This is a genomic window from Enterobacter adelaidei, from assembly GCF_041937165.1.
Taxonomy (GTDB): Bacteria; Pseudomonadota; Gammaproteobacteria; order Enterobacterales; family Enterobacteriaceae; genus Enterobacter; species Enterobacter adelaidei.
The window spans coordinates 113,025-169,903 of record NZ_CP154354.1 but is presented as its reverse complement, the minus strand read 5'-3'; the positions used below and the strand labels follow the sequence as shown (position 1 = coordinate 169,903).

60 protein-coding genes and 4 pseudogenes (1 of these 64 only partly in view) are annotated in these 56,879 nt (G+C 46.4%); 20 read left to right on the top strand and 44 right to left on the bottom strand.

Annotated features, from left to right (window positions below):
* The 5 genes from AAHF05_RS23380 to AAHF05_RS23360 all read right to left on the bottom strand — a co-directional run.
* Window positions 1–356, bottom strand: the 5' portion of a protein-coding gene (locus AAHF05_RS23380; protein WP_000386160.1) for a conjugal transfer protein TraG N-terminal domain-containing protein. It extends 3,595 nt beyond the left edge of the window; only the first 356 of its 3,951 coding nucleotides appear in the window; the start codon lies at window positions 354–356; its stop codon lies beyond the left edge, outside the window.
* Window positions 357–364: 8 nt separating this feature from the next.
* Window positions 365–1,780, bottom strand: a complete 1,416-nt coding sequence (gene trhH, locus AAHF05_RS23375; RefSeq protein WP_001257292.1) for an IncHI-type conjugal transfer protein TrhH — start codon at window positions 1,778–1,780, stop codon at window positions 365–367.
* Window positions 1,770–2,816 (bottom strand): thioredoxin family protein, encoded by a 1,047-nt coding sequence (locus AAHF05_RS23370; RefSeq protein ID WP_000196727.1) that lies wholly within the window; start codon window positions 2,814–2,816, stop codon window positions 1,770–1,772. Before AAHF05_RS23370 ends, trhH begins: the two co-directional genes overlap by 11 nt.
* 591 nt (window positions 2,817–3,407) lie before the next feature.
* The gene (locus AAHF05_RS23365) at window positions 3,408–3,920 is read right to left on the bottom strand and encodes a hypothetical protein (RefSeq protein WP_001140952.1); all 513 of its coding nucleotides are present in this window, start codon (window positions 3,918–3,920) and stop codon (window positions 3,408–3,410) included.
* 1 nt (window position 3,921) lies between these two features.
* A complete protein-coding gene (locus tag AAHF05_RS23360; RefSeq protein WP_000004208.1) occupies window positions 3,922–4,722 on the bottom strand; it encodes a hypothetical protein in 801 nt (266 codons plus the stop codon).
* A 759-nt stretch (window positions 4,723–5,481) separates the two neighbouring features.
* Here AAHF05_RS23360 and mobI point away from each other — a divergent pair.
* From mobI to AAHF05_RS23320, 8 genes are read left to right on the top strand one after another with little or no spacing between them, the layout of a single operon-like run.
* Window positions 5,482–5,967 (top strand): conjugative transfer protein MobI(A/C), encoded by a 486-nt coding sequence (gene mobI / locus AAHF05_RS23355; protein ID WP_000071885.1) that lies wholly within the window; start codon window positions 5,482–5,484, stop codon window positions 5,965–5,967.
* Window positions 5,964–6,701 (top strand): hypothetical protein, encoded by a 738-nt coding sequence (locus AAHF05_RS23350; RefSeq protein WP_033487927.1) that lies wholly within the window; start codon window positions 5,964–5,966, stop codon window positions 6,699–6,701. Before mobI ends, AAHF05_RS23350 begins: the two co-directional genes overlap by 4 nt.
* A gap of 9 nt (window positions 6,702–6,710) precedes the next feature.
* Entirely contained in the window at window positions 6,711–9,857 is a 3,147-nt protein-coding gene (gene mobH, locus AAHF05_RS23345; RefSeq protein ID WP_001011152.1) for a MobH family relaxase, read from the top strand.
* Entirely contained in the window at window positions 9,857–11,941 is a 2,085-nt protein-coding gene (traD, locus tag AAHF05_RS23340; RefSeq protein ID WP_001284073.1) for a conjugative transfer system coupling protein TraD, read from the top strand. Before mobH ends, traD begins: the two co-directional genes overlap by 1 nt.
* Window positions 11,941–13,050 carry a hypothetical protein gene (locus AAHF05_RS23335; RefSeq protein ID WP_000343600.1) on the top strand — a complete coding sequence of 370 codons (1,110 nt, stop codon included), beginning with the start codon at window positions 11,941–11,943 and terminating at the stop codon, window positions 13,048–13,050. The genes traD and AAHF05_RS23335 overlap by 1 nt, the downstream gene beginning before the upstream one ends.
* The gene (locus tag AAHF05_RS23330; RefSeq protein ID WP_000718549.1) at window positions 13,037–13,699 is read left to right on the top strand and encodes a DUF4400 domain-containing protein; all 663 of its coding nucleotides are present in this window, start codon (window positions 13,037–13,039) and stop codon (window positions 13,697–13,699) included. Before AAHF05_RS23335 ends, AAHF05_RS23330 begins: the two co-directional genes overlap by 14 nt.
* A gap of 10 nt (window positions 13,700–13,709) precedes the next feature.
* Complete coding sequence (locus AAHF05_RS23325; RefSeq protein WP_000952985.1) at window positions 13,710–14,891, top strand: S49 family peptidase; 1,182 nt, start codon at window positions 13,710–13,712, stop codon at window positions 14,889–14,891.
* Window position 14,892: 1 nt separating this feature from the next.
* On the top strand, window positions 14,893–15,624 hold the full coding sequence (locus AAHF05_RS23320) for a nuclease-related domain-containing protein (RefSeq protein WP_000338612.1): 732 nt from the start codon (window positions 14,893–14,895) through the stop codon (window positions 15,622–15,624).
* A gap of 286 nt (window positions 15,625–15,910) precedes the next feature.
* Here the strand turns inward: AAHF05_RS23320 and AAHF05_RS23315 are convergent, their stop codons facing one another.
* The 11 genes from AAHF05_RS23315 to AAHF05_RS23265 form a co-directional block, all read right to left on the bottom strand.
* Complete coding sequence (locus AAHF05_RS23315; RefSeq protein WP_000210769.1) at window positions 15,911–16,264, bottom strand: hypothetical protein; 354 nt, start codon at window positions 16,262–16,264, stop codon at window positions 15,911–15,913.
* Window positions 16,265–16,329: 65 nt separating this feature from the next.
* A complete protein-coding gene (locus AAHF05_RS23310) occupies window positions 16,330–16,614 on the bottom strand; it encodes a hypothetical protein (protein ID WP_001091367.1) in 285 nt (94 codons plus the stop codon).
* Between the two features lie 356 nt (window positions 16,615–16,970).
* Window positions 16,971–17,270: a hypothetical protein gene (locus AAHF05_RS23305; protein WP_000442693.1), complete on the bottom strand. Its 300-nt coding sequence runs from the start codon at window positions 17,268–17,270 to the stop codon at window positions 16,971–16,973.
* A 432-nt stretch (window positions 17,271–17,702) separates the two neighbouring features.
* Window positions 17,703–18,071, bottom strand: coding sequence for a hypothetical protein (locus AAHF05_RS23300; protein ID WP_000537761.1), 369 nt, complete (start codon window positions 18,069–18,071; stop codon window positions 17,703–17,705).
* 225 nt (window positions 18,072–18,296) lie between these two features.
* Entirely contained in the window at window positions 18,297–18,833 is a 537-nt protein-coding gene (locus AAHF05_RS23295) for a hypothetical protein (RefSeq protein WP_000800251.1), read from the bottom strand.
* A gap of 67 nt (window positions 18,834–18,900) precedes the next feature.
* Window positions 18,901–19,338, bottom strand: coding sequence for a hypothetical protein (locus AAHF05_RS23290; RefSeq protein ID WP_000286108.1), 438 nt, complete (start codon window positions 19,336–19,338; stop codon window positions 18,901–18,903).
* A 44-nt stretch (window positions 19,339–19,382) separates the two neighbouring features.
* A complete protein-coding gene (locus AAHF05_RS23285; protein ID WP_000856246.1) occupies window positions 19,383–19,679 on the bottom strand; it encodes a hypothetical protein in 297 nt (98 codons plus the stop codon).
* A 134-nt stretch (window positions 19,680–19,813) separates the two neighbouring features.
* The gene (locus AAHF05_RS23280; protein WP_004248818.1) at window positions 19,814–20,515 is read right to left on the bottom strand and encodes a hypothetical protein; all 702 of its coding nucleotides are present in this window, start codon (window positions 20,513–20,515) and stop codon (window positions 19,814–19,816) included.
* Window positions 20,516–20,829: 314 nt separating this feature from the next.
* Entirely contained in the window at window positions 20,830–21,111 is a 282-nt protein-coding gene (locus AAHF05_RS23275) for a hypothetical protein (RefSeq protein WP_000708863.1), read from the bottom strand.
* A 65-nt stretch (window positions 21,112–21,176) separates the two neighbouring features.
* Window positions 21,177–22,361 (bottom strand): hypothetical protein, encoded by a 1,185-nt coding sequence (locus AAHF05_RS23270; RefSeq protein WP_001272971.1) that lies wholly within the window; start codon window positions 22,359–22,361, stop codon window positions 21,177–21,179.
* 416 nt (window positions 22,362–22,777) lie between these two features.
* Window positions 22,778–22,954, bottom strand: coding sequence for a hypothetical protein (locus tag AAHF05_RS23265; protein ID WP_001371930.1), 177 nt, complete (start codon window positions 22,952–22,954; stop codon window positions 22,778–22,780).
* Window positions 22,955–23,464: 510 nt separating this feature from the next.
* On the opposite strand from AAHF05_RS23265, the gene AAHF05_RS23260 reads away from it, so the two are divergent.
* The 5 genes from AAHF05_RS23260 to AAHF05_RS23240 all read left to right on the top strand — a co-directional run bounded on the left by AAHF05_RS23260 (window position 23,465) and on the right by AAHF05_RS23240 (window position 26,369).
* Entirely contained in the window at window positions 23,465–24,409 is a 945-nt protein-coding gene (locus AAHF05_RS23260) for a DUF5417 domain-containing protein (protein WP_000778029.1), read from the top strand.
* 95 nt (window positions 24,410–24,504) lie between these two features.
* Complete coding sequence (locus AAHF05_RS23255; protein WP_012695474.1) at window positions 24,505–25,107, top strand: hypothetical protein; 603 nt, start codon at window positions 24,505–24,507, stop codon at window positions 25,105–25,107.
* Between the two features lie 59 nt (window positions 25,108–25,166).
* Window positions 25,167–25,517: a hypothetical protein gene (locus AAHF05_RS23250; protein WP_000743059.1), complete on the top strand. Its 351-nt coding sequence runs from the start codon at window positions 25,167–25,169 to the stop codon at window positions 25,515–25,517.
* 46 nt (window positions 25,518–25,563) lie between these two features.
* Window positions 25,564–25,767: a hypothetical protein gene (locus AAHF05_RS23245; protein ID WP_001015183.1), complete on the top strand. Its 204-nt coding sequence runs from the start codon at window positions 25,564–25,566 to the stop codon at window positions 25,765–25,767.
* A 281-nt stretch (window positions 25,768–26,048) separates the two neighbouring features.
* The gene (locus AAHF05_RS23240; RefSeq protein WP_000332796.1) at window positions 26,049–26,369 is read left to right on the top strand and encodes a hypothetical protein; all 321 of its coding nucleotides are present in this window, start codon (window positions 26,049–26,051) and stop codon (window positions 26,367–26,369) included.
* A 608-nt stretch (window positions 26,370–26,977) separates the two neighbouring features.
* On the opposite strand, the gene AAHF05_RS23235 is transcribed toward AAHF05_RS23240, so the two are convergent.
* The 3 genes from AAHF05_RS23235 to relB form a co-directional block, all read right to left on the bottom strand.
* Window positions 26,978–27,136 carry a type I toxin-antitoxin system Hok family toxin gene (locus AAHF05_RS23235; protein ID WP_001447866.1) on the bottom strand — a complete coding sequence of 53 codons (159 nt, stop codon included), beginning with the start codon at window positions 27,134–27,136 and terminating at the stop codon, window positions 26,978–26,980.
* A gap of 71 nt (window positions 27,137–27,207) precedes the next feature.
* Entirely contained in the window at window positions 27,208–27,495 is a 288-nt protein-coding gene (relE, locus tag AAHF05_RS23230; RefSeq protein ID WP_000323025.1) for a type II toxin-antitoxin system mRNA interferase RelE, read from the bottom strand.
* Window positions 27,495–27,734 carry a type II toxin-antitoxin system antitoxin RelB gene (gene relB, locus AAHF05_RS23225; protein WP_000534858.1) on the bottom strand — a complete coding sequence of 80 codons (240 nt, stop codon included), beginning with the start codon at window positions 27,732–27,734 and terminating at the stop codon, window positions 27,495–27,497. Before relB ends, relE begins: the two co-directional genes overlap by 1 nt.
* Window positions 27,735–27,758: 24 nt before the next feature.
* Here relB and AAHF05_RS23220 point away from each other — a divergent pair.
* A pseudogene (locus AAHF05_RS23220) lies at window positions 27,759–27,875 on the top strand (hypothetical protein); the annotation flags it as partial.
* 121 nt (window positions 27,876–27,996) lie between these two features.
* Here the strand turns inward: AAHF05_RS23220 and AAHF05_RS23215 are convergent.
* The 18 genes from AAHF05_RS23215 to AAHF05_RS23130 all read right to left on the bottom strand — a co-directional run bounded on the left by AAHF05_RS23215 (window position 27,997) and on the right by AAHF05_RS23130 (window position 41,770).
* Entirely contained in the window at window positions 27,997–28,920 is a 924-nt protein-coding gene (locus tag AAHF05_RS23215; protein WP_000167917.1) for a cation diffusion facilitator family transporter, read from the bottom strand.
* A 199-nt stretch (window positions 28,921–29,119) separates the two neighbouring features.
* The gene (locus AAHF05_RS23210; protein WP_001515348.1) at window positions 29,120–29,692 is read right to left on the bottom strand and encodes a cytochrome b/b6 domain-containing protein; all 573 of its coding nucleotides are present in this window, start codon (window positions 29,690–29,692) and stop codon (window positions 29,120–29,122) included.
* A 475-nt stretch (window positions 29,693–30,167) separates the two neighbouring features.
* Window positions 30,168–31,406 (bottom strand): IS110-like element ISEsa2 family transposase, encoded by a 1,239-nt coding sequence (locus AAHF05_RS23205; protein WP_000219087.1) that lies wholly within the window; start codon window positions 31,404–31,406, stop codon window positions 30,168–30,170.
* A gap of 421 nt (window positions 31,407–31,827) precedes the next feature.
* A complete protein-coding gene (locus tag AAHF05_RS23200; protein ID WP_000589001.1) occupies window positions 31,828–33,168 on the bottom strand; it encodes an ISNCY family transposase in 1,341 nt (446 codons plus the stop codon).
* A gap of 174 nt (window positions 33,169–33,342) precedes the next feature.
* Window positions 33,343–34,712, bottom strand: a protein-coding gene (locus AAHF05_RS23195) for an IS3-like element ISKpn8 family transposase (RefSeq protein ID WP_085949440.1) whose coding sequence is annotated in 2 segments (ribosomal slippage) — window positions 33,343–34,232 and window positions 34,232–34,712 — 1,371 coding nt in all. Because the reading frame shifts where the segments join, the coding sequence is not laid out codon by codon here.
* 332 nt (window positions 34,713–35,044) lie between these two features.
* Window positions 35,045–35,650, bottom strand: coding sequence for a hypothetical protein (locus AAHF05_RS23190; RefSeq protein WP_000137794.1), 606 nt, complete (start codon window positions 35,648–35,650; stop codon window positions 35,045–35,047).
* A gap of 216 nt (window positions 35,651–35,866) precedes the next feature.
* Window positions 35,867–36,148, bottom strand: a complete 282-nt coding sequence (locus AAHF05_RS23185) for a hypothetical protein (RefSeq protein ID WP_000703842.1) — start codon at window positions 36,146–36,148, stop codon at window positions 35,867–35,869.
* Window positions 36,149–36,293: 145 nt separating this feature from the next.
* Window positions 36,294–36,470, bottom strand: a complete 177-nt coding sequence (locus tag AAHF05_RS23180; protein WP_000802040.1) for a hypothetical protein — start codon at window positions 36,468–36,470, stop codon at window positions 36,294–36,296.
* Between the two features lie 53 nt (window positions 36,471–36,523).
* The gene (locus tag AAHF05_RS23175) at window positions 36,524–36,835 is read right to left on the bottom strand and encodes a hypothetical protein (protein ID WP_000633161.1); all 312 of its coding nucleotides are present in this window, start codon (window positions 36,833–36,835) and stop codon (window positions 36,524–36,526) included.
* A 222-nt stretch (window positions 36,836–37,057) separates the two neighbouring features.
* Window positions 37,058–37,258, bottom strand: coding sequence for a hypothetical protein (locus AAHF05_RS23170; RefSeq protein ID WP_000814953.1), 201 nt, complete (start codon window positions 37,256–37,258; stop codon window positions 37,058–37,060).
* Between the two features lie 39 nt (window positions 37,259–37,297).
* The gene (locus AAHF05_RS23165; protein WP_000551490.1) at window positions 37,298–37,522 is read right to left on the bottom strand and encodes a hypothetical protein; all 225 of its coding nucleotides are present in this window, start codon (window positions 37,520–37,522) and stop codon (window positions 37,298–37,300) included.
* A gap of 54 nt (window positions 37,523–37,576) precedes the next feature.
* Window positions 37,577–37,780, bottom strand: a complete 204-nt coding sequence (locus tag AAHF05_RS23160; protein WP_000781547.1) for a hypothetical protein — start codon at window positions 37,778–37,780, stop codon at window positions 37,577–37,579.
* Between the two features lie 552 nt (window positions 37,781–38,332).
* Window positions 38,333–38,824: a DUF3085 domain-containing protein gene (locus AAHF05_RS23155; protein ID WP_001371932.1), complete on the bottom strand. Its 492-nt coding sequence runs from the start codon at window positions 38,822–38,824 to the stop codon at window positions 38,333–38,335.
* Window positions 38,825–38,828: 4 nt separating this feature from the next.
* Window positions 38,829–39,140 (bottom strand): DUF957 domain-containing protein, encoded by a 312-nt coding sequence (locus AAHF05_RS23150; RefSeq protein WP_001165367.1) that lies wholly within the window; start codon window positions 39,138–39,140, stop codon window positions 38,829–38,831.
* A gap of 516 nt (window positions 39,141–39,656) precedes the next feature.
* The gene (locus AAHF05_RS23145; protein WP_000071366.1) at window positions 39,657–39,977 is read right to left on the bottom strand and encodes a hypothetical protein; all 321 of its coding nucleotides are present in this window, start codon (window positions 39,975–39,977) and stop codon (window positions 39,657–39,659) included.
* A gap of 178 nt (window positions 39,978–40,155) precedes the next feature.
* The gene (locus tag AAHF05_RS23140; RefSeq protein WP_000336109.1) at window positions 40,156–40,383 is read right to left on the bottom strand and encodes a hypothetical protein; all 228 of its coding nucleotides are present in this window, start codon (window positions 40,381–40,383) and stop codon (window positions 40,156–40,158) included.
* Window positions 40,384–40,557: 174 nt separating this feature from the next.
* Window positions 40,558–41,451, bottom strand: coding sequence for a hypothetical protein (locus tag AAHF05_RS23135; protein ID WP_000252081.1), 894 nt, complete (start codon window positions 41,449–41,451; stop codon window positions 40,558–40,560).
* Window positions 41,441–41,770: a toxic anion resistance protein gene (locus tag AAHF05_RS23130; protein ID WP_004248813.1), complete on the bottom strand. Its 330-nt coding sequence runs from the start codon at window positions 41,768–41,770 to the stop codon at window positions 41,441–41,443. Before AAHF05_RS23130 ends, AAHF05_RS23135 begins: the two co-directional genes overlap by 11 nt.
* On the opposite strand from AAHF05_RS23130, the gene AAHF05_RS23125 reads away from it, so the two are divergent.
* Entirely contained in the window at window positions 41,761–42,465 is a 705-nt protein-coding gene (locus tag AAHF05_RS23125) for an IS6-like element IS26 family transposase (protein ID WP_001067855.1), read from the top strand. The two genes, AAHF05_RS23130 and AAHF05_RS23125, sit on opposite strands and share 10 nt — an antisense overlap.
* A 45-nt stretch (window positions 42,466–42,510) precedes the next feature.
* Here the strand turns inward: AAHF05_RS23125 and AAHF05_RS23120 are convergent.
* From AAHF05_RS23120 to tet(D), 3 genes and pseudogenes are all read right to left on the bottom strand, one after another.
* Window positions 42,511–42,933 (bottom strand): annotated as a pseudogene (locus tag AAHF05_RS23120) (alpha/beta hydrolase-fold protein); the annotation flags it as partial.
* Window positions 42,934–42,954: 21 nt separating this feature from the next.
* Window positions 42,955–44,064 carry an S-(hydroxymethyl)glutathione dehydrogenase/class III alcohol dehydrogenase gene (locus AAHF05_RS23115; RefSeq protein WP_000842134.1) on the bottom strand — a complete coding sequence of 370 codons (1,110 nt, stop codon included), beginning with the start codon at window positions 44,062–44,064 and terminating at the stop codon, window positions 42,955–42,957.
* Between the two features lie 94 nt (window positions 44,065–44,158).
* Window positions 44,159–45,343: a tetracycline efflux MFS transporter Tet(D) gene (gene tet(D), locus AAHF05_RS23110; RefSeq protein ID WP_001039466.1), complete on the bottom strand. Its 1,185-nt coding sequence runs from the start codon at window positions 45,341–45,343 to the stop codon at window positions 44,159–44,161.
* 95 nt (window positions 45,344–45,438) lie between these two features.
* On the opposite strand from tet(D), the gene tetR(D) reads away from it, so the two are divergent.
* Window positions 45,439–46,095 carry a tetracycline resistance transcriptional repressor TetR(D) gene (tetR(D), locus tag AAHF05_RS23105; RefSeq protein ID WP_000113282.1) on the top strand — a complete coding sequence of 219 codons (657 nt, stop codon included), beginning with the start codon at window positions 45,439–45,441 and terminating at the stop codon, window positions 46,093–46,095.
* A gap of 11 nt (window positions 46,096–46,106) precedes the next feature.
* On the top strand, window positions 46,107–46,811 hold the full coding sequence (locus AAHF05_RS23100; RefSeq protein ID WP_001067855.1) for an IS6-like element IS26 family transposase: 705 nt from the start codon (window positions 46,107–46,109) through the stop codon (window positions 46,809–46,811).
* Window positions 46,812–46,954: 143 nt separating this feature from the next.
* Here AAHF05_RS23100 and AAHF05_RS23095 read toward each other — a convergent pair whose 3' ends face one another.
* Window positions 46,955–47,596, bottom strand: coding sequence for a type A-2 chloramphenicol O-acetyltransferase CatII (locus AAHF05_RS23095; RefSeq protein ID WP_001011939.1), 642 nt, complete (start codon window positions 47,594–47,596; stop codon window positions 46,955–46,957).
* 149 nt (window positions 47,597–47,745) lie between these two features.
* Complete coding sequence (locus AAHF05_RS23090) at window positions 47,746–48,246, bottom strand: hypothetical protein (protein WP_001239317.1); 501 nt, start codon at window positions 48,244–48,246, stop codon at window positions 47,746–47,748.
* A 79-nt stretch (window positions 48,247–48,325) separates the two neighbouring features.
* Here AAHF05_RS23090 and AAHF05_RS23085 point away from each other — a divergent pair, with 79 nt between their 5' ends.
* On the top strand, window positions 48,326–49,030 hold the full coding sequence (locus AAHF05_RS23085) for an IS6-like element IS26 family transposase (protein ID WP_001067855.1): 705 nt from the start codon (window positions 48,326–48,328) through the stop codon (window positions 49,028–49,030).
* Window positions 49,031–49,218: 188 nt separating this feature from the next.
* Window positions 49,219–52,226: pseudogene (locus AAHF05_RS23080) on the top strand (Tn3 family transposase).
* 36 nt (window positions 52,227–52,262) lie between these two features.
* On the opposite strand, the pseudogene AAHF05_RS23075 reads toward AAHF05_RS23080, so the two are convergent.
* Both AAHF05_RS23075 and AAHF05_RS23070 read right to left on the bottom strand, forming a co-directional pair.
* Window positions 52,263–52,433: pseudogene (locus AAHF05_RS23075) on the bottom strand (transposase); the annotation flags it as partial.
* A gap of 610 nt (window positions 52,434–53,043) precedes the next feature.
* A complete protein-coding gene (locus AAHF05_RS23070) occupies window positions 53,044–56,049 on the bottom strand; it encodes a Tn3-like element Tn3 family transposase (RefSeq protein ID WP_001143760.1) in 3,006 nt (1,001 codons plus the stop codon).
* 163 nt (window positions 56,050–56,212) lie between these two features.
* Between AAHF05_RS23070 and AAHF05_RS23065 the strand changes: the two genes are divergently transcribed.
* Window positions 56,213–56,770 (top strand): recombinase family protein, encoded by a 558-nt coding sequence (locus AAHF05_RS23065; protein ID WP_001235713.1) that lies wholly within the window; start codon window positions 56,213–56,215, stop codon window positions 56,768–56,770.
* Window positions 56,771–56,879: the final 109 nt, after the last annotated feature.

The window sequence follows — 56,879 nt, the reverse complement described above, 5'->3', positions numbered from 1 at the left end:
TTCAGCAAACCCTGGCTTAAGTTAGTGGTGACGGTTGCCATCGCAGCAATAAAAATTGGAATTCCGTCGACGTTTCTGACCTCTCCCGACTTTACAGATTCAATAGTTACATCCACTCGAACCATTGCCATCATGAAAAGGATCAACCCCAAAAACCAGGAGAAAAACGGTAATTCATTTTTGGTCGGAGCCTGAAGCCATAGCCACGTTTTATAGAATAGGCTCACACCTGCTACAACGGCGGCCGTGGTCAGGAACTCTTTTACACCAGTATATTGAGAAAAGATCAGGGCAATACCGGTAAAAGCCGACCAGACAAAATCAATATCACCCAGGGTATATATGTTGTAATCCATGTCAGACCTCAGTTACGTGTGCCACGAATACTTTCAGTGAAAGCCTTCCGTTGCAGGCGACGGTTATCCCAGGTTGAAATGACGTCCGAGCTGGTACCGACCTGGCTGTGCGATAGCTCATAGGCGGCTTTAACCTGTTTTGAGAGATTGTCTGTTAATCGGTTGAGATCATCCCTTTTACCCGACAGCGACTCACTCGGTATGCTCATGGTTGAAATTTTGGCCTCAACCTGGCGCAACATGTTGATTACGAGGCTCGTCGCAGCAATAGTGCTGATGTCCTGAATGTATGCGTACCCTTCCGGTGCTTCGAATGTTTGCAAAGAGTCGATAATGGTCGGGATGCCGATATAGGAGATAATGCGTAATTCATCATCTGAAACACGAACGTCGTTGATGATTTTTTTCTGTACGTTTAAAAGAAGATCAGAAATGGTATCCTTCAATCCCTTAAAACCACCGTCATTAACTTCTGACATGACAAGGCACTGAGCCTTTCGTGGGGATGATGGATCTGGTGCCGGAGAACACTTGAGCATTTTAATTGATCCGCCAGCTGGTGGCCCCATGATGTAATCCGTGACAGTCATGGTAGACGGGCGGACTTCCATTCCCGCTTTTTCGCCTTTGCTATCCCAGTTGATAATGACAGTACCTACGAGAGACATAAGTTGTTCTGCCAGTTTATAACCGGATAACTCCGTTACCCCTCCGATGTTCATCGTTCCCTTATCAATATCCATGAACGACATATAGAAGAGGTTACCACTGAATTTTTCAGCGAACTCTTCGGGATCCTTTGCTTTAACCTGAGAAGTGACAGCTTCAGGTGACTTTGTCATCGATGAGCCAAAATCAGGAATAAGACCATTAATCGATCCCAGAATTGAGGCTGGTCCAGAGCTAACTGAGTTAGCGAACTGGCTTGGCGTACCCACGTTTTCAGAAAGGAAAGAGTAAGTTGCATTGCATGAATCTTTCGCAAATTTATTTAGCGCTTGCAGTTTGTTTTGGATGTCATTAATCGTTGCAGCACAGTCAGCACAAATAGCTGAAACAGCAACGTTAAAAGCATAGATAGCCGCACCCTGGGCAATACCACGGGCCACCTGCACAAGCTGGTCCCCGTTGATCATGCTGAAGGACCCAAGAAAAACGTCAATACCGTTACAACCGACAGAAGCTTTTGGAAACGACATGGAAACAAGGTTGGTATTAACGTTTGTTGTTCGGTAAGACATTGACCCGCCAACTATGCCTGTACGGGTTGCTGTGGAAAAGGTGGCCGGGCTGGTAGACGTCATCATGCCATTGAAAATGTTACGCATTGCGTTGTCTGCATTTGCAGTCGGGGCTAAAATTGCAGCACAAACAGAAAGAGACAAAAGTAACTTTTTGAAGTTGAAAACGGCATTACTGCGCATAAGTGCCTCCAAAACTGCCGCCAGCATTGAGATAATTGACCGGATCGGCCGTAGGCATGTCATAGCCTTCGAGTTTTTGGTCCATTATTTTTTGAAGTAGGAATGGGTCTGATTCCATTTCGGATTTATTAACGGTAATAACGCCATCATCGCCGATGGTATATTGCCTTTTAATATCTAGAGTTGACTGGAACGAAGCGTCATCGATCAGATTCATGCCCTTCGCGGCAAGTATAATAGTGTTCTTTAATTCATCAGCGGAGATCATGCCTTCACTAATGCGCTGAGCTGATGTCCCATCCTTTGAAACCAGGAAAATTGTAGGTACCTCTCGAATTTTAAATTGATCAATAATTTGTGCGTTGGGGATGTTAAAATCCTGAAAAAGGCCATTATGCAATGGCCTTCCATCCATACTGATTGGAAGAATATCTACCGAATAATAGTTCTGCATAAATTGAAGTATTTGGCTTTCTTCGTGGCAAAACTGGCAAGTACTCTGGAAAAAGAAAAATAAACCTGACTTAGTAAAGATATCTTTCATTACCGTTTGCTGATTTTTTTCAACAACAGTGCGGTGAGCATCCAGTGCCACCTTTTCCACTGGTTGCCTGCGTTTTTCAGACATCATCGGGTTTTTAAGAAAATAATCTTTTGATTTGTCAGAAAAACGCGTACTGATATCCAGCATTAACCTTTGCGCCGTGTAATAACGTGATAGATTTTCTGCGGTAGGGTTATCCATTGCCTGCGTTAACAGTCGAGGCATATTCTCTTTTAGCCATTTTGAATTTAAATCTACCATTTCCTCTTTTGAAGGCGAGCTAGCAGCACCGGTTGGTGGCAAAACCTCTTCTTCTTCAGCTTCGCTTTTTTTAGCAGGATCGTCATACCAGAAGAAACCCTTCTTATAAGCCTGGCCAGATACAAAGGGCGTATCTTTTATTAGGGGTTGCTCAGGGCTGGCGTGGGCACCAGTAATTACCAAAGACATAAGCAAAACCATCTTTGAAGGCGCTAATGCAATACGAGTCATAGACCGTTCTCCTTTTCTGATGCGGTTATGATGGCATACAAAAAAAAGGTTAGAGCTCGTATAGCATGGTCGTTTTTATGTTGAAAAGGACGGAAAAGGAGTGCTGACTAAGAAGATAGTCTCGGTGATGGAAAGATCATCCATCTTGCACGTTGTCAAAAATCCGGTGTAACAAAAACATGGTTTTATCGAATATCTAAAAGCAAATATTGCTTTGAAAACAGGTGTATTTAGAGCTGAAAAAAATCATCACAAGTAATGCTGTTTCTATATTTCAAAAAAGGAATAGCTAAGGATCAAAGAAGCGAACTTAGACAAGAATATAAAATATATTAATTGAAAGCGATTAAGAAGTCGTCATGCATAGAAGGTTTTGAGAACCTAAGTAGTTTTACGTTTTCAACAGAAAAAAAGGTGCACATTTTTGGAACGAAGAAAAACTGAATAAAGAAAAATCAAATTATATCTTTACTTGTCAAGAGTTGATATTTAAGTTGTAACTAATATTTGATTGTAAAGCAAACAACAGAATTTGACTTAAGTCAATATTTAGATTCAGACAAGGCAAGTTTCGCGATATCTTTTTTAAATTTAATCTAATTCTTCTTGAGAATACCTCTCTATGGCTGAAGCAGTTGAAGATAATCTGCAACGTGGACAATGAGCATCATTTGTCACTGGCACAATGTATGGGCGTTTACATTTTTCGCAGGCACCTAGTTCTTCAATTTCTTTCATAGAAGTAAGGATTTCTATTATTTTATTAACTTCCGGTGCGCATACAAAGTATCCCAGATTATGAAGGACACTCATTATTCGGTTGAAGTCAATTTGCCGAAAACTCGCTTCCGGATTTATTGGATCAAAACCAAAATAGTTAACTGCGACATCAATAACAGCAGAAAAGGCTCGGCGGTTATCTGTGCGTTTGCTCCAGCCCCGGATACCTTTTTTGAGTTTTGTTTTTGCACCAGGCTCAAAATCGATATTTTCAGCAACATGATTACCGTACAAAATTCGTATTGTATTTTTATTTGCCCCAAGCGACATAGTTCTTGCTGCTCGCAATAGAGCATTAGCTTTTGTTTGATCGACCTTTGCCATATCAATAATCCTTTAACATAACTTTATTTGTTAAAGTGTTGAACACATCCTGACGGTGACTGGTGAACATAGTGTCATAACGTAATAGTTCCATCAAATCATCACTAACTTTTCCTAACCGGATGTCAGCAGACAATTCATAAGCCCAGGCAAAAACTTTCGTTTTAAGTGAAACACTCTCTTCAATATGCCCTTGTGAGAAAGCAATTGTACGTGGGAAAAGAACGACATCGTTAATTGTTTTTAACGATGAATAACCAATGTCTTTAATAGCATCAGCTGTAGTTGGTTTTAAACCAAAGAAAATACTTACAAACTCTGGTGCGAGCATTGAGATAAAGAACACCTGCATAAAGTAGTCATTCTGTATATCAACACATTTAGAACGCAACTCATGAATCTTCTTGGGATTATAGATATCCACTGTACCATTCAGAAAAGTCACTTTTTCACCGGCATCGTAAATACCATAGTCAATATCATTTGTATCATATTCACGAATTACATTGGAATCACCGTCCAAGACCGCAGAAAAAAACCTCTCCCATGTAATTTCCTTTCCGAGTGTACGCGGAACCAAAAAACTACCTGGACGTGTTTCCACTTCAAAAGCTAAATCAGCGGCTGTACTAAATCCTTTCCCAAATAGGCGACGCTGGAGAAGAGGAGTCCCAGTTTGATATGCAGAAGATCCATGCACAGGCAATAACATTAAAAATGCACGGTAACTACGAATAAGCGAAATCTCAGTGCGGAAAAGTTTACCGAGTAAGCTACGAGTTAAATTATCAGATTCTGACATGTGCTGATTGTCCTTGCGCCATTACAATTGTTCAAATCTTCAACATGGATTTTTTGTTAGGTGTTCGGTAGGGTGAAAAGTAACTTTTAGTATTTTCTTAAGGCTTGAATAAGCCTTAAATCTATCCCTTCAACCACACCGCTTACTTGTAACACTTTTTAACCAAACTAACCAGAATTTTATCAAAAATTCCTGCGCATGCTAACGAAATGTGAAGCGATTAAAAAAAAACCTAAATCCAGCCCCTCCCAACGTTGGATTAGAATAACGACGTCTTTCACTGACCGTCATAAACTGACATTTTTACTTTTCATCAACCTCATGCTTACATAGGATCACTAAACAAAGAAAAGTGACCCTATGAATGCCTCACATAGGGTCACTTATGTTTGAAAAGTGACCCTATGTAATGTCGTCATAGGGTCACTTTTTATAAAAGTGTCACTATGGACAAAGTTCCATAGGGTCATTTTTTTTGGAAAAGTGGCACTAGATATATGTATAACTTTAATAGAGCAATGCACATTATCAAAAGCAATAATCCACAATGGTCATTCTGTCAAAAGTAACTTTAGGGGGTAGCGATGGAAGTGAGGCTAAACTCGCTGTTACTGTTTCTGAAGGCCCCTCCCGAATGGGGGAAACAGCGAGTGCATTACATCTGTTCAATTCCCTCATCAAAGAGCATTCAAAAATCTTCTGTTCGTGAAAAAAAACGGAAATTTCCTCCGGTATAGTAATTTCACATCAGGAGGCGTCATGAGTAATTCAAATCTTATAAGTTCTATAGAGCTAACACGTAAAAATTTACGTGCTCAGATTGAAGGTTTGCGTGTTGAGGCTGAAGATCTCATTACAAAATACTGGATCAAGTGGAAGGAACGAAACCACCAAGAGATTAACCTTACCCGACATAGCAAAGTTCCAAAGAGGGAGTACCTGGGTTCTTACGCACCAAAAGTTGAGCTAATTGGTAATGCCAGAAAAGTAACGATCACTTGGCATCAGTTCAGCCCTTATAAAACAAGAGCGCCTAGCCACATGTCAAAACGGGTGCAACCAATGAAAAGTGGAAAATATTCTAAGAACTGTTTTGTAAACCATGCCAGCTGGGAATACGAAATGATTTCTGAAACGGAAGCATTGCTGGAGCCTTACAGAGAAATGCTTGAGCTCTATCATTCAGCATATATCGAACTTGGACGAAAAATCCGTCAATACTCAAAAACTAAGGTGGCACAATGAACGACGCAATTATCACGGACAATGAGCGTATTAACATTGAACCAAAAGATGTAATGGTAAAAGGTTCAAATAAAAAGCAAGGCGTAAACGCTCAAACTTCTACTCAACGTAGACCAGAGCACCAGGGTATGGCCAAAGTTATTATTAACCCCGGCACCCCAGACTTTAACCGGTTTTTAACTGCCAGAAATGGAGCAGTCATCAGAGGTTTTGATGATGTGAGTATCGCTATTTCCTCTCTCTTTAAAACGGTTGATGCAGTTAAACATCCTGACCTTGTTCAGGCTATTCAGGATTGGTTCAACGAGCTGCATGAAGAAAACAATAAGATGAAAGAAAATCTTGTTGCTTATATTAAGTCAATTGAGTTCGACAAGAATGACTCATTCATGTCATCAACTCAGTTTGTACCTTTCAGTTTTGAACCAGTACAACTCAACTTCAATAACCACAACACCATGAGGTTTTACAAGTACATCTTCGAGATGAACCAGCTCATGAACACAATGTATGAGTACAACTCATTGGGTTTACTGGCTGTAAGCGACTATCCGGTTATGTCTCACAACATTATAAAGAGTATTAATTTATATGTTGAGAATGTGAAAAAGACTCTGAATGTTTCTCGCCGTAAGGATGGGCCATACAGTCCAGCAGAGTTCATCACCAAAGTAATGCAATATAAAAGTGTGCAGGCATACATTGCAGCCGAAATGTCAGGCAAACGTCGATAAGGTATGATGATGAATTTCAGGGCGCTGTATTTATGTATTAAACGGATTTTGGGGATATTCTCATCTCAGGAGAATGATGCAACCTCTGTAATGATTGAGGATATATCAAGCCTCTCTCCTTTTGCGCAGATTCTAGGAGATCAGAAGTACACTGTTCCTGATCATCCAAATCCAGAAGTCCTGAAATTCATCGAGTATCCAACTCGTCCGACGGGCATACAGACATTTAATGAACAGTCAATCCTGTCTCTGTATCGGGAAAAGCTGCACTCAATTTCAATGATGTTAGCTATCAGCGATAGCGACATCAGGGACGATGCATATACATTTACTAATTTAGTTTTAAAGCCCTTGGTTGAATATGTTCGCTGGATACATCTTTTGCCAGCTTCCGAAAATCATCATCATAATGGTATTGGTGGGTTACTTTCTCACAGCCTGGAAGTGGCCATACTCTCTTTAAAAAATGCGCATCACTCAGAACTGAGACCAATCGGATATCAAGATGAAGAAGTAGTCCGTAGAAAAGTATATCTCTATGCTGCGTTTATCTGTGGTTTAGTCCATGATGCCGGAAAGGTTTACGATCTCGACATTGTAAGCCTGAATTTAGCTAGTCCGATCATTTGGACGCCAAGCTCACAAAGTCTTCTTGACTGGGCACGTGAAAATGACGTGGTTGAATACGAAATCCACTGGCGAAAGCGTATTCATAATCAACATAATATCTGGTCCAGCGTTTTCCTTGAGCGAATCCTAAACCCGGTATGTCTTGCATTTTTGGATCGGGTAAATAAAGAACGTGTTTATTCAAAAATGATCACCGCCCTAAACGTTTATACTGATGGGAATGACTTTTTGTCTAAATGCGTGAGGACCGCTGATTTCTATTCTACTGGTACAGACCTTAATGTTTTACGTGACCCTATCATGGGTCTGCGTTCTAATGATGCAGCAGCAAGGGCCATTAGTACCATCAAGCACAACTTTACCAGTATCAATATCAACAATTACAATGCTAAGCCTATGCACATCATTATCGTAAATGGTGAGGTATACCTTAACGAGAACGCATTCCTTGATTTTGTTCTCAATGATTTCGAATTACATAAATATAACTTCCCTCAGGGAGAGGCTGGTAAGACCGTATTGGTAGAATCCCTAGTTCAACGTGGTTACGTCGAGCCCTATGATGATGAGCGTGTCGTTCACTACTTCATTCCGGGTATCTATTCGGAAAACGAAATATCAAACATCTTTAGAAATGGGATAGGGAAACTAGAATTCTATAACCTTCTTAAGCTAAGGTGGATTGGTTTAATCTTTGATTCCTATAAAATCCCTGACTCAGTGCCGGGTCTTTTTAGCGTTAATGCCAATAAAGACTTTATTTACATTGACGAGCAAAAAACAGTTACTGAATACAGAAGACCAGTGCCCGGTCGGGACGTTATAACTAAAATTACTGATACTGTTGAGACGGCTGTTCTTAAGGTTAATGATTTAGGCCGCTCCTCTGCCTCTATTGATGTTGATATACATTCTAAGAAAAATGAAGGCTCATCCGACGATTTTGAGAAGAAAGCCGAAAGTGATAATGAAATTGATAATGACACGCAGATAGTTAAATCTGAGGGTGAGGAAGCAGCTGATCCTGTCATTCCTGATATAGAAGAAAGTGAAGATGAATCGGCAAAGGACACGGAATCCCATGTCCTGGTCAACCAACTTCATGAACTCCTTTTAAGCGCTCCACTTTCCAATGACTATATAGTGTGTGTTGATGCTGTCCCCTACCTCAACATAGATACCACTATGGCATTGCTGCCGGGATTAGATGAAAAAGCATTCAGTGAAGAGCCCTATTTCCAACTGACATTCAGAGAAGGCTCTCTCGATGGAATGTGGATAGTAAGGGACATTGACGATCTGCGTTTAGTCCAGCTCGGCGATAACTGCGCCGGGTTCCAGCTCACCTATCATGAGCCAAGAAGGCCAACAACTTTAAAGTCACTTTTCAATACTTCTATGTATCAGGCATTAGTGATTAATGATGAGTCTTCTGTTGAAAACTCTGCCCCACGTCCAAAGCAAACGCTTGAGCTGCCTCCCCCACGTGTAAATGCAGTCGAAGAACATTCTGGCGACGTGGAATATCATGGAACCGATAGTGCATCCGCGACTGGTCCGCTGAAAACTGAGGCTGTGGAATATGAACATTATCAACATCTTTTTGAGAAAGAAGATGAAGAGCATGAGATCATTGATTATACCGATTTCTCACAGCTTAGTGTTTCTCGGCCAGAAGTCGGTAGTTGTGCAACAAGCTCTTCGGTCCATAATGAAAAGCTTCTCTCCGAGCCGTCAGAATTACCAGAACTTAACCGAGAACAGAACGCTGATCCCCAGGGTACGAATGAACGCTCTATGGATGTTTCTGTAGGACAAGAAAACTCAGAACCAGATACTGAGGGTAACTGCCCACCACCAGCTGAAGTTGTGTATTCCCAGACCGAAGCAGCCGCAACCAGTGTGATGGCAAGTGAAGAGCCCGCCTTACCTCCTGTACTTGAAGAATCAAATGGAGAGCATGCGCCCACAGACGCTAAGGGGCATCATCTTTCGCCAGCACTGGCCAGACTGTTCGCCCCAACAGCACCGGTAGAAAAACAAAATCCCAAGCGCAACCGGAATAAATCATCGGACAAAGCAGAAGTACAAAAACCAGCATCACCTGTTTCTGGTCACAATCTGAACAGTAAAGTCTTTGCATCTACTGAATCAGACCAAAATGGTGAATTCTCGCTTATAAGCGAAGGTGACGTTACAGAGCTTGAATTTGTAGAAATTGCGTTAGTACTGCATCAAATTCTGTCCAAAATGGAGGTGGCGTTTAAAAGAAAGCGCAAAAACAGATTTATGGTAAGTACTCCTAATACTCTCTATCTGACCCAATCTTGCGTGGAAAAATTTGGGTCGCAGTTAGAGGCTCAAGATCTTTTCAATAAGCTTCCTCAGTACCTCGTTAATTCTGGTGCTGTGATCAATACAAAATGCCATGCATTTAACATGCCTACTTTGCTGGCCGCATCAGACCGGGCGAAAGTGGACATTGAACGAATTATCAATAACCTGAAAGAGGCTGGGAACCTATAATGTCAGATTCGAAGAGGACTAACCTCCATGCACAAGAGAATTTTTATCGGCCTATTCTTGAGTATCGTAGTGCCTCAATACTTTTGATTTGTTCGGTTTCTATGCTTTATATGGGACTTTCTTCAGACGGACTGGACATCGCCCCAATAGTTCTGTTCACCTCAATATTGCTTTTTTTGCTGTGCCTTTATCGTTGCAAAACAGCAGCGCCATTTTTGATGGCTCATTGGCGTGTATTCAAGCGACATTTCATGTTCGTTAGTCTTGATTCACTGCGTGTAATTAACAAAAGTAACTTTTTCTCCAATGAGCGAAAGTATCGTCAACTGGTTCAGGATTATCAAAATAAAAATAAGGATATACCCGAGCGAAAGTCCTATTTTTGTGATGGGTTTGAGTGGGGTCCGGAACATGCGGATCGGGCATATCAAATAGCTAACCTCTCCAGTGATAAACGTGAGATCGAGTTGCCATTCGTCTTCAACCCAATTAAGAGACATTTTGACGCAATGGCTCGTAAGATGGGCGGCAGCAATGCAATTTTTGCTGTGGAACGTAGGGAACCCATATTTGTAACTGAAGACAATTGGTTTGGTCATACTCTGATAACCGGAAACGTGGGTACCGGGAAAACGGTGCTACAGCGTTTACTAAGCATTAGCATGCTTCATCTTGGTCATGTTGTTGTTGTCATAGATCCAAAGAACGATGCAGAGTGGCGAGAATCTCTAATGGAAGAGGCTAAGACCCTCGGTCTTCCTTTCTATAAATTTCATCCTGGCCAGCCAGCATCTTCGGTCTGTATTGATGTCTGCAACACCTATACTAATGTTTCTGACCTAACATCTCGTCTTTTGAGCTTGGTGACAGTTCCCGGTGAGGTTAACCCATTCGTTCAGTATGCCAAGGCTCTCGTTTCCAATGTGATTTCCGGGCTTTCTTACATAGAGAAAAAGCCTTCTATTTATCTGATTCACAAGAACATGAAAAGCCACATGTCTATTGTGAATCTTACAGTCAAGGTAATGGAGTCATGTTACGCGAGATATTATGGTTACGATGTCTGGACCGAAAAAGTTAAGTACGTCGCTAACGATACCTTGCCGGTACGTTTCAAGCGTCTCGCTGAATGGTTTACGGCTCATTTCATGAATTACGAGGGGTCCGAACAAATAGACTGGTTAGATACTGTTTCCCAGCTTATTGATTACTCAATGTCCGACCCAGAGCATATGGCTAAAATGACCGCAGGTATTATGCCTGTTTTCGATATGCTCATTGAAAAACCTTTAAATGAGCTTTTATCTCCTAACCCGAACTCAGTATCATCAAGAGAAATTGTAACAAGCGAAGGGATGTTCAGCACTGGCGGGGTGCTATACATTTCGCTTGATGGCCTTTCAAACCCCGATACAGCAGCTGCTATTTCTCAATTAATAATGTCAGATCTGACCTCCTGTGCCGGTAGTCGCTACAACGCTCAAGATGGTGATATGTCAGCTAATTCCAGGATAAGTATTTTTGTTGATGAGGCACACTCAGCCATTAACAACCCTATGATTAACCTTCTGGCGCAGGGTCGTGCAGCGAAAATTGCACTGTTTATTTGCACCCAAACCATCTCCGACTTTATTGCTGCGGCAAGTGTTGAAACTGCCAATCGAATTACGGGGCTCTGCAACAATTATATAAGCTTGCGAGTCAACGATACTCCTACTCAGACGCTTGTTGTAGAGAACTTTGGTAAGAGTGCGATAAGCACAAATATGGTCACTTATACGACCGGTTCAGAAACATCTTTGCCGCATAATAACTTCTCAGGTTCAATCTCAGAAAGAAAGCAGACAACTTTAGAAGAGAGTATTCCAAAGGATCTCTTGGGTCAGGTCCCTATGTTTCACATAGTTGCCAGGCTTCAAGATGGCAGGAAGGTTGTAGGCCAAATCCCTATTGCTGTTGCTGAGAAACAAATGAAGCCAAACACAACTCTGTCGGAAATGCTTTTCAAGAAGGCCGGAAAAGTTACTTTGCGTCAAAATCTCGATATCAAAAATCTTAATAAATTTCTAAGGAAGTTGCATTGATGGATGAAAAAATTGTCCTGACGCGCCAGCAAATTTTAAGCTCTGCACTAAAAGTCAGCAAATGTCGCTCGCTCGTAAAAAGGCGCTTTCAGTCTTTGGGTTTAAAGTACGCAGATTCTCAGGAAGTTCGAGATCGGCTAACTATGATAGAAAAAAACGCGTTTCATCATTTGGGAAAATTTTGTCAGAGCAACGATATCGATTCCCTATTCTCCATGGCAAATACCCTGTCTGAGCTTTTCCTTTTAAAGGGAGAGTTGATCACGACTGATCCCTTTGGGGACCGTGAAACCAGCTACTGGTCGGTACCACAAGGATCATGCCATGAATGGATTCAATCACTGACCACCAGCGAAGGTCCTGAACGTAAATTCGTTAGTTTCCGTATTTCTTTCGATAACAATGACGTACGGTGTGATCTTGTAAAAAAGAATGCCCGTATGCTTGGTTGTTATCTTTTGCCTTATTTCGTCGATTTAACACGCACGGTGGGCGCATTCATTAATTTGCCAGGTAGTGTCTCTTTTAAACAAGTACAGCGCATCAAACCCCAGATTCATCCAGAAACAACACATAGTCATATAGTTACTATTGAGGACTCTCCCTTTCTTTCTCGGTTAAAATTTAAAATCATTACTGCCATAGATCAGCTTCCTGACCCTAATGGCCTTTATACAAACACCTTTAACAGCATTATTGACCGTGCACTGCTGACTCATCTCAAAACCGAACAGGAAAAAATAGATAGTCCAAGAGTCTGCAAAAATGTGATTTCGGCTTTTGCCGACTCAACTCTTTCTCTGCCGGTGTTTAACATCGGCCTAAACGAGCAGTACAGATACTGGACGCCGTGGGGCATCAACTTTATAGAATTTTCCCGCCAGGCCGCAAAAGCAAGGACCGCTGTATTTGTTCCTGATGTGGGACAGATCGAGTGGAAAAGCGCAGAGCATAAAGAACTGGCGGAGTTAAGCCTCATCGACCAAATCATACCTAAACAGTACCACTGGCTCCTGGGTATCCCGACGATGTGGCGTAACAACTATTGCAATCACGATCAGAGGCTAGCTCTTTTTCGTGAATGGAGGGAAAGCAATGGCTGCGGATAATACAAGCAGGGCAGCAGTGCTCAGAACAATGCTTTTTTTTGGCATGGTCATTTATTTTGGTTACAGCTTGGCTTTCCAGAATACTGAGGAGCTCAAATATCAGATTACTCAGGAGGTTAATGCAAGCCGGTCCATCATATCAAATGACCGTTGGAAGTCTGTCATTGCAAATAGTGAAGCGACTTTAAATTGGTTGGTACATGACTATAAGTTAATTGACTATCTGAATACTATTCTGATCCCTGACACCAAAAAACCAGCCAGAGGTATTAACATTGTTGCTGAAAAATTTACCTCTATTAATTACACTATGGCCAAAAACATACCCCTCTTACTTTATCAGTCCATTTTCCGGTGGAACTTAATCCTGGGGTGGCTAATCGTTTTTCTGCCCTATCTATTTGCCATGCTAGCAGATGGAATGTACCAGTGGAAATTGAAGAGGTACGTATTTGGTAAGGTTACAGTTCAGTTTTATCGTATTTGGTTTCGAGCATTTTGGGTGATCAGTGCTTTAACGATGGTCTACCTGGTCATGCCAAATATGTCACTATTTAACAATATCGCTCAACTTTTCCCACCAGTCGCTTTATTGATACTGGGAATTGCATTGAATCGCTTGTGGTCTAACTTTCAAAAACTCATGTAAAGGTGGTCAGATGTTAAGCAGTAAAAAAAGGAAGTCCCCTACAAATATCAAAGAATCGCTCAATGATAACGCTGACCGTTTTTATAAGATGTTTCGCATTCATACCACGGCAAAAGTTGCTATGTCGCTAATTGCCATGACCGCTGTAGGGTTTTCTTTCTACAATCTTTACGAACAATGGCAGGACGCTGAAGGGAAGAAAGACCATATAGCTGTAATACGGATTTCTGGCGAGATGGGTACCGGCTCGGAAACGGGCGATGGAACAGTGATCGCAACAGCTCTTGCCAAAGCTTACAATAATCCCCATGCCAAAGCAGTTATTATCGAGGCAGAGTCAGGTGGTGGTGGTCCCTCTGACGCCATCATTATTTACCGCCAGATAAACGCGCTTAAAAACCACCAGCCACAGATTGAACGCGTATCAGATGCCGGTGGCTCTCTTTCATCTGTAGCCGCTGACAAGAGTAACAAAACCGGGAGCACAGAACGTGGCGATGAAGCACGGTCGAAGCAAAACTCCCTCGAAGTACTCTCCAGCGGTACCGGTCGTTTTTTCTCTGATATCGCAGACTCATATAAACCAATCATCGTTAGTGTGAAAGGCATATGCGCATCCGCATGCTATTACGCGGTATCGCCCGCTGATGCAATTTATGCCGACAGTAATGCCCTGATCGGTTCTATCGGTGTGCGTATGGACCACTGGAATCTGTCAGAGATCATGAGCACAGTAGGCGTCAAGAATGAGCCCCTTACGGCCGGTGAGTTCAAAGATGCTCTTGACCCCTTCCACCCATTGTCCGATTCAACGAGGGAGTTCATGCAGAAGGAGATCCTGAACACGATGCATGAAAAATTTATAACTGATGTTGAACTTGGACGGGGTAAAAAGCTTCTCTCGCGTCATGATGCCGATGCTGTTTCTCTCTATTCAGGCCGTGTATGGCCAACACCTCAGGCAGTTAAGTACGGCCTGGTGGATGGAGATCTTACGTCAGTAGAGATCCGTACACGTCTTTCAAAAATGTACTCCACTGACACGTTCAAAAACTACAATGAGCCTCATCGTAATCTCCGTTCTGCACTCGGCATGCTGATGAGCCTGTCTTCAAATATTGAGAGCCTTACCGGTACCACTACCCGCTTAGTAGAATCTGTTAATGCCACCAGCTACCCCTCTGTGAGGTAACATGGATGCTTTCAATCTGCTGTGGAGCATTACGGGGGTAGCTTTCATTATCCTTATTTTCGTCGTGTTGCTGTGTCTGTTGGGATTTATGACCTCTGCCATAGCGGAACGGCGGACTGCAAAGGCAATTGAATCTGGGCTTCCTGAAGAAGCTCAGGGGCTACTTAGTGATCTCACCTTTCAGTTGTCGGCTCATAGCACTACGCAGGTTGATCACATTCTCGTAGCCCCACATGGTATATACGTCATAGAGCAGAAAAACTACGTAGGCAAGCTCTACGGTACTCTGGAGGAAAGCCACTGGCGGAAATGGACTCAGTCCCGAACCCTCAAGTTGCAGAACCCGTTTAAGCAAAACCAGGGGCACATCAGGGCTATTCAGTCTGCTCTTAAGGCTAGAGAACTGGAATGTATCAATGTCGTCATCATAAACGGACGTTGTAAGTTTGATGGCATCAAGCCGGAATGGTTATGTATGGGGATGGACGATTTTATCCATAAAGTCAAACAACGACGAGGGCTACGGTTGTTCACACCGGAGTCTGTTCAGCACATCTGTTCGGTGTTGAAGTCAACAAGGAAGTCGCCAGGGCTCTATACGGACCTTACTCATATTCATAACATAACGACAAAGTACAAAGCCCCGATGAAATTCGAGCAACGAGTAACATACATTCTGCTCAACTTTATCCATTATCTGTGGGCAAGTCTGTTCACTAAGCAGAAGCCTTAGCGCTCTATCATTGGTAAGGCTGTAAAATGTCTGCAAAAGGCCCCATCGGTAAATTGTTGGGGCTTTTTCTTTGCGTAGTTCTGATACGGTTTATCCTGTGGAGCATTATGGCCACCAGCCAGCTGGTGACTGGCCAACGCTTTGTATGACGTAGCCTACTCAGGGCAGGCTATTTTAGAGGGACCGATTTTTATCCGGGCTAATTTAGAAAGAGATAATTTGAACTTAGGCGGGCTGACCACCAGCAGAGAGGTAAATCACTAGCCGGTGATATTGACAGAAGTCGTCAGGGGTTTAACGCCGGAATATTTTGCCAGGCCTCCTGCAAGGTCTGCAAGACTTCTACAAGTGATAGTGACGGCCACAGGACTGTTTCCGTCATTATCACTCCAGGTGGCTCGCACTCTACTGGTACCAGAATTAAAACAACACGAGTTCCTTTTACCTGGTAGGCAAGGTTTACTGCCGGTTGGCGGTAGGAGGCCAGTACACCCTCACCATATTGAGCAGGGTTACTTGCCCAGTTCCGCACCATTGCATACACCTGAGGCATATACCGACTATCCAGATCCCCTTTGGGCCGTCTGAACGGCACGATTTCTTCTGAGCGGTAGGTGGTCGTTGTTGTATTGGTTGTCATCTTTGTCACCTCCCCTGTTCGTCCATTTAGAGTTTTAAGCTGCTTTACACATCACACTCAACTGATTATTTAAGCTGGTCATCGTCTCTGGCCAGCATAGCCCAACCATTCGCCTGGTTTTCGCGGGAGTAAGGATTCATTTCAAAATAACTATCTACCGCGTCGCTGTCCGCAACAGAACTGTTGTTAGCTCTCTTTGAACCCTGAACCACTACAGCATCAACCTCTGCGGCTTTCCCGTTGCGCTGTACCAGGATTTTAACCGTATTGGGCTTACGTCTTGCGAGCAGTTTGTTGGCGATAAAAAGCACAACAATCCAGGCCAAAAGCACGTATAAAAATGTATTCATAATGCCCTCCTTTGTATGTGATTATTATACCTGCTTCCATTGCAGGCCAAACAGGTTCGGTGCATGAAAAATAGACTTCTCTCCGGCGTATAGCAATCTACTTACTGATCTGTTTTCGTATCAAACTGTATGGCATAACCGAGGGGCGTACGTGGTGAGTCAGAAAGTTACTTTTCCGTAATAGTTAATTTCAGATCCTTCTTCCAGTTACGCTTCAGTATAAAACCGATACCCTCTAATTCAGCATCCTTCACGTTTAATACGCTTCACTTTAAGGCAGGGCTTTTCGGTTGAAATGAATTCTTTTTCCGGTTGCTGGACATGGGTTTCATCCTGATAGTTAAAGTTGCAGGCTATCAGTCACCACCACCACCTCCGTCACCTCCTCCACCGCCACCATCACAACCACCAGCTATGCTATTTTCACCATTACAATCACCTCCGAGGGGGTTCAAATGGCTGCTCCCCTGTAGATGGTGTCCTTGCCAGATCGAACCCGAACCAGCGCCTCCTGAGCGTCTTTGCTTGCCCTGAGGCAATTGTGCAGGCTCACCAGCACCGGCGGTACCAAAAATGTCCCGGGCAATTTTATAAAGAAGGTAAAAAGGTACGCCCAGCATCATAAAAAAGATTACTGAAAATATTACACGTTCCATTGATGATCTCCTGTCTTGTGAGAGACCAGTTATATCAGGGTGATTCAGTATTTCCGTTTAGAAAAGAGTACTAATTTGGCCCTGTTCGCTCTTAATTTGCCATCCGGGAAAAAGTCATAGGGATAGGCCTGCCAGAGTCAATAACTTCCAGTGATCTGGAGGAGACCCCGGCTCTCTGAGCCCTCATGGATGGTACGGCTTTACCCCTTGTAAACAGATTCACGTTCCGCAGGACAAACATCGACTACTGACGTCTCATATTTGCTGACGCTAATCCGACGTCTCATTGCCGTCTGCTTGTTTTCTTTAAAGGGTGTATTAGACGAATATCAAATCGGAATGGTAGGGGATGTGTGGGCACCATGCCCGGCCCTCTTTGAGCATCTGAGAGATTGGAGACCTAGCCGGGTAAGATAGCTACTTTCTTACGGGTTACCCTTCAAATCCAAAGACGAAACGGACGCTGCCGTTCTCCACGTGGAGACGCTTTACTTCTTCGACAAATTCCTGGATCACCTCTCCGGCGTTATCGGGTGGTATGGCTGACAAAATTTCTTCCGAAGTCAGCCATGAGTATGAATGTTCACCGAATAAATCATCATCTTCGGACGGTATATCATCAGGTAATCCGCGTAATGCGTGGATAAAAACTGCTGATGTGCTCGCCCTTTCACGATCTACATCAAATCCGAGCCAGGCAAAGTGGAGATATGATCGGTCCCCTTTATAATTGCTTGATAAATTAATCCATTTACCAGGCTTTTCTTCCCTTTGAAATCGCCAGCAGATATCAACGCCCATTAAGAAACTCCATTACTATCGTTCGTATGAGATAACTATCATTTCAGAATACTATGACTTCTTCCCGTATAGAACTAATCGCTCACGCCATTTAGCTACTTACTTTTTTTACGTACGCTTGCAGCGCAGTACCTTGAGAGAAGTAAGTAAGACTGGGCGAAGCCAACCGGTTCCGCCACCTCGCTCACCGGCTTTTAGGCGTAAGCACTGAAGTCAGCCTCCATGCTAACTGGCGAGCCTGCGAAAGTCAGACTCGTTGTTATAAAGCGGCATATCGTAAGCAGTGTCTGAAATGAACATTCGGATCTGCTCAAGCGTCATGCCACAATGAAAACGGGTTACGCTCACATTGGCCCGGGGGAAGTCAGCACAAAATGCATTCAAAACATTCTCATGGACAATACCAATGTTGATTAACGCAGCTGGCCCGTTGTCACGGAAAGATACGACACGGAATCCCCCATACCAGCCTGACTGGGAGAAAAATGAAAATGCACTCGTTGCCAGACCATTAGACAGGTCATAGCGCAATTTCCCGCTCAGAGACTGGCTGTCTCTGCTGTACACGCGATTAATGAAAATGCCGGGACCAACTTCTACCGGCTGCTTGTTGCTTGCTAAACACGGAAAGCCCACCAGCGAAACCTCCCTTTCTCCTAACCAGTTTACCTGATACCCGGCAGTGAGAAAGTCAGTCAGTTCTACGCCAGAAAGAGCATTAATGGCCGCAATATCGGTATCCAAAATATTTACGTTTTTCATATTCATCTCATCTATATTCTAAAGTGCGTTTTTTGTCTATCAGCCCGAGGATTGAAAATTTGAATATTTAATGTGACAGAAAAATACCTGTCACCTTTTCAAAAACTGCCTGCAATTGAATATCGAGAGAGTCCATTTTAAAATCCACCAGCTCAGCTTTATTATCGCAAACCGAATAAAAATAGGAGTCAAATGCGTCTGTATCTTCATCTTTAAAAATACGGAAGGAATTAATTTTATTATGCCCTTCAAATTCGGCATGAATACCATAGCGAACCGAGCCGTCATCGAACTGAACAACCCGTCGTACAGAATTAATCCGGACGTACTGTTTTAAGGCCCTCGCGAAATCGGCATTTAACGCCAACGCTCGTAAGATTGAATCAGCGGTTTCATTCTGCTTTTTACGATCATATTCAAACATCCCACAGCCGGTGTTACGAAAGACCGGCTGAAGAGCATTAACCAGGTTGAAGGAATCCACGTTTCTGTCGTTTCTGTACATGAGATATCTCCTGCCCCTCCGCTATACGAAGGGGCTTGATAGGGTTACTGCCAGGCTGCGATCACTTCTTCGCACTGGAAATGAGATAAGCACTGCTGGAGTAAAAGGGCCAGCACCGCTGTGTTAGGGACGCGATTGTTACACCACGCGTTGAATAGCAGCTGCCATGGACCGGCATAATACCCGGCCAGTTTCTTTTTTTGTTTATCTGTGCAGCAGCTGGAAATGGCCTGCTGATAAAGGCTTTCATTCTCGGCACCAGAGCGTTGTTGCAGTGCCTGATAAATATAGGAGTAGACAGAATCGGAGCAATTAGATGCATAGGCCAGATTGGTTTTCATAATACCTCCTGTGTTTTTGGGTATTATATAAAACTCCGACCTACTGGCTAATAACCCACACTGTAATTTCTTTTAAAAACACAATAAATTTTCAAAATTGGACCAGTGTGGATTTAAGCGAGCAGTTTAAATCTTTATGAACTAGCTTTCAAAGAGGTTGGTTTTTCGGGAAGTTTTTTGCCAGACCAGCATGTTGTTTTTTTTTCTGTAGTGCAGATTAGCTGGTACCTGCCCCTTCTTACCTCTTTGAGCAATGACTGTTTGAAATATGGTAAGCCCAGTTCAAAAACCCAGTAACGACCGTCTGCAAAAACGACTGAATTTTCAACGCCATCCGAAGCCACCAAGGATGCATCATTAAGTAGACGTTCTTCATAATGAAATGGTAATGAAAATGTCAGATATAACGCACAAAGTACAAAGATTCCTGTGAGACTAACTGCCAGTGAACCACAATAACCAGAATAAACATTTAAATTTCTTTTGATAAATTTCTCATGCAAGATTACAAGCAGACAGAATACACAAGCTACCAGCCCAAATCCTACATGCAGATAAAACTGTCTTATTTCATCATTCCAGACGATGTTGTCCCATTTCGTGCTTAAGATTGAACCCAACAAGGAGATAATAAAAGCGGCAATTTGAGAACTGATAAAGTAGGAGAAAGCTGACTTTGAAGTTATTTTTTTCATAGAAACAGGAACCTCTTTACCTCGTTCCTGATCAGAGAAAAGACACAAAACGCACCATGCGCAAAAAACTGCAAGTCCAGATGCAATAATCTCGCGTAAAAACATATTAAACGTTTCCGATAATGAATAAGTAATTACCATATCCTCTCCGTAAGTCTACATATAATTCAGACGTGACAAATAATTAAAGGCATTGCTATTCTATCATTATGCATTGCGTTTAAAATCATTTCTAATTCAGCAGAGTAGCGATACAGGCATTTCGCTATCCTAAAATCTGGTAGCTTTCCATTTCCTTGCTGAGATAAATCAAAATAATTCTATTTATTGCCTATTCGGATGCTGCAAAACCTTATAAATCCGGATGTATATCACTTAACAGTGAACCATTCGGTGACTTGCTCTCCGTGAGGTCCACCGGGTTTATCCAGTAGGGAACATTCTGCTTTTACCGTTTACTGCATACGCGAGCAGGAATTCTGTTGCAGTTCTGCATTTGCCTGCTTTTCCAGTGCTGTCATAACCCGGCGGAGCATCGCCAGAGCCTGAACAGGCGAGCTCCCAAACTGCACTTTCACTTCATCCGTATCATGATCCTGAATCAGGTCGAGGATGTTCACTTCGATCCCTGCCCCGTTTTCATCTTTTGCCGTGCACTGAATACTTACCCGGGTCACCGAATCCGTCAGGACTGGCAGTGGGTTAGTCTTGTCTACGTTGATAAAAGCCTTCTTCATTGCCCTGTTTCCCCTTGTCCTGAAAAAGTTACCGACCCGTCCGGATGGAGGGGTCGGTCAGAAAATCATGCCTGTCCCTTATTCATCTTCTCAGCATGCTTACGCAGGTACTCTTTCAGGTCAGCATGAGCATTGATGATATCGTTCATTTCATCATTGGTCAGAACAAGCGTGTAAGTATCAGTGCTGACAGATTCACCTTCTTTAAGCTTGGCTTCTTCAGCAATACGTTCAAAAATCGGGATCGCGGTGTCGGCAATGACGGTCACGGTCTTTTTGTTCAGAACGCTGGACATGGATGGTGCTTTACCTGCCGGGTTCTGTTTAGGAGCGCTGTCCTTTGGAGCCGGAGCTGGTTCCTGTACCGGTGGCGTAACCAGCGTCTCTGTATTGCTTTCATCATTCAGTTGATCCGGTACCGGGGTGTTAACGGTAGCATTACCTGCCGGTTGCTCATCACCGGAGTTTTCCGGAGTCTGCGGATCTGCCATGCGCTCTTCTACCTTGGCAGCTTTGACGAATTTCAGCGTGTTTTTCGTCGCTTTACCATAGATGGAGATCGCCTTGTTGATGTTATCTACCGCATCCTCACCGCTGTACATATACTCGTCCAGCGCAACGTACATGCTCACCTGATCGCTCACAAGCATGGTCTGTAGTTCAGAAGGCAGGTCCAGTACGCGAACCATCTGGCGAAGATGCTGCTCTGATTTACCACGTTTTTTTGCCAGTTCCGCAAAGGTCTTAGGCTCTTCTTTATCTTCAACAAGACGCTTAATTGAAAGCGCTTCAGCTACGACAGACAGCGCCAGGTTGGAGTTGCCGGTCAGGGTGAAGAGTTCTGCTTTTGAAGCGCTACCGCGAAACTCTTCGCAGCGAATACGAGTAATGCGTTCACGCCCTTCTGCTTCCAGCTGGCGGTTTGCAATAGCGATGGAACGGATACGGCAAGCCCCCTGACGCAGTACAGGTACGCCATTAACCATCTGAACAACGATAGGCGTCACGCTGAACGGGTCTTCCATGTAGGCATCGGCCAGGCTGTTCAGGTGTTCCACAACGTGAGGCATTGAATAGTAGAGCTCGCCCATACCGGCCGTGCGGGTGTTAAAGCCTTCCTGCTCTACAACAACCGAAGGGTCAATGATAAGGCCGTTACCTTTACGGGCACCGTTACCAGTGCGTTCCAGGTAACCACGAAGGCTGATTTCGTTGCTGTTGTTTTTTACTTCAGTTTCGATTGCGGACATTTTTGTTCTCTCTTTTGGTTGGTTGTTTAACTGCGCTACAACACAACAATACCAGGTTCGACATTTTTTCTAATAGGTTGCACAGAAGAAAAAGTAACTTTTCTTAAAAAAAATTCCTGAGACAATACTACTCGATCCGTCCGTTTTAAATCTTCACAACAGTGGGCCGTTTTTACGTTTAAGCAAAATAGCTGGTTCAGAAGGTGAGTCGGAGAGAAAAGTTACTTTTCCGGTTGTCTGGGCCAGTGATGAGAGAGTGGCAGGACAGGAATGGCTAAACCGGTGCGGGTCTCTTGTAAGTCGCAGGGGATTGAGGAGATATAGAGGTAAACCGGTACGTTCAGTTTTTGGATTGAGCCGGGCTTTTGGCCCGGGCTTAAGGAAGCGGAAATTTGAACGAACTGGCAGGTAATGATTTATGCCGCCGACAGCTGGCCGTCAGTGCTTTGCTGTTCTGGTTTGACAGTTGGGGGATAACCGGCAGTTAGCCGCTGGCATTCCGCATCACAGAAAGCCCTGAGGTTGCTGAAGACGGACTCCATGAAATCAGCATGAGCATACGAGTCTACAGGACGTGTCTTGTTATCTTTCATCTTGTTCTCCTCAATCATTATTAAAACCAGCGGATTTAGTTCCTGGCGCTCCATCTGCTGACCGGCTTTCCCAGAGAGCAGCGATGTGTCGGGTTCTGTTTCTCATTTTATCGTTTTCATCGGGCCCATCCGGCCGTATAAGAGACCGATTTGGCATGTTTAAGAAACGTACTGGCGACATTAAAAGCTGAGGTTGGCTTTGGAATAAAAGGATACTTTTCCCGTTTGTCAGGTCTTTCGCTACCGCTGCACGATGATTCTGTCAGGCATTCTGCGCCCTCCTTGGCTGTACATCTTGAAACAAGCGGTGGGATGTTCCCTTCCCCCTGCTCACCGCAGAATAATTGGCAAGTCCCGACGGTCGTTCCGTACGAGCCGGGTCCAAATAATGAATAAATACAACGCCACTTCAATTGTATTGACAATAGAAGTTAGGAGGATCATAGTGTCATTCATGGTGCGGCTTTCGCACCACCGCCCCGGCGGTACCGGGCAGAACTGGAGTACCTCATGAAACTTTCCCGTCAGACGACTTCTGATACTTCTGTTGATGGCCGTTCACGCGCATATGCCTGGGGCCGTGTCCATTATTTCATTATCGAACATGCACCAATGGCTGAGCTGGTCGCTATTGACGAGCTGCTGGAAAAAGCTGGCTGGAGCAATGACGGCTGTCCGAACTATGAGAAAGATGACGAGTTTGGTAATGCTGGTTACAGCTGTGGTTACTGGATCGATATTGACAGCGTGGGAAGCTTCAAGGCTGACTACAAACGTCTTAAGGGTGAGATTAGTGCGCATATCGCCTCAAAGGCGGCAGAGGTGGAGATCCGCGTACTGGACTCGATGTCCGACAAAGAATGTAAAGATGTTGCCTCGGTGGCATGTACTGTTCGCCGTGACTTACGTACGCAGTCCGAATCGCTTCATTCACTGCGTACTATCGTAACGGTTGATCATTACAATCCCTATGTGATCACCAGCCGCCCGCTGAGCATTTCCGCCTGGACACTTATCCACGACTGTCTGAAAACCGGCACCATCAATGACGTCTGTTCACGGTTGAGTTCATTAATCCTGCACTCTGAAGCCGCGATTGCCCGTTGTAAGGGAAGCTCCGACTACTCTTCGGAACACGCTCAGCTATCGTTTTTTGCTGGTAACGACTATGTCACCAGACGCACCCTTGTTGATGCAGCTCACGAAGAGGCTCTGCGAATGAACCGCCGCTTTGATGAACGTATTGCAATGAACGCGGATTCTGATGCCAGAAGGCTCCAGTGCGAATTCAACCTGAGCAACCATGTCGTACAGCGTCGGACCGTTGAATCTGCTCATATCCAGGCAATCAACGAAGACGTCACCCGTTCACAGGCGGAACCACGCTGCCCTGGAAAGCTTCTTCTGAAAATGACCAGTCATGAGGAAGTGCGGGACTCACTGAGCACCTGTTAGTCCAGCGACACCCCCTGCGGCTCTACTACCGGGCCGCAGTCTGCTCCGGCCAGATGGTGCCAGTGGCGTAATGAATTTGTTTAATAAGGCTGAGTATGATGAATAAAGAACAACTAATCGACAAACTGGAACGCGTGGTATGTGGTCAGTACTCCTACGAAATGCAGGAGCTTGCGTATTCGGCCCTCTGCTGCATTAAAGGCACCCCGGACGACTGCGCTAAGTTCCCTGTTACGCGTCCGCTGCCTGACACCTTAGTGGACGTATGGGACGAGATCGGGCAATACCTTGGCACAGGCAAAGCCATTGAAACTCGCAGTTGCGGCGTTTCGCTTCTGCTTCATGGACACTGCTACGATTCAAATCATGTGCTGTACTGGCGCAATGCTGGCGCACTTCCAGCAGCTTGCGATACGCCACTGGCTGGTGGGTCTCGCAAACTGTTCACCTGCTCAGCCTGTGGAGTGGACGGTCTGGATGAACCACCTGAAACCAGTTGCCACTGCTGCACAGAGGGGGCCCACTGGATTGAGAGCAGGCTCTTCACCTCCGGGCAGGCAGACCCTGAAGAATTTAGACCCGTGGCGGTCGTGAAAGAGTGTGCAGGCTCAACGCCGGATGATCGGCTCATCTGGAGCGTGATTGAACAGCTCAACGGCGAACTGGCGGAAGGCGATAAACTATTTAAGCAACGCTGACAGATCACGTCAGCATTTATATCAGACGAACTCCAGAATAATTTAAAGCAACCATGAACATGAAAAAGCCCAAAGCTGCATTACAGAATGCCATGAAAGAAGATGTGCCAGCTGTGACACAGATTCAGATGCGATCTACGGTTTCCAGAAAGGTTCGCTATGTAAAACAGGCAAATCGAGAGGGTCTGAAATTATCTGAGTGGATGTCGCGGCATCTCGACGCTGTCTGTGATACCGCAGATGAGATTCATAAAGGCAAACGCTCAACTCCGGTTGCGCCTGGGAAGATTCCCCCTGAGGTATACCAGGTGATATACGATCAGTGCGGCGGGTTCGTGGAGTGTGATGCTAATGCCCAGGTAATCTGGGAAGCCTGCCGTGATGCCATTCTTAACGGAGACAAAGGGTAAACGGCAGGTATCGCCTGTCATTTTTACCCTTGTGAGGAAAATCCTGATGAACCATGAGAGCCGAACTGTATACCTGAACACGGCCATTGAGGCCCTGTTGAAAGCTGAGGCGGCTCTGAACGAGCTGGCATTAGCCTATGTACTCAAACCAGGTGAAAAGGCAAGCGCATGCCATCCCCGAACCGGTACGCTTTCCACAGCTTCCCAGGTAAGAAAACTTCGCCGTGTTCTAGAAAAAAACAAGTTATGACGGCCCTTATACGCTGGCATAATGTACCGTGCTTCGCTCATCCCAGCAGTATGGGTTTTAAACTCTTCCATTTTTAAGAGTACGGGAAGAGCCTTATTATTGTCGCATACCCTACGGATGCATTGCAGTTCAAACCGCTGTTCGGTGCAATTATTGCTGTATCCGGCGGATTTGAAAATGACAGAAATAGTGATGTAAAGCTCCGCCATTAAAGAAATGCCCCGTAGTTTGGCGAATCAACTTTCTGAATTATCTCGATGAACACCATTTAAGGAAATCGAATGTGTGATTTTTGCAGGGCTGACGAAAATTACTTTCATATGGCAGAATGCGTGTATGACCAACTGGTTAAAGAGTATCCCGTAATGTGGCTGCGGGATTCAACCCGGATCGGGGCCTGCTACCTCTGTCGAGAACTGCTGTCGCCGGAGGGGATGGTCCTGGCGATGCAGAGCGCTTTCCCTGCGAAGGGATGGCGGCTGCGTATTTGGTACAATGAAACCATTGACGAAGAGATAGAACCGCAGCGTGGAGACTGTATTGAGCTGTCCTCCAGGGCGGACGCTCTGCTGTCCTTCATGTCGTTCCAGGAAAAGGTTTAGCGCTGCGGCCCCCCTCACAAAAAGGCGCTTTCCGCGACAAATCTGGTACGACCGGACAACGTTGAGTCAATTCTTGCTTCCCCGCAGAAGAATCCCTATGAAGTAAAGTAGAGGTAGGCATTACGCCCACCAGCAAACCTGATAACTGTTCTTTGCGTAACATCCTCAAACTTCTGGTGCCTTCGTAGACTGCGATGCGAATGCCCATGAGCTGAATTCACCGTATCATTTGACCGGATGCAGCGAGAACAGAAATGACAATGTTTGAACGATTTGCCAGACGGCCATAAAACTCTACTGGGTACAGAATAAGGACTGACCGCAATGGCTACGTTCTATGAGCTACCGACCAGTGAGAAGTCCATTGTTTCCGGTACGTGCCCGGACGAGCACCGGTGAAATTTTTCCCGACTGGATTACGCTAAGGCTTTTGAACGGTTTGCGTGAAGTGGGACTCTTTGGGTCTGGTTCTTGATTTATACAAAAGGCTATATGCCACAAGACGGGAGGAAAAAAGGGTTTCCCCGACTGGAGAAACCCTTTCAAAAGGTGCCGATGGCATACTAATCCACACCCCGAAAAGAGGGGGTTGCCCCCCTCTTTGTCAGCTACTTACCGGATTCGTAGGCCAGGATAGCAGATACCTCCCTTGTTCCGTCTTTCATCCGCAACTCGCAAAGCGAGTTTCGTGTGAGCCAGGTGAATATCAACAGCGTTAAACAAACTATTAATATGCACAAAACAATGGGTTGGTTCGGCATTTTCATGGCCTTCTTCTCCTGTCAACGCAAAGCAGAAGTGTCACCATCGGTGCGAAACAGAGATGTCATGCTTTGGTTCAGAGAATGCGTTTGACCGCCTCGCTATATACTTCCGAGCGTTCTCTTTTCCCAACAGAAATCACGAAAACGACAACTTTCTCGTCTATAACCTGGTATACAAGGCGATAGCCTGAAGACCGGAGCTTAATCTTGTAACAATCAGGCATACCACGGAGCTTGTTTGCTTCAATCCGGGGTGACTCAAGTACTTCAACCAGCTTCTTTTTCAACTGTTCACGTACCGTCGAGCCCAGCTTTCGCCATTCCTTTAGTGCCCGCTCGTCAAAATCCAGAAAATACGCCATCAGAGTTCATCCAGCGTCACACGTACTGGCTTAGGATTACGAAGTCGTTCTTTCACTATCTCCACAAGTTCAGCATCTTCATCACTCAGGAGTGTCTGTTTGAACGGCAAGCGTTCATTGTCAGCGATATACTCGAGCATGAGACGAAGCGCTTCAGAAGGAGTTACGCCCATTTTTTCAAGCGCGGCGTAAGAACGCGCTTTAAGTTCATCGTCAATACGTAGGTTAATGCTACCCATGTCTTACACCCCTTGTAATTACAAATGTCATTACAAGTATCGCACTACAACATGCTTAGGGCAAGTCACGAAGTAAGTCAGAAAGTAGTCGTAAGAACGGTGATCACTGTCCGCTTTGTGCCAGAAGCGGACTTTTTAAAAATATTGCGTGCCCAACAATTGGGCGCAGGTCACATCAAGTACCCTCAGAATTATAGAGAATACCTGAAATTTTTGTAGAGCGAGGTTTGTTACCCTGCCCGACCAGCGACATGTGGTTAGTTTAGTGATCAGAAATGTCGAGCGTTTGGTCGTTCATTGACGCGGGATCTTCCAACGGTTCCACATGAGTGGTGATATGGATAAAAGGCAGTGCGGTGCGGATATCATTCTCTATACGCTCGGCCCAGTCGTGCCCATATTGAACAGTCCATCGCCCAGGAACTAGGATGTGCATTGTCATAAACGCCCGCCCGCCAGCCTGGCGTGTACGTAGTGCATGGAAATCAAGCCCCTGTTCACGATATCCTGCCAGCAGTGACTCGATTTTTTTGAGTTCTTCCGTGGGTAGCGATACGTCCATCAGACCTGCAGCTGAACGACTCATAAGCTGATAACCAGTCCAAACGATGTTGGCTGCGACCAGCAATGCAACGATCGGATCGACCCAAAACCAGCCGGTCAGATAAACCAGTCCGACACCAAAAATGACACCGACCGACGTCCAGACATCGGTCAGCAGGTGATGAGCATCTGCCTCAAGAGTGATAGAGTTGTGCTGCCTGCCAGCCCTTAACAAAATGCGAGCCGTCACAAAATTAAGGATTGATGCGACTGTTGAAACCAGTAATCCGAGACCAATCTCCTCAAGCGGCTGTGGAGTTAACATCCGCTCAACTGCGGTATAGGCGATACTGGCTGCCGCCAATAGGATCAGAAATCCTTCGAAAGCACTCGAGAAATATTCGGCTTTGCCGTGCCCATATGCATGGTTCTCATCGGCCGGAAGCGCAGCCAAGGTCAGCATCCAGAGCGCCATTAGGGCTCCTGCGAGGTTAACTACGGATTCGATGGCATCAGATAGCAGACCGACCGAACCGGTCATTTTCCACGCCACACCTTTGAGTCCGATAGTGGCAATAGCCGTGGCAATGGAAAGCCAAGCGTAGTGCGTCAGCGGACGAGGTAACCCTTTTGTTTTAGTCATTATTAACTTCCTAAAATAGGACGACTAACTCACATTTCTATCCATGATAGATAATTAAACAATCATTTCGCCATGAATATTTTTTCGTTTTTATTAAATTTAATTAAAAAGTCTCTGCAAGTGCTGTTTCATCTTCTAGTAAACTAAATTTTATTTTTAGGGTTTTCTTCAACTTGAAGTAATATTATCTCACAACAGATTAGTCACTTAGGTTAACTGAGCGGCTTTTATATTTTTCAATTAAAATATGCAAAACTCCCATTGCACCATGTGCATAAAAATAGACCTCAATGAAAGTAGTAAAGAACTTATGCCAGTGGATTACTGTTTCAGCCAGATTTGACTGCATGGTATTCAACAAGAACCATAGGCCACCTGAAAGTGCTACAATTAGCAATGCTAGAACTCCAAATCCTTGGATTGTACTGGCAATACCTCCCGAATGTGCATCGGGCAGTCGGAAACTAGTCAACGTTTTTATATCTTGCTTAATACCACTAAAGTCAAGCCCTACCCATGAAAAATAATAAGTAAAACCTCTTTGAGTAAGCATCCAACTTAACATAATAAAACCACAAATAATCAGTCCTAACCCTGAAATAATGTGCATCCAGGTTATAACTCCTTCAAGACTATGTTCACCAATTGCTTCGGTCTCTGTCAGATTAGAGTTAATAATTTGTGATAATATTAGAAATGCCACAATGATGTGAAGAATACGAAAAAAAGGAGCGTAATCATGGGGTAATAGATTCCAGAGTCGCAATTTCATTAATGAGTCCTTAGTAAATTTATCGATGATCTTAATCATACAAAAGAATTATTAGGATAACCTTAATTCTTAAAATTGCAGCAGGCATTAGTTCACCTCTGATATGGCCACTTGCGAAATGGGAATGGTAACTGTTATTACTATGTGTTTACTTGCTGTTCTTGTTACGCAGCCCCTTAAACACATTACTTTCAAATATGATTTCCTGCTGGGTTTAAATATGTGTCTTTCTATAGTGCGGCAACCTATTTTTACACCAACTCATGAATTAAATAAGAATCATAAATTAAATGAGAGGTTTAATTCTCTTGCTTAACGCGATGATATTAAATGGAAATTTTAATTTTTGTAATTTATTAAACAGTTAGAATGAGACATGGTAAATACGATCTTCCTTTAGATAATTCTGATAGCACTTTTTCTACTGGGCAGTCTGCAATGTCCGCTTCACGCCCTGAGACATTCGACAAGCTTTTTATGGCTTCAGTAAGGGCGAGTGTCTCGCTTCGAGAGCCAGCAAATATTTCGCTTCGTCATAACAGGTTCTGGCCTTCCAGCAGCGGTAAATGATCCTTATCCATTTGAACGCCAGTGCCCGGATCGCAGACTGATGAGATTTGCCCTTTTCTCTAAGGCCCTGATAATACAGTTTGGCCCAGTATGATGAATTAACCGTCTTGGCAGCCCATTCAACAAAGGTCTGCCTGACGAACTTGGCACATTGCCATCGCCAGTGAACCCATGATTTTTGGCCGCTTCGTTCGGTCACCGGTGCTATACCTGCGTAGTTTTGAATTTCTTCAGCGCTGTTAAACCGGTCACGATTATCACCAAGTGCAGCAAGCATCCGTGGGCCCATGCACGGTCCCATGCCCGGAAGTGATTTGAACAGCCCCGCATCTGGCAATGTGTCAAACAGCGTTTCGATTCGTTCGTCATAGGTTTTGATGATTTCACTCACGACTTTAATTTGTGTCGCCAGTGCTGCTGCCATCAAAGCATTAGCCTCTATAACACTCGGGTCTGTAGTCAATGGGATCGCATTATCAATACTCGCAACACGTTGCTCGGTAAGGGCCATAGCGCGACCACCTTTGGCATTCAGAAAGTTGCGGATCGTGTCGCGTCTGGCTCGTTTCAGTTGTTGCAGACTGGGCCACCGGATAATCAGCTCACACAACAGTAAGCTACCCCGATGTGAGAACCACTCCAGTGGCTGAGGATAATACTGTTTAAGCGTGTTGATTATCCGGTTCACAAAGCGTCGTTTATCTTCAACCAACTGACGACGTTGCTCAACCAGTTGCTGAAGTAAGCGAATATCCGCATTGTCGGGTTCAATAGCTTTTATCTTCTGGGGGTAACGCAGCATTAACTCTAATGCCAGCTCGGCATCCTGCGGATCATCTTTAGCGCCGCTGGGCGAGAAGGCTTGCCGATAACGAGCCAGGGACAATGCGTGGACGGGGAAAACGGTGATAAAGGGGTATTTTTGAAGAGCATATACCACGGGGCCCTTCTTCAGTTCGAGAGCTATTGCGATTCTACCTTTTACTTTCTGGTGTAACTCAGTAAGCCAGGCATCAAGCGCTTCTGCTGTATGTTCAATCACATCGAATACGCGTTCACCGTTTTTAAACTGAACACAGACATCGTGTTTTTTATCAGCCCAGTCCAGACCAACGTGCGCAGCAAATTGATTAGTCACAGTCATCACCAACTCCTTTTTATCGGGGATTGGTATGCATTCCACGCTCTTCGAAAGAAATATAGCCAGCAGTTTATCTGCATGCCCTGAGTATTCGTTAGCGAACGTGGAGCACCTACTGGCTCGAAAGAAAAGCGGCGATCATCACATGATTCTCGCTCAATATTCGTAACCAGTAAGCGCATACCCTGAATCACTTCAAAGTGTAATTCTCAGGGTACGAATGACTATATCTCGCTCTTAGCGGACATTAGCATAGGCTATTTACCATAACGCCGCATTACGCGTACCGCTCAGACGGCCTGAGCGCGTTTCTGACGTGTCCCCGTTAAAAACAGTAACAAACCACCCGAAAATGCACGCCAGAAACGCTACGTAAGAATCTATCCTATGACTGGATATGCACTCAACTGAATAACGCCTGGTTTCAGTCCATTTTATCGGGATCAGCCTTCTTTCTGGGTAATTTAGGGGGCTTCACTTGCTGATTACTTTGCGTGCGGCGCGTGAGCCAAGGATGGTCAGCTTTAGGTTTTACGTAGAATTTTGAGCGTAAATCAAAACGGGCATTATCCACACGTTCATGGACACTTTTTTCATCATCCAGTGGTATAGGCTCCGGGCCATCAACATATTTTTCCCATCCCAACGCTTTCCCATCATACAGAACCTTAATTTCACCGTTAAAGCTTTCGCATACCGTGACAACCGAATGCCGAAGTCGATATCCCCGGCCTTCACTGCGAATCTGAAACGCACTGCTTTTGTACTGGAAAGTGAGATTTTTGGAGAGAACGCGCTTCGCCTGGAGGCTGAAGATATAACCCAGTTCCTCTTCAGAATGGTGTACATCAAGATGGGCGTTATCAGCAATACGAGGCGGCGTAGCAAACCGGTTGTTATAGGCTTCAATAAAGGTCGGCAACCATGCGTTTGCTGTTTCAATATCACTGATACCCTGAAGCCGCATTTCTTTGACCAGCCTGTCCTGCAGTGTCTGATTGGCACGCTCTACCCGCCCTTTTGCCTGCGGGCTGTTGGCATGGATTGGCTCGATGCCCAGTGTCTTTATCGCACGTGTGAACTGAGTCAACTCTCCTTCCCGCTCCGGGTTATTTACTCTGAATATACTGTGTCTGTCAGAATAGAGAGCCAGTGGTACGCCATGATCATTAAGGTAACCCCGGAGGGTTTCCATGTAAGCCCGGGTTGTTTCTGCAGGAGCGAATCGTAGCGCCATCAGAGCGCTGGTAGCATCATCGATAAAGACTATCAGTGTGCATTTGGGGCCCCGACCTTCAAACCAGTCATGAGGCGAGCCATCAATCTGGATGAGTTCACCGTAGGATGGGCGCCGCATCCGGCGCTGATAAATTCGGGCAAACTTACGACGACGTTCGCGCCATATGCCCTCCTCTACCATCCACTTCCTGAGAGTTTCAATGGATAAACACAAGCCGTGTATCTCGCGCAATTTTTCGCACGCAAGCGTAGGTCCAAAATCAGCGTAGCGGCCTTTGAGGAGTGAAATTACTGTTGCTCTGAATTCGGTAGAAAAGGAATTATTGGGACGCTTTCCACGTCGGCGGGAAACTAGACCAGAAGGCCCTTCATTTCTATACCGTTGCACCAGACGTTTAACCTGCCGAATAGAAATGCCAATGCGTGCCGCAGCTTGTTCCTGAGTAATATGGCGATTAAGTGACTCCTGAATAATGTGAAGTCGGTCGAGTTCCTTATGACTCATCGTAACAGTCTCTTTGATCATGAAAAATCCCCCAGAGAATTGTCTGGGGACATTTTAGAATGGTTCAAAGGGGACATTACAGCTTGGTGTTAACAATGGCCTTCTTCTCCTTGCATTTAAGCAGGCAAGAGGCTACTCTGAATGTGACTAGCATACAGGGGCCTCGGGTTGTACTGACCCCAAAAAGTTGGACAGTTAAACACGAGGCACATAGGTCTGGGTTCGATATTCAATTGGACTCAGACCTTTTAATTTCAGGCTAATTCTTCTGCTGTTGTAGTAGTCAATATATTCCGTAACAGCATCCTTCAGTTCGCTTATATTACTGAACTCGTCAAGATAAAAACACTCCGACTTTAAGGTTCCAAAGAAACATTCCACGACTGCATTATCCAGACAATTGCCTTTTCTGGACATGCTCTGTGTAATGCCTTGTTCTTTAAGGATGTTTTGATACCTTCTCATACGATACTGCCATCCCTGGTCAGAGTGCAGAATAGGATGCTCGTGAGGCTTAAGCTTTTTGAATGCCTGATCGAGCATATTCTCGACCATGTTCATCACAGGTCTTTCCGACAGGCTGTAAGAAATAACTTCGTTGTTGAAGAGATCTATTACTGGAGACAAATACAGCTTTCGCCCATTGACTGCAAATTCAGTAACGTCGGTAACCCACTTCTCGTTTGGCCGTGTAGCCTTGAAATCCCTTTGGAGAACATTGGGGGCGGTTTGCCCTACCTCTCCTCTGTAGGAGCTGTATCGCTTGACCTTAATCGCTGCCTTAAGCGAGAGGGTTCCCATCAGGCGCTGAACGGCTTTATGGTTAATCCGTTCCCCGTCTCGATGGAGAGACAACGTTACCCTACGGTATCCGTAACGACCTTTATTCTCGTGATAAATCTCACCAATACGCTTTTTAACATCCGCATACTTATCAGGCTTGCTGAGAGCCTTTAGATGGTAATAAAACGTACTGCGCGGTATCTCCGCTGCCTTGAGAAGCTCATCAAGAGGGTAAAACTGCCTTAGCTCGTTGAGTACTTTCACTTTTTCGCGGGATGAGCTAAGGCTTTCAGCTTTTTTAGATACGTAAGCCGCATTTCAAGGAATCGAACTTGTCTTTCAAGATCCTCAATACGTCGGTCTTTCGACAGCTCCAATGCTAACGCCGCTTTTTCTGGATCAACTGACATTGTAATGTTTCTTTTGGTGCCGATCTTGAGTGCGCGTAAACCAGCTTCTCCGTGCTCCTCATAGACTTTCAGCCACTTGGCTACAGAACCACTACCAGCAAGCATAAAGTGAGCAGCAGCCTGATTGAGGGACATCTGCTGCTCGGTCACGGCTTTCACGACCTTAATGCGCAACTCTGGATCAGCACTAACGCCTTTAGGTTTGGGAATTAAACCTTTTTCTCCATGTTTTTCATAGAGGGCAACCCACGTCCTGACCTGGGTTCGAGGCACACCAAAACGTGCAGAGATGATCCTGTAACCATCATCAGTTGTGAAGTAGTGATTCACGACTTCAAGGCGCTTTTCGAAGGGGTATTTTGGCTTTGACATATCAGGGACTATTCCATTTCATCGTCCAACAAAATGGGTGCAGTACAGGTTAATTGAAAAATTACTCGGGGCTTTCTGCTTTTACCACAGTCAAACAGTGTTACCGCTGGCTGGGGCAAAAGCCTCCAGCACCAGCGTTATTATACCACCCTGCCCTGATCAGCCAAACACCCCGCCTACATAAATTACTGATTTTTCATTTATTTGACATGATTCACTTCCGGTTGTCGGCGAAAGTCATTTTATACTAAAGAAAAGGGTAACGGGCAGCTGCTGGGTCGGAACATACAGTGCAGTTCCTGCCCGTTTAATTTCCGGATGCAATGGTAGGATCAGGAGGCACTGCTTCCGTTGATTAGGGAAATCTTATGTGCCTGAATACGGCTGTATTCGAGATGGGATGCAATATTACAGATGCGCTCCAGTCGATCATGCAGCCTCGTGTAGGTCAGTCGATGAATACCGGACATTTCATCAAGTAGCCAGCGCTTGATGTAAGGGTTACAGGAAAGCCGGGCAAGATCGTCGTCATCCACTTCGTCAAAGAACCAGTACTGCTCCATCGGGACTACCTGAAATATCCACGGCCGGGGATAGTCCCCTGTGACAACCAAAAACCATGCAAGAAAGCATAGACACAGCTCAACGACCATAAGCATCGAAAATTGCGAATAACTTAGACCGGGCACATAGGGTGAACTATCCGCAACATACCCCCTGAGCAATTCCGCCACAAGGTAGCCCAATAGCGTCAAGGCCAGCATCAGGGTCAGGATTAATCCCCCATTAAACGCTACCGAAGCCTTTTGAACCCGATCAGGTGCTGTCCGGCTGCGATAGTTGGTCACTACTCTTTCTACAAGTGCCCTTATGGCAGCCTGTTCTTTACTGACATCAGCTCCGGAAAAACCGGACGGGCTTTTATTTAATTCAGTCATACCCCACTCCTGTTATGTGCTCTACTTAACAAACACGTAGATCATACAGAGCTCACGGACGCACTCCTGCCAGATAAAGGAGGGAATTTGGCTGTAAGACGGTTAGCCAACAGTTCAGGTTATGCGTGGGATCCGCCCAGTCAGAAAGGATTCCGTTAATAACAGGCAAGGTTAAAGGCAGATGGACGGTGAAATTGTGGGTGCTAAAAGGGGGTATTACTCTTTTTCCTGCATAGCGGTTTTTTCAGCCCGGGTGGCCAGACGAACATTTCCGAAAGGCTCACGGACAAGCAGTGGCTTCTCCTTCTTCCAGCCCCTGATAGCCGTTTCTCCAAACCGACGTGGTGCATTGCCGTTCCAGCGAGCAATCACATGGTTATCATGAATTTCAATAATGACAACGGGGTGGACAATGACCGTTGAAATGGTGGTATTTCCCATTTTGGTACGGGTTACAGACCAAACCTGCATCCCGGATTCCAGCTGGCTGATTTTCATATTATATCCTTAAGCCATCACGAACTGCGCCACAAACAATTAATGTGGCGCAATTTACCATAAACAATAAACATCAGATACCCGTGAAAAGATTTCCCTTTATTTTAAAATTCTTCTGGAGAAAAAATGATATTTCCAGAAGAGGTCAGCGAAATTCAGAAACGGCCATCACAATGGTGCTGCGCTGACGCTGGCGTTCTGCCTTGCGCTGCCTGCGGCGATAGATCTGTTTTGCGCTGACGTAAGGGCAGTCCTCACGGGTATACCAGCAGCAGCCGCAAGGTTCGGGCCGGGGTTTTCCGGCAAGTCCAAATGGTTTCATCAAGTCACCTTTTTAATGTTTTTAATGGAAAGATACTTACCTAACCCATTGTTTTATAGGAAATAACGTTGTTGCATAAACAGATACAGATAACCCTCAGGAGAAAACATGCAAAGGTTATCAGTGATAACCGCGTCCAGATACCGAGTGTCAGTCTGTAAACGTTTTATCACCAGAAAATGTGCTGCCGCAGCCTTAATGCCAGAACTACCGTTTACAACATTATGTATACCCGCTTTGAATAACGAACGAGCATGAATTACCTTTTCCCGGGCCGCTTCGATCTCAGCATTAATAACGCATTGCCGCGCCTGGATGACTGCCTCTCCGGTTAAATCGCGGAAATTCATTAGAGATGTGATCATGATTGACTCTCCAGATTATGTGGAATCATTATAACAACTGGCACCACGCCACAAATAACCTGAGATAAATTCTTTGAAATATTCCTATATATAAGGAATTACAGTCGGAAAAGAAACAATGAAATAGCGCCGACCGCTTAAAATCGATAAATTAAAATGGACGGCACTGGAATGAAAAACTGAAAGTAGTAAGACCGTAATTATCCTTCACGGATGTAAGCTTTAAAAGAGGAGTACTGGCAAAGCTTTGCCAAGTACTTCGGCGGTTGTGTCTACGATTTTACGGATGTCATCGATCTGCGAAGGCTTATTCAACACCACCGTAAAAAGCTCTCCTTCGTTATCAGCCTGCTCGCAGTTTCCGTATCGGCTCCCGTCGTACAGCTGCACAATACGTGACATAGAAGACTTTGTTTGTTTCATGGCTTTGCACCTGCTTTTAGGCAGTTTGGTTACTGGTTATCAGAAGCTGGTTTCATGCGCTTCCGGCTGGGACACGAACTGGTATTTGACGCCGCCAGGCACACCTACTGCTTCGGCAATAGAGTCGCAAAGCCGCGATAAATCATTTAGTGTCATCGGATATTCAATATCTACTGAATATAAAGCACCTGCATTTTCAGCATCTTCGATGTTTTTATACTGGGCACTAAATATAGCAATGGTCTGAATTTCGTGGTTATGCATGAACCGGTCCTTATTAAATTATAAAAGCCACCCGAGAGTGGCCTGAGTGGAAACTTAAATCTGTGAAGTATATTTGAGAGATTTTTTGCGATCCAGATGCCGGGCAACAATGGTTCCGATAACAAGTAGCGTGATGACCGCACTGAAGAAGGTGCTGTCAGGGACGCCCTGGAAAAAATCACTGAAACTGTAAACAATAAAAATCAATGCGCAAAAATAGAAAACGATACGAACATAAGGGGTAAAAAACATTTTCATCGGTTGCCTTCCATTCAGGGAGAATTCTCAGTAATTACATCACACCTGAAGAGAAACTATTTTCGTATAAATGAGCATTTTCGACATATCAGAGGGGGGTTTTACTCATAAATGAGGTAGTAAGGGTCACACTTGAGATGAAAGTTACTTTCCTGGCTGCGAACGAACTATCTCAAATGTTAGAGGTGTGCGTTCGCCTTAAGAGCTTCATGCCCTGAGGAGCTCAACTTGAGCCGATAGTATAAACCTGGCTCCAGATGCCTTACTGGCTGGCATAACTCCACGAGGCCCAGCCGGAACAGGACCGGAGAGCTCCTGCACGTCACATCATCAGGATTCCCCATAAACGTACGCCGTTCTCTGGCCCGTCTGAAATTGCCAGAGATATCATAGATCGTGCCGGATGCCATCCGTCTTAACACGTAAATCTGCGCCCTTGTAAGCTTCTGGGCGGAACTGCTTAAACCTGACATACCTTCCCGGCCTTATATAAAACAATCCGCCAGCAGCTCGACTGGCGGACAATGTTTGACTGGAAACAGCAAGGACATACTATTTGCTGACAAGTTTGATATTGGTTTCACTCATTCGAAGTCGAAACTCCTGAAAACCCTGCTCTACCGCTAACTCCAGCCACTCAACGGGAATGGTATAGCTACAATCAGACCCACCCAAAGCGGCATCACAAGCGTAATCCCAGTCCTCATCCAGTTTTGGATTCATCCCCTGGGCGTAAGCCACAGTATCGCGGGATGCGGGAGAGCCCTCAAGCTCAGCATTAGTGATCAGGTATACACCATGACTGTGCGCGAGAAGCACTTTTGGCACCAGATGTGTGCTGGCAATTTTTGAGGATGAGGGAAAGAAAACCCTACCAGCTTTACGCGCCTCTTCTTCAGTCTGTCCCTCAGCGTTAAGGAGGGCTCCCCCCGGATAGCATGCCGGGTCATAGATCTGATCTGGGGTGACCGAAAACGTTTTTGCGGTGCGAATTTCTTCGATCAGTTTATTGATATCTGCCATTTCAAATACGAGAGTGGTCACAGGCTTACTCTCCCTCTTCAGTGGACAACATCAGATACTTTGTTGCCAGCAGAAGCTCTCCCACATCCTTGAGGGACAATTCAGCTTTGCCTTCTACGGCAAGCTGCAAGCGCTGTCGAATTGCATGAACAGAATCTGAAGATAAAGATGCCATTTTGCGCAAAACGGCATTAGCCTTTTCTACAGCAGGATACAGAATTTCTGAGTTGGTATTATCTTCGTCATTATCAAAGATAATTTCAGAATCCATATTGATGTTATCTTCAAGCCAGCTTGAAAGCACTTCAAGTAATGACATCACCTTTTCAATTTGCATATCGCCTCCTCTGTTAACATGAAACAAATATAACAAAGTGGCTTACCCGGCTAATAACCTGAGCAGAAAGTTTTCGAACTTAGTTTGAAAACAAGTTTTCTGCTCAGGTTAATGTTAAAGTCGCTGGGTAAAAGATAAAAGGCACTGAAGATGATTTAAGCATCAAACAGACTAAATAGGATTCCGTCTTTTATAACGCTTTTAAAATAGAATGAATGAAATATAAATTTTGCGTTTAAGAATGAACGCTGTAGAGGATGATTTATCCTGTGATATGCAGTTTGTGGCCTTTAAAAAGGCTTTATTATGGACTTGAATTGCAAAGAGAGCACCGACATTTTTCTGGGGGCTCCCGCAGAGAAAAAGCTGTGAGGTTATGAAGACGTATAGGAGGTATTCGGCGAAATACTGTATGGCCACAGGAGAGCTTCAGCACCCATATCCTGCCGCCTCGCTCGCCTGTGGTGATTTCAATATGTTCTACGTCATACCACGTAGTTGTATTTCTCACTTTGTTTATGCTTCCTGACACCGCGTGAACGCAATCTTCGTCTGGATGCGTTCATAGATGGAAAACTGCCTTTCAATGGAATCGGCATTAGACAGTAATTCATGAAGCTCAGCAGAATCTGTATCAGGAACGATAGCGACAGAAACTCCATATTTACGCCCAGTTCTGATCAGGTGCGCAAGTTTTTCCTTCTCTGATTCTGTGAGCATTGCCAGATCCCTTCCGGATACCTGCTCGATAAATGGACCAAGGTTTTTCGGAAAAAAGGGTTCGGCATCAGAATTATGTACCGGGAGCGTTTGCGGCTTATCGAAGCTATTGGACATGAAAAGAACCTTTATAGTTAGAGAGGTGGAGACTGAATGCGTAGCCCATTAAAATTAGTAGTGCCACACTCGAATGCTAATCATACTTTATGATGGCTATGGTAGGAATGGCCGTCAACTTAAACCGCCAGAAGCGAGCCATTCACCGTTAAAGTAACTTTCCCGTATGATGTTCTTTTTATGGAATGAGTTGTTCACACTCCTCTTTAAGAGCCGCCCTGGAACGAGATCGACAGACTTTGCTTAATGAAGAGCGTAATTGATGTTCATCAACCCCATCAGCGACAAACTGACCAATTTTCTTTTCAAGACGCTGCATTGCCTCATAAAGCTTGGCATCAGTATTATTTTTAAGAAACCTCAGTATATAATCAGCAATAATTTGAACAGGAGTAAAGTTACACATCATGTATCCTTAATAAGTTGTGTAAAAATAAAACCATAAAAAACATAATCAGAAGTAGATTATTATACTTGAGTAAGCTTTTCAGCTAACAAGCTGGAGAAGCAGATTCCGGTAAATTACTACATATTTGATAAAAGTTACTGAATAAAAAAGCCCAGCGTACCGGGCTTTCATTCAATTTGATTCTAAGAATCTGACTCGCCGCCTGATTTTTATACCAAGAAGAGCGAACAAAACGCCAACGAATGCGACGGGACTACCTACTTTAAGACAATTAACCGACGCTTTTGAAAAGGTATGTGATTTAGACATACGTTTTTGCTCATAACGAATCGCAAGTGGTGAGACGGATTTATCTAAAGCTGTCTTTTCCAATGCATAACGAACTTTCACGGGAATATTTGACTGTAATACACCAGACATATACGCCCTAACAACATTCTGTGTTAACTTCACATCTGGCTTGCCGAGTTTTATATGTAGTTGCGCCTTTAAATAGTTTACAGATACCTCTTCGCCTGAGGGCCAATTACTATCATTTAAATATGCGACAAGTTTATCGTATTTTTCATGTTTTACATATTTCTTGATAACCTTTACAGTCGAAGCTGAAGTGGCATCAGTCTCTTCCGAACCTAAAGCAGATGTAAAAACTGACAAGCCGATAAGAAAAGCGCCAGCAATTAGAAGCATCGGGAATATCTCACCTATTTCCTCCCCCTTTAAAATTTTAAAGGCAGTTGAAGAAACTACTAATAGCCCCATAATCCCTAATAGCAACTTAGAATATGTAGTTAGGAAGCCTCCAAATGCATCGCCAAAATCCGAAACCACTAACTTATCTTCACCTTCAGATGAATTGAAGAATGACAAGGGCACATCAATATCAAAGTCCAGAACTGAAGGTGAGAGGTGTAATGACAGCAACCACAAGCAAAGACCAAAAATCATTATCAGCAGGCCCGCACCAAATATCGCGAAACCTGAATTTCTAATCTTTATAGACCGGTGAAAAAGAAATGACAGTTCACGGGAAAAATCGTCACTACTCTTAAGGTTACGCACCATGATCTACCCCTTTTTGTGTCAGTCGGGTGCGCAAATTCTCACGCATGGCAAGAACCTGTTTTTCTGTTTCCCTGAGCTTAATAGCCCCTTCTCTCTGGATTTTAACAACATCGCCAACCGTCTGGATAAGCGTATCCTGCACCTCTTTAAGGGTGCTTATATCAATAACCAGCCGTTGGTTTGCTTTCATAGTTTCTACTGCATTGCGATGCAGTAATTTTGCATTACTACGGAGTAACTCATTGTGGCACTGTTGCAAATAGTCGGTGGTGATAAACTTATCATCCCCTTTTGCTGATGGAGCTGCACATGAACCCATTCAAAGGCCGGCATTTTCAGCGTGACATCATTCTGTGGGCCGTACGCTGGTACTGCAAATACGGCATCAGTTACCGTGAGCTGCAGGAGATGCTGGCTGAACGCGGAGTGAATGTCGATCACTCCACGATTTACCGCTGGGTTCAGCGTTATGCGCCTGAAATGGAAAAACGGCTGCGCTGGTACTGGCGTAACCCTTCCGATCTTTGCCCGTGGCACATGGATGAAACCTACGTGAAGGTCAATGGCCGCTGGGCGTATCTGTACCGGGCCGTCGACAGCCGGGGCCGCACTGTCGATTTTTATCTCTCCTCCCGTCGTAACAGCAAAGCTGCATACCGGTTTCTGGGTAAAATCCTCAACAACGTGAAGAAGTGGCAGATCCCGCGATTCATCAACACGGATAAAGCGCCCGCCTATGGTCGCGCGCTTGCTCTGCTCAAACGCGAAGGCCGGTGCCCGTCTGACGTTGAACACCGACAGATTAAGTACCGGAACAACGTGATTGAATGCGATCATGGCAAACTGAAACGGATAATCGGCGCCACGCTGGGATTTAAATCCATGAAGACGGCTTACGCCACCATCAAAGGTATTGAGGTGATGCGTGCACTACGCAAAGGCCAGGCCTCAGCATTTTATTATGGTGATCCCCTGGGCGAAATGCGCCTGGTAAGCAGAGTTTTTGAAATGTAAGGCCTTTGAATAAGACAAAAGGCTGCCTCATCGCTAACTTTGCAACAGTGCCCGTTTTTCCGATGTGCCGAAATGCCCGCTTACCAGGGTGTGCAGCTCATTCAGAATATAATCATACATCTGATAATGCGCTTTCCACGGCTCCTGTGTGGCATTGACATAAAACCCGGCACCCTGGCCGAGATCGTACTCTTTATCATCCGCCACCTGACTGCCGCGCGGACTGGTATCCGGCGCGACAATCACCAGGCCGTGTTCCGCTGCGTAACGCTGTGCCCCGGCTTTGGTGATAAAATTCTGCTCGTTGCAGGTCAGCCCGGAAAGCCAGTACAGCACAGGACATTTCTCTGTTTTTGCCTGCGGCGGCAGAAACACGGAAAAAGTCATCGGCGTGCCGGTCACCGCAGAGTGGTGACGCCAGACTTCCTGGCTGCCGCCGAAACAGACGTGATGTTCAATCCGTTCCATAGTATCTCCCTGAATACGTTATCAGTAATGAATGACTGTGCGGATGGATTTGCCGTCGTGCATCAAATCAAAAGCTTCATTGATTTTATCCAGTTCCATGGTGTGCGTGACAAACGGCGCCAGCTCGATTTTGCCGCTCATGGCATCTTCCACCATTCCCGGCAACTGGGTACGCCCTTTCACGCCGCCGAACGCCGTGCCTTTCCAGACCCGGCCGGTCACCAGCTGGAACGGACGGGTTGAAATCTCTTTTCCGGCACCCGCCACCCCGATAATTACCGACTGCCCCCAGCCACGGTGCGCACTTTCCAGCGCCGACCGCATCACATTGACATTGCCGATACATTCAAAGGTATGATCCACACCCCATTTGGTCATTTCGACCAGCACCTGCTGAACAGGTTTGTCATAATCATTGGGATTAATGCAGTCTGTGGCGCCGAACTGTTTTGCCAGCTCAAACTTGGATGGATTGGTATCGATGGCAAAGATGCGCCCCGCTTTTGCCTGACGTGCGCCCTGCACCACGGCCAGCCCGATACCGCCGAGGCCGAATACCGCCACAGAATCCCCTTCCTGTACCTTCGCGGTATTGTGTACCGCGCCGATCCCGGTGGTCACGCCGCAGCCGAGCAGGCAAACCTGCTCCGCATTGGCCTGCGGATTGATTTTCGCCAGTGATACTTCCGCCACAACGGTATATTCGCTGAATGTCGAGCAGCCCATATAGTGATAGAGCGGCTGACCGTTATACGAAAAACGGCTGGTGCCGTCCGGCATCACGCCTTTGCCCTGGGTTTCGCGGACGGCAACACAGAGGTTGGTTTTACCGGAGGTACAGAAATCACACTCGCCGCACTCGGCGGTGTACAGCGGGATCACATGGTCGCCCGGTTTCACACTGGTCACGCCCTCACCGACCTCAACCACCACCCCGGCACCTTCATGGCCGAGCACCACCGGGAACAGACCTTCCGGATCATCACCGGAAAGCGTGTAGGCATCGGTATGGCATACCCCGGTGTGACTGATTTTCACCAGCACTTCACCTTTCTTCGGCGGTGCCACATCAATTTCAACAATTTCAAGGGGTAAACCCGGCCCGAAGGCGACTGCTGCGCGTGATTTCATAACGGTTCCTCTGTGTCTGAGGCTTATCATGGCAGGCGATAAGCACGAATGCCGTCCACCATACCGCACAACAGCGCTGCCTGTATAGCGCCGGTCAGCAGGTGGCCGCCACCGGTGCCGGTTTTCTGATCAGCAGACAGATTGCCAGCAGCAGACCGTACAGTGCCGTGCCAATCAGCCACACCGTACCGTCCGCACTCTGCTGTGTCTGACTGAAAATAAAAGCAAACAGCAGCGGGCCCGCCACGCCGGTCAGATTGGTCAGGCTGACCAGCACACCCTGTAGTTTTCCCTGATTTGCCGCCGATGCCCCGGCAGAGATAATGCCCTGCAATGCAGGCAGTGCAATTCCGCCGCCTGCCAGCAGGATCAGGACCGGATACACCATCCATCCGGAAGTGATAGCAGACATCAGTAAAAACGCGGTGGCATCGGCAATAAATCCGGCGAAAATAATGGTTTTCTCACTCAGCCGTTTTGCCAGCGCCCCGGCAACCACCGCCTGAAACAGTGCATGCATCGCCCCGAGTCCCGCCAGTGAAAAACCGACCGCCGCGCTGTCCCAGGCAAAGCGGCTCTCCGTAAACAATACCCAGACAGTGGCCGGGATCTGCCCGATAAGCTGCGCGGTAAAAAAGACAAACAGCAACAGCGCCAGAGGTTTAAGCAGTGTGATAAAGCTGATACCTGCGCTTTCTTGTTTCTGCTCCGCCGGTTTTTCTTCTGTCTGTACCGCCGGTTTAAAGATAAAAAAGACCATCAGAAAGGTGCAGGCATTCAGTATTGCCGCAATGACAAACGGCAGATGCGGTGAGATATCCCCCGCCAGTCCGCCGATAGCCGGCCCGGCAATCAGCCCGGCACCAAAGGCCGCACCGAGACGGCCGAACCAGGCGGTACGCTCGCTGACCGCCGTGCTGTCCGCCACTACCGAAGCCGCAACCGCGCCGGTGGCACCAGTGATCCCGGAGATAATCCGCCCGAGATACAACATCCACAGCACATTGGACAGTGCCAGCAGTGTGTAATCAAACGCGGCACCCGCCAGGGATAACAGCAGCACCGGTCTGCGCCCCAGCTTATCTGACCATCTGCCCAGCAGCGGAGCAAAACAGACCTGCATCACCGCATACAGCGCCAGCAGAATGCCGTAATGGTTTGCCACATCCGCTTCCGGGAGATATTCCCGCAGCAGTGACGGTAATACCGGCATGATCAGACCAATTCCCATCGCGTCCAGCAGTGTAATCACCAGCGCGATGACAGCGGGTTTATTCATTTTTCAGATCCTGTGTTAATTCCCTATCATTGATAGAGTTGGAATATATCCCTATCAATGATAGAGTGTCAATCTGAAAATCGGAGGAGACGGTCATGGCACGGCTGAACAGAGAATCGGTTATTGATGCGGCACTGGAACTGCTGAATGAGACAGGGATTGACGGGCTGACGACCCGCAAGCTGGCGCAGAAGCTGGGAATAGAACAGCCGACACTTTACTGGCATGTGAAAAATAAACGGGCGTTACTGGATGCGCTGGCGGTGGAGATCCTGGCGCGTCATCATGATTATTCACTGCCTGCGGCGGGGGAATCCTGGCAGTCATTTCTGCGCAATAATGCAATGAGTTTCCGCCGGGCGCTGCTGCGTTACCGTGACGGGGCAAAAGTGCACCTCGGCACCCGCCCTGATGAAAAACAGTATGATACGGTGGAAACCCAGTTACGCTTTATGACAGAAAACGGCTTTTCACTGCGCGACGGGTTATATGCGATTTCAGCGGTCAGTCATTTTACCCTTGGTGCCGTACTGGAGCAGCAGGAGCATACTGCCGCCCTGACCGACCGCCCTGCAGCACCGGACGAAAACCTGCCGCCGCTATTGCGGGAAGCGCTGCAGATTATGGACAGTGATGATGGTGAGCAGGCCTTTCTGCATGGCCTGGAGAGCCTGATCCGGGGGTTTGAGGTGCAGCTTACGGCACTGTTGCAAATAGTCGGTGGTGATAAACTTATCATCCCCTTTTGCTGATGGAGCTGCACATGAACCCATTCAAAGGCCGGCATTTTCAGCGTGACATCATTCTGTGGGCCGTACGCTGGTACTGCAAATACGGCATCAGTTACCGTGAGCTGCAGGAGATGCTGGCTGAACGCGGAGTGAATGTCGATCACTCCACGATTTACCGCTGGGTTCAGCGTTATGCGCCTGAAATGGAAAAACGGCTGCGCTGGTACTGGCGTAACCCTTCCGATCTTTGCCCGTGGCACATGGATGAAACCTACGTGAAGGTCAATGGCCGCTGGGCGTATCTGTACCGGGCCGTCGACAGCCGGGGCCGCACTGTCGATTTTTATCTCTCCTCCCGTCGTAACAGCAAAGCTGCATACCGGTTTCTGGGTAAAATCCTCAACAACGTGAAGAAGTGGCAGATCCCGCGATTCATCAACACGGATAAAGCGCCCGCCTATGGTCGCGCGCTTGCTCTGCTCAAACGCGAAGGCCGGTGCCCGTCTGACGTTGAACACCGACAGATTAAGTACCGGAACAACGTGATTGAATGCGATCATGGCAAACTGAAACGGATAATCGGCGCCACGCTGGGATTTAAATCCATGAAGACGGCTTACGCCACCATCAAAGGTATTGAGGTGATGCGTGCACTACGCAAAGGCCAGGCCTCAGCATTTTATTATGGTGATCCCCTGGGCGAAATGCGCCTGGTAAGCAGAGTTTTTGAAATGTAAGGCCTTTGAATAAGACAAAAGGCTGCCTCATCGCTAACTTTGCAACAGTGCCTTCTGAAACGAAATTACAGATTACGGTTAAAATATAAAAAAAAGCCACCAATCCTGCCGGATACGGTGGCTTAAATACAGAATTAATTAATTTATTTCAGTATGTTATCACACATCAGCTGAAGTGTATTGATAAACCTTGCTGCATGAAAACCATCACAGACTGCATGATGAACCTGTACAGAAACAGGTAATAGTACGCGGTCACCTTCCTGCTGAAACTTTGCCATTGTAAAAACCGGGGAAAAATAATCATCATTTCCGGTGATATTCAGATTAAATCCGTCAAAACTCACCCAGGGTAACGATGATATATTCAGGTGATTCTCCGGTAAATTTCCCTGCGGAAACAACCTGGTATCATGCTGATATTCTGCTGTTACCGCGTTATAACCCGCCATAAACTCACTGAGATCCGGAAAATAACGGCAGGACAGTGCGGAGAATGTTTCGGTTTCTTTATGAAAGACAGTAAAGACCGGGTCTGACTGTTCCCAGTAAATCAGTTCATTATCTTTCATTGCCATCCGGAACTCCGGAAACTGATTAACAGCCCGGGAGATCAGGTAAATCATCAGCGGATAAAACTTATAACCGGTTTTCGCCAGTGCAGTACGCAAAGCGGTAATATCGAGTTTGGTGGTCAGGCTGAATCCGCATTTAATCTGCTGACGATAAAGGGCAAAATGTTCCCTGCGATTCCAGGTATTCAGGTCAATCCGGGTAAAATTCATGGTTATTCCTTCTGATTAATAGTGAAAAATATTAATAATCAGAAGGCAGTCTGGTTGTCTCAATGGGTAACATTCCGTCCTCCGTAAGCTGTCTGGTATTCAGTAATAATACCCGATACGGGCTTAATCTGTATTAAGCCCGGTTTTATTTATTCCGGCCACTCATCCGCAAATACATAGCGGATCAGTTCTGCGGATTCACGGGGCGGTGCTCTCAGCACATCCGCCATTAAATCAATTTCCATCTGACAGGTTTGCAGCTTGTCTTCCGCCAGCACATACGGATCATCCGTCAGGAAACTATCGCCGTATTTATCCACCGACCCCTGTATTTGTGCCGAAAATAATGACTGAATTTCATCAGCGGAATAATGCGCAACCGGAGCCCCTTCACCGGCTGAATTCACCAGATCCAGCAACGCTCTGTTACCGATAATAAAGTCACGGTACCCGGCGGAAGCCTTTTTCATATCCGGCGGGCCAGACACTTCCGGATGCAGCACACGAAAGCAGAAGTCACCGGAGGTATCCTGCGCCAGTGCTTTCTGCAAAAATTCCAGCCGCATTTTCCCGTAATTAATCACCGCGTCATCCCCCGCGAGATAAAGCAGTTTTTTAATATTTTCGGTGGCCCACTGTTGCAGGCGCATATAGTACTCTAAACAGGGCACTGTTGCAAATAGTCGGTGGTGATAAACTTATCATCCCCTTTTGCTGATGGAGCTGCACATGAACCCATTCAAAGGCCGGCATTTTCAGCGTGACATCATTCTGTGGGCCGTACGCTGGTACTGCAAATACGGCATCAGTTACCGTGAGCTGCAGGAGATGCTGGCTGAACGCGGAGTGAATGTCGATCACTCCACGATTTACCGCTGGGTTCAGCGTTATGCGCCTGAAATGGAAAAACGGCTGCGCTGGTACTGGCGTAACCCTTCCGATCTTTGCCCGTGGCACATGGATGAAACCTACGTGAAGGTCAATGGCCGCTGGGCGTATCTGTACCGGGCCGTCGACAGCCGGGGCCGCACTGTCGATTTTTATCTCTCCTCCCGTCGTAACAGCAAAGCTGCATACCGGTTTCTGGGTAAAATCCTCAACAACGTGAAGAAGTGGCAGATCCCGCGATTCATCAACACGGATAAAGCGCCCGCCTATGGTCGCGCGCTTGCTCTGCTCAAACGCGAAGGCCGGTGCCCGTCTGACGTTGAACACCGACAGATTAAGTACCGGAACAACGTGATTGAATGCGATCATGGCAAACTGAAACGGATAATCGGCGCCACGCTGGGATTTAAATCCATGAAGACGGCTTACGCCACCATCAAAGGTATTGAGGTGATGCGTGCACTACGCAAAGGCCAGGCCTCAGCATTTTATTATGGTGATCCCCTGGGCGAAATGCGCCTGGTAAGCAGAGTTTTTGAAATGTAAGGCCTTTGAATAAGACAAAAGGCTGCCTCATCGCTAACTTTGCAACAGTGCCATACTGTGTAGTATCATAATGCATAAATCACGATTTTTGATACTGACATTCAGTACCGTTTTGGGTGGTATCAAAACTCATAACATTTGAGACGGTTAAAAAGAGAACAGAACACCCGTTTACGAAAGGATGCGTGATGGCTGCTGATTTTCTGACCGACAAACAGACACAGAACTACGGGCGTTATGCCGCAGAGCCAAACGAGATCCAGCTGGCACGGTATTTTCATCTTGATGAGCGAGACCTTACTTTCATCAACCTGCGTAGGGGCAGGCATAACCGGTTGGGAATTGCCCTTCAACTCACAACTGCCCGCTTTCTGGGAACCTTCTTGTCCGATCTCATGCAAATACCGCCCGGTGTCCAGTTTTATGTCGCAAGGCAACTTAACATCCGCTATCCAGAGATCATTTCCCGCTATGCTCAAAGGGAAAACACACGTTGGGAGCACCACGGGCTTATCAGGCAGCACTATAGCTATCATGATTTCGGTGATTTCCCGTGGTCGTTCAGACTGAAGCGATTGCTGTATACCCGTGCATGGCTCAGTAATGAACGCCCCGGACTGATGTTCGATTTTGCCACCGCGTGGTTGCTTCAAAATAAAGTGTTGTTGCCAGCCGCATCCACCCTGACGAGAGTCATTGGTGAAATCCGTGAGCGTGCGACCCGCCGCTTGTGGCGAAAATTGGCCGCGCTGCCAAACCGTTGGCAGACCGCACAACTGGCTGGGTTACTTGAAATCCCCGAAGGACAGCGACTCTCAGTGATGGAGCACCTAAAAAGAGGCCCTGTCACTATCAGCGGCCCCGCGTTCACTGAAGCACTTGAACGTTACACTCGCCTGCGCAGCCTGGAGTTTTCCTGTCTGAATTTCACTGGGCTGCCCGCCATACAGCTCCGCAATCTGGCACGCTATGCCGGAATGGCATCGGTGAAATATATCAGCAGAATGCCAGAAGAACGGCGGCTGGCGATCCTTACCGCATTCGTGAAAGCGCAAGAAATCTCGGCGCTGGACGAGGCCGTTGACGTGCTGGATATGCTGATCCTCAATATTACCCGGGAGGCGAAGAAAACCGGGCAGAAAAAGCGACTTAGGACGCTCAAGGATCTTGACCGCGCGGCGTTGCTGCTGGCGCGGGCATGCGCACTTTTACTTGATGAAGATACCGCCGATGATTTGCTGCGAAAGACCATATTCAGCAGTGTGTCTGTCGCCAGACTGGCAGAGTCCGTGGAAAAAGTGAATGAACTGGCCCGCCCCCAGGATACAAACTTTCAGGATGAAATGGTGGAGCAATACGGACGGGTAAGGCGTTTTTTGCCCGCACTACTGCGCGATCTGCACTTCCGTGCGGCCCCAGACGGTGAACATACCTTGGCTGCCATCCATTACCTGGCAGAGCTAAACGGCTCGAAAAAACGGATCCTGGACGATGCACCTGAACATATCATTTCAGGCCCTTGGAAACGCCTGGTGTACGATGCTGACGGTCGGATACAGCGAGCAGGTTACTCGTTGTGTCTGCTGGAGCGACTTCAGGATGCGCTACGCCGTCGTGACATCTGGTTGGAAAACAGCGATCGTTGGGGTGATCCGCGCCAAAAACTTCTTCAGGGGGAGGAATGGCAGGCGCAGCGGGTTCCAGTCTGCCGGGCATTGGGTCACCCCACTAATGGCAGTAAAGCATCGGAGCAATTGGCCGCTCAGTTAGATGAAACCTGGAAAACGGTGGCATCACGTTTTGATCGCAATACCGCCGTGGACATCTGCAATGAAGGTAAACATCCTTCGCTGACCATCAGCAGCCTGGATAAATTGGATGAACCACCGGCGCTGATACAACTGAGCAGCCGAGTCAGACAATTGCTTCCACCCGTTGACCTGACAGAACTGTTGCTCGAGATTGACGCCAGAACTGGCTTCACCCGTGAATTCAGCCATGTCAGCGAGTCAGGTGCCCGTGCGCAGGATCTGCATATAAGCCTGTGTGCGGTGATGCTGGCTGAGGCCTGCAATATCGGACATGAGCCGCTGATCAAGCACAATATCCCTGCACTGACTCGCCATCGTCTGAGCTGGGTGAAACAGAACTACATCCGAGCAGAAACGCTGGTTAGCGCCAATGCGCGGCTGGTTGATTTTCAGTCCTCGTTAGCGTTGGCAGGATACTGGGGGGCGGGGAGGTAGCCTCCGCTGATGGTATGCGTTTTGTCACGCCAGTGAAAACGGTGAATTCTGGCCCCAACAGAAAATACTTTGGTTCAGGGCGCGGCATCACCTGGTACAACTTTGTCTCTGACCAATATTCGGGTTTTCATGGCATAGTGATTCCTGGAACACTGCGGGATTCCATCTTTGTGCTGGAAGGGCTACTTGAGCAACAAACGGGACTAAACCCGGTTGAAATCATGACGGACACAGCAGGTACCAGTGACATTATCTTTGGCCTGTTCTGGCTACTGGGATACCAATTTTCACCTCGTCTGGCGGATGCGGGTGAGGCTGTGTTCTGGCGGGCCGACAAAGCAGCGAATTACGGGGCGTTGGACAAACTGGCGCGGGGTTGTGTTGACCTTTCTAAAATCGAAAGCCACTGGGATGAGATGATGCGGGTTGCCGGTTCGCTGAAGCTGGGCACTATTCATGCGTCAGAACTCATTCGATCGCTATTGAGAAGTACCCGACCGTCAGGGCTTGCTCAGGCAATAATGGAGGTCGGAAGAGTTAACAAGACACTGTATCTTCTCAACTATATTGATGATGAGGACTATCGTCGCCGGATCCTAACACAGTTGAACCGGGGTGAAGGCCGCCATGCCGTTGCAAGAGCCATCTGCTACGGTCAGCGTGGCGAGATCAGAAAACGTTACCGCGAGGGGCAGGAAGATCAGTTGGGTGCGCTGGGTCTGGTGACAAACGCAGTGGTGCTGTGGAATACGCTTTATATGCAGGAAGCCTTGTCGCACCTGCGCAGCATCGGGGAAGGGCCAGAGGATGAACATATCGCGCGGCTTTCGCCTCTGATGCACGGTCATATCAACATGCTGGGACATTATACGTTCACACTACCGGAGGATATTATGAAGGGGGAATTGAGGCCGTTAAATCTCAATTTAAACAATGAATTATCTCCTTAGCGTGGTTTTTTACATCATTGGCCCTCAAACCCCATGATGATGGTTTCGAAACGTCTTAAGGCCAAAGACTATCGAACGGTTTCCACGGGATTTAACGTCCTGAGCTCTAAGCCAGGGCTGATAACTTTGGCCATAGCCCACTCCTATGCCGTCACCTAGCGCATTTTCATAATCCAAATAGGATTTGAGACGCCTACCCCTACCCATGATCGTACCCAAAAAACGACATTGATACGTACCTATATGTGCATTTTATAGTCTCCAACCCTATAACCACACATTCAGTAAGCATACAACATTAGCGTCGTTTTTTGAGAATGGTTACAACTTTAGTGCTTTGTGTACAACTTTATTGTCTTCGGACAGTAGGACCCTCTAAAACCAATAGAATTTACGTAGAAACGCGTTTAGTAAAGGCTTTACTAATTACTAATGACTAACATATTAGCACTTTCAGATCTGTCAGCAATAACCCCGGGCGGCGAAATAATGAGAAGAGTTCTTCCGGAGAGCCTTTTCTTTCTATCTGATTGATTTTTAACACTTTTAAATGTCAGCTTTATGTAAACCTGTGGGATTTACTCCTAATTAAATCCCATAGTATGAAAATTAGGCATTTGCAAACCTTAATGACGTGACGTTGTCACGTAAATCAATGGAATTTAGTCTCTAGTAAAGAGTTAACTAGTGACTAACTGCCTGATCGGTGTGCTTGAACGGTGCACTTCAGGCCGGATATAAAAATTGATGAGAGATATACAGAAAATGATGGACCGGCTTAATAGGGGTCTGACGCTCAGTGGAACGAAAACTCACGTTAAGCAACGTTTTCTGCCTCTGACGCCTCTTTTAATGGTCTCAGATGTCCTTTGGTCACCAGTTCTGCCAGCGTGAAGGAATAATGGCCGAGCATATTGATATGTCCGTGGCAAAGCGGGGAGAGGCGTGCGATATCTTCATCATTCAGTGTTTCACCCTGCGCCCGGAGATGATCCAGGGCTGCCTGCATATAAATAGTGTTCCATAACACGACGGCGTTAGTGACCAGCCCCAGTGTGCCCAGTTGATCTTCCTGACCGTCGGTATATCGTTTTCTTATCTCACCTTTTTGACCGTGACAGATGGCTCTGGCAACGGCATGGCGACTTTCTCCCCGATTAAGCTGGGTCAGAATGCGCCGGCGGTAATCTTCATCATCAATATAATTAAGCAGATACAGCGTTTTGTTGATGCGCCCCACTTCAATGATTGCCTGAGTCAGTCCGGAAGGACGTTCACTTTTCAGCAATGAACGGACCAGCACTGAAACCTGTACTTTGCCCAGCTTCAGGGAGCCAGCGGTCCGGATCATTTCGTCCCACTGAAGGACTATTTTTCGGGGATCTGATTGCCCTCTGGCAATATCATTCAGCACGCCATAGTCGGCATCATGGTCCATTCGCCAGAAAACCGAAGCACCGGCATCAGCCAGGCGTGGAGAAAACTGGTATCCCAGCAGCCAGAAAAGGCCAAAGACAAGTTCGCTGGCACCTGCTGTATCGGTCATAATTTCGGTTGGATTCAGCCCGGTCTCCTGTTCCAGAAGACCTTCCAGCACAAAGATAGAGTCCCTCAGCGTCCCCGGTATAACGATGCCATGAAAGCCGGAATACTGATCGGACACAAAGTTGTACCAGGTGATCCCTCTGTTATTACCAAAGTATTTGCGGTTCGGTCCGGCATTGATTGTTCTGACTGGCGTAACAAAGCGCATTCCATCTGCAGATGCCACTTCTCCTCCACCCCATATCTGTGCCAGTGGCAGCGTTGCCTGAAAATCAACCAGTCTGGCATTAGCGCTGGTGATAGTTTCAGCCCGCAGATAGTTCGCTTTTGTCCAGTTCAGCCGGTGTCGGGTCAGTGCAGGAACATTTGATCTGATCAGTGGTTCCAGACCGATATTGCAGGCTTCAGCCATCAGCACGGCGCTGATGCTGACGGGCAGATCATCAACTCTGGCACTGGCTTCACTAGCATGGAAAAACTCATCAGCAAATCCGGTATGGGCGTTAATTTCGAGCAGCAACTCCGTTAAATCCACCGGAGGGAGTAGATCACTGATCATTTTGCTCAGTCGTTTCAGACTGTCCGGCTCATCAAGACTGGCGAGGGGAGAAATTGTCAACCGGGGCTTCGGGCCAGAAACATCGAGTTCGACAGCCTCATTTTCGCAAAGACGTGCAGCAACCTGTCTGTAACGACTATCAAGCTGATGACCCAGAGATTTTATTGCTTCCTGCGGGTCTGTCGGGTGCCCCAAAGAACGATAAACCTTAATCCGGTTTGCCTGCCAGTCAGCACCCTGTAGTAATCTTGCACGAGGATCTCCCCACCGGTTACTGCCGGTAACGTAGACATCCCTCCGCCTCAGACTATCCTGCAGTTTACTGAGAAAGCAGAGCGTGTATCCCCTGCGGGTGATATGTTTTTCCTTGTTAATCACCAGCCGTTTCCATGACCGACTGATAATTTCCGTTGGTGCGTCGTCAAAAAACTGCCGCCGTGAGCTGAACTCCCGGCTGAGGTAGTCACAGGCATTCAGAGTGGTAACCCCGGCAGGTGCGGATGAAAATTTAACGGTATTCAGCAGATGGGGCAGGAAACGACGAACGCGCCCGTACTGCTCCACCATTTCTTCATGAAAATTATCGTCTGAGGGCCGGGCAATTTCACGGACAAGCGTGATGATTTCAGCCAGCTTTTGCCTTGGGATGTAGCTGAACACCTCAGCACGAATCGATTCGTCCGGTGTTTCTTCTTTCAGCAGGTACGAACATGCGCTGGCGAGCGCCAATGCAGATTTATCCAGATCCTTCAGCGAGCGGAGCCGTTTTTTCTGCCCAATCTTTCTGGCGTCACGGATGATAACGGCCAGCATGGCGTCCAGAACGTCCAATGCATCATCCAGCGCCAGCGTTTCCCATGCAAGGACAAAGGCAACCAGAACCGCCATCCTTTTCTGCGGTGACATCCTGGCAATATTGAACACCGAAGTCATACCAGCATAACGTGCGAGATTTTTCAGGCGCACAGCCGGGAGTGTACTCAGGTTTTCAGCATGCAGGCCAAAATCGTTCAGAGTTTTCCAGCGTTCAATTGCTTCATTAAACGCCGGACCACTGATGGTCACAGGGCCCTTTTTCAGTGATTCCAGTAAAGACAGGCGGCTGCAATCAGTTGGCCCCAGCAGCATCTCCAGCTGTGAACGCTGTTCGGCTGACGGTATCAGTGCCAGTTTGTTCCACAGGCGCAACGTCGCCTTTTCCCTTACCTCTGAAATCAACCGGGTCAGCGTAGTGGCTCCGGGGAGAATAATACGATGTTGCATAAGCCACCCTGTCGCCAGATCGAAAAGCAGGCCAGGACGTTCGTTGCTTATCCAGCTCCGGGTATATAAAAGACGGGTAAGGCGAAATGTCCAGGGCCAGGCAAATTCACGATACTGATAGTGCTGACGTATCAGCGCTGCATGCTCACGGCGGGTATTTTCCCTCTGACCGTATTCTGCAAGAACGGTGATATCACGAATCCCGAGCTGTCTGGCGGTAAAATGCCGGACGCCGGAAGGAATATGATTCATATCGGTGAGGAAGGTGCCCAGAAAACGGACACATCCAATTTGCAGGGCAATGCCCAGACGGTTGTGATCACCTCTGCTTTTTCCGATAAATTCCTTGTCTGCTTCATCAAGGTGAAAATATCGTGCCAGCTGAAGCTCATCCGGTTCACCGGTGAATCTGCCATAGCTTTCAGTCTGCTCAGTGGTCAGAAAGTCAACGGGCATATCGGCCTCCCTGCCTGACGGGCATTTAGTAACATTTTTCCAACCGTACGAAATGTTATAAATTATCGGACATCGTAAAACTGTTACATTAATATGTCTATTAAATCGTAAATTTGTAATAATAGACATGAGTTGTCCGATATTCGATTTAAGGTACATTTTTATGCGACTTTTTGGTTACGCTCGGGTCTCAACCAGTCAGCAGTCTCTTGATCTTCAGGTCAGAGCACTCAAAGACGCAGGTGTGAAAGCAAACCGTATATTTACCGATAAGGCATCCGGCAGTTCAACAGACCGGGAAGGGCTGGATTTGCTGAGGATGAAGGTGGAGGAAGGTGATGTCATTCTGGTTAAGAAGCTCGACCGTCTTGGCCGCGACACTGCCGATATGATCCAACTGATAAAGGAATTTGACGCTCAGGGCGTGGCAGTCCGGTTCATTGATGACGGGATCAGTACCGACGGTGATATGGGGCAAATGGTGGTCACCATCCTGTCGGCTGTGGCACAGGCTGAACGCCGGAGGATCCTAGAACGCACGAATGAGGGCCGACAGGAAGCAAAGCTGAAAGGAATCAAATTTGGCCGCAGGCGTACCGTGGACAGGAACGTCGTGCTGACGCTTCATCAGAAGGGCACTGGTGCAACGGAAATTGCTCATCAGCTCAGTATTGCCCGCTCCACGGTTTATAAAATTCTTGAAGACGAAAGGGCCTCGTGATACGCCTATTTTTATAGGTTAATGTCATGATAATAATGGTTTCTTAGACGTCAGGTGGCACTTTTCGGGGAAATGTGCGCGGAACCCCTATTTGTTTATTTTTCTAAAT

Bases quoted from the DNA above. Each gene is read 5' to 3' on its own strand.
- trhH (WP_001257292.1), bottom strand. From the start codon at position 1,780: ATGCGCAGTAATGCCGTTTTCAACTTCAAAAAGTTACTTTTGTCTCTT.
- AAHF05_RS23370 (WP_000196727.1), bottom strand. From the start codon at position 2,816: ATGACTCGTATTGCATTAGCGCCTTCAAAGATGGTTTTGCTTATGTCT.
- AAHF05_RS23365 (WP_001140952.1), bottom strand. From the start codon at position 3,920: ATGGCAAAGGTCGATCAAACAAAAGCTAATGCTCTATTGCGAGCAGCA.
- AAHF05_RS23360 (WP_000004208.1), bottom strand. From the start codon at position 4,722: ATGTCAGAATCTGATAATTTAACTCGTAGCTTACTCGGTAAACTTTTC.
- mobI (WP_000071885.1), top strand. From the start codon at position 5,482: ATGAGTAATTCAAATCTTATAAGTTCTATAGAGCTAACACGTAAAAAT.
- AAHF05_RS23350 (WP_033487927.1), top strand. From the start codon at position 5,964: ATGAACGACGCAATTATCACGGACAATGAGCGTATTAACATTGAACCA.
- mobH (WP_001011152.1), top strand. From the start codon at position 6,711: ATGAATTTCAGGGCGCTGTATTTATGTATTAAACGGATTTTGGGGATA.
- traD (WP_001284073.1), top strand. From the start codon at position 9,857: ATGTCAGATTCGAAGAGGACTAACCTCCATGCACAAGAGAATTTTTAT.
- AAHF05_RS23335 (WP_000343600.1), top strand. From the start codon at position 11,941: ATGGATGAAAAAATTGTCCTGACGCGCCAGCAAATTTTAAGCTCTGCA.
- AAHF05_RS23330 (WP_000718549.1), top strand. From the start codon at position 13,037: ATGGCTGCGGATAATACAAGCAGGGCAGCAGTGCTCAGAACAATGCTT.
- AAHF05_RS23325 (WP_000952985.1), top strand. From the start codon at position 13,710: ATGTTAAGCAGTAAAAAAAGGAAGTCCCCTACAAATATCAAAGAATCG.
- AAHF05_RS23320 (WP_000338612.1), top strand. From the start codon at position 14,893: ATGGATGCTTTCAATCTGCTGTGGAGCATTACGGGGGTAGCTTTCATT.
- AAHF05_RS23315 (WP_000210769.1), bottom strand. From the start codon at position 16,264: ATGACAACCAATACAACAACGACCACCTACCGCTCAGAAGAAATCGTG.
- AAHF05_RS23310 (WP_001091367.1), bottom strand. From the start codon at position 16,614: ATGAATACATTTTTATACGTGCTTTTGGCCTGGATTGTTGTGCTTTTT.
- AAHF05_RS23305 (WP_000442693.1), bottom strand. From the start codon at position 17,270: ATGGAACGTGTAATATTTTCAGTAATCTTTTTTATGATGCTGGGCGTA.
- AAHF05_RS23300 (WP_000537761.1), bottom strand. From the start codon at position 18,071: ATGGGCGTTGATATCTGCTGGCGATTTCAAAGGGAAGAAAAGCCTGGT.
- AAHF05_RS23295 (WP_000800251.1), bottom strand. From the start codon at position 18,833: ATGAAAAACGTAAATATTTTGGATACCGATATTGCGGCCATTAATGCT.
- AAHF05_RS23290 (WP_000286108.1), bottom strand. From the start codon at position 19,338: ATGTACAGAAACGACAGAAACGTGGATTCCTTCAACCTGGTTAATGCT.
- AAHF05_RS23285 (WP_000856246.1), bottom strand. From the start codon at position 19,679: ATGAAAACCAATCTGGCCTATGCATCTAATTGCTCCGATTCTGTCTAC.
- AAHF05_RS23280 (WP_004248818.1), bottom strand. From the start codon at position 20,515: ATGGTAATTACTTATTCATTATCGGAAACGTTTAATATGTTTTTACGC.
- AAHF05_RS23275 (WP_000708863.1), bottom strand. From the start codon at position 21,111: ATGAAGAAGGCTTTTATCAACGTAGACAAGACTAACCCACTGCCAGTC.
- AAHF05_RS23270 (WP_001272971.1), bottom strand. From the start codon at position 22,361: ATGTCCGCAATCGAAACTGAAGTAAAAAACAACAGCAACGAAATCAGC.
- AAHF05_RS23265 (WP_001371930.1), bottom strand. From the start codon at position 22,954: ATGAAAGATAACAAGACACGTCCTGTAGACTCGTATGCTCATGCTGAT.
- AAHF05_RS23260 (WP_000778029.1), top strand. From the start codon at position 23,465: ATGAAACTTTCCCGTCAGACGACTTCTGATACTTCTGTTGATGGCCGT.
- AAHF05_RS23255 (WP_012695474.1), top strand. From the start codon at position 24,505: ATGATGAATAAAGAACAACTAATCGACAAACTGGAACGCGTGGTATGT.
- AAHF05_RS23250 (WP_000743059.1), top strand. From the start codon at position 25,167: ATGAAAAAGCCCAAAGCTGCATTACAGAATGCCATGAAAGAAGATGTG.
- AAHF05_RS23245 (WP_001015183.1), top strand. From the start codon at position 25,564: ATGAACCATGAGAGCCGAACTGTATACCTGAACACGGCCATTGAGGCC.
- AAHF05_RS23240 (WP_000332796.1), top strand. From the start codon at position 26,049: ATGTGTGATTTTTGCAGGGCTGACGAAAATTACTTTCATATGGCAGAA.
- AAHF05_RS23235 (WP_001447866.1), bottom strand. From the start codon at position 27,136: ATGAAAATGCCGAACCAACCCATTGTTTTGTGCATATTAATAGTTTGT.
- relE (WP_000323025.1), bottom strand. From the start codon at position 27,495: ATGGCGTATTTTCTGGATTTTGACGAGCGGGCACTAAAGGAATGGCGA.
- relB (WP_000534858.1), bottom strand. From the start codon at position 27,734: ATGGGTAGCATTAACCTACGTATTGACGATGAACTTAAAGCGCGTTCT.
- AAHF05_RS23215 (WP_000167917.1), bottom strand. From the start codon at position 28,920: ATGACTAAAACAAAAGGGTTACCTCGTCCGCTGACGCACTACGCTTGG.
- AAHF05_RS23210 (WP_001515348.1), bottom strand. From the start codon at position 29,692: ATGAAATTGCGACTCTGGAATCTATTACCCCATGATTACGCTCCTTTT.
- AAHF05_RS23205 (WP_000219087.1), bottom strand. From the start codon at position 31,406: ATGACTGTGACTAATCAATTTGCTGCGCACGTTGGTCTGGACTGGGCT.
- AAHF05_RS23200 (WP_000589001.1), bottom strand. From the start codon at position 33,168: ATGATCAAAGAGACTGTTACGATGAGTCATAAGGAACTCGACCGACTT.
- AAHF05_RS23190 (WP_000137794.1), bottom strand. From the start codon at position 35,650: ATGACTGAATTAAATAAAAGCCCGTCCGGTTTTTCCGGAGCTGATGTC.
- AAHF05_RS23185 (WP_000703842.1), bottom strand. From the start codon at position 36,148: ATGAAAATCAGCCAGCTGGAATCCGGGATGCAGGTTTGGTCTGTAACC.
- AAHF05_RS23180 (WP_000802040.1), bottom strand. From the start codon at position 36,470: ATGAAACCATTTGGACTTGCCGGAAAACCCCGGCCCGAACCTTGCGGC.
- AAHF05_RS23175 (WP_000633161.1), bottom strand. From the start codon at position 36,835: ATGATCACATCTCTAATGAATTTCCGCGATTTAACCGGAGAGGCAGTC.
- AAHF05_RS23170 (WP_000814953.1), bottom strand. From the start codon at position 37,258: ATGAAACAAACAAAGTCTTCTATGTCACGTATTGTGCAGCTGTACGAC.
- AAHF05_RS23165 (WP_000551490.1), bottom strand. From the start codon at position 37,522: ATGCATAACCACGAAATTCAGACCATTGCTATATTTAGTGCCCAGTAT.
- AAHF05_RS23160 (WP_000781547.1), bottom strand. From the start codon at position 37,780: ATGAAAATGTTTTTTACCCCTTATGTTCGTATCGTTTTCTATTTTTGC.
- AAHF05_RS23150 (WP_001165367.1), bottom strand. From the start codon at position 39,140: ATGCAAATTGAAAAGGTGATGTCATTACTTGAAGTGCTTTCAAGCTGG.
- AAHF05_RS23145 (WP_000071366.1), bottom strand. From the start codon at position 39,977: ATGTCCAATAGCTTCGATAAGCCGCAAACGCTCCCGGTACATAATTCT.
- AAHF05_RS23140 (WP_000336109.1), bottom strand. From the start codon at position 40,383: ATGTGTAACTTTACTCCTGTTCAAATTATTGCTGATTATATACTGAGG.
- AAHF05_RS23135 (WP_000252081.1), bottom strand. From the start codon at position 41,451: ATGGTGCGTAACCTTAAGAGTAGTGACGATTTTTCCCGTGAACTGTCA.
- AAHF05_RS23125 (WP_001067855.1), top strand. From the start codon at position 41,761: ATGAACCCATTCAAAGGCCGGCATTTTCAGCGTGACATCATTCTGTGG.
- AAHF05_RS23130 (WP_004248813.1), bottom strand. From the start codon at position 41,770: ATGGGTTCATGTGCAGCTCCATCAGCAAAAGGGGATGATAAGTTTATC.
- AAHF05_RS23115 (WP_000842134.1), bottom strand. From the start codon at position 44,064: ATGAAATCACGCGCAGCAGTCGCCTTCGGGCCGGGTTTACCCCTTGAA.
- AAHF05_RS23100 (WP_001067855.1), top strand. From the start codon at position 46,107: ATGAACCCATTCAAAGGCCGGCATTTTCAGCGTGACATCATTCTGTGG.
- AAHF05_RS23095 (WP_001011939.1), bottom strand. From the start codon at position 47,596: ATGAATTTTACCCGGATTGACCTGAATACCTGGAATCGCAGGGAACAT.
- AAHF05_RS23090 (WP_001239317.1), bottom strand. From the start codon at position 48,246: ATGCGCCTGCAACAGTGGGCCACCGAAAATATTAAAAAACTGCTTTAT.
- AAHF05_RS23085 (WP_001067855.1), top strand. From the start codon at position 48,326: ATGAACCCATTCAAAGGCCGGCATTTTCAGCGTGACATCATTCTGTGG.
- AAHF05_RS23070 (WP_001143760.1), bottom strand. From the start codon at position 56,049: ATGCCCGTTGACTTTCTGACCACTGAGCAGACTGAAAGCTATGGCAGA.
- AAHF05_RS23065 (WP_001235713.1), top strand. From the start codon at position 56,213: ATGCGACTTTTTGGTTACGCTCGGGTCTCAACCAGTCAGCAGTCTCTT.